Source organism: Nocardioides sp., from assembly GCF_025965415.1.
GTDB lineage: Bacteria > Actinomycetota > Actinomycetes > Propionibacteriales > Nocardioidaceae > Nocardioides.
The window spans coordinates 1-49476 of sequence record NZ_JAOPWY010000113.1; the positions used below are offsets into that span (position 1 = coordinate 1).

The 49476-nt window shown below is 71.8% G+C and carries 51 protein-coding genes, 1 tRNA gene, 1 rRNA gene and 1 riboswitch; of the genes, 35 read left to right on the plus strand and 18 right to left on the minus strand.

Annotated elements, in window-relative coordinates; translation table 11 throughout:
* On the plus strand, window positions 1-332 hold a 332-nt coding region (locus JWN97_RS11765; RefSeq protein WP_297622703.1), incomplete at its 5' end, for an HNH endonuclease signature motif containing protein.
* Window positions 333-336: 4 nt separating this feature from the next.
* Complete coding sequence (locus tag JWN97_RS11770) at window positions 337-744, plus strand: cupin domain-containing protein (protein ID WP_297622705.1); 408 nt, start codon at window positions 337-339, stop codon at window positions 742-744.
* Between the two features lie 7 nt (window positions 745-751).
* Here the strand turns inward: JWN97_RS11770 and JWN97_RS11775 are convergent, their stop codons facing one another.
* The 6 genes from JWN97_RS11775 to JWN97_RS11800 all read right to left on the minus strand — a co-directional run bounded on the left by JWN97_RS11775 (window position 752) and on the right by JWN97_RS11800 (window position 6760).
* Window positions 752-1333 (minus strand): LysR substrate-binding domain-containing protein, encoded by a 582-nt coding sequence (locus JWN97_RS11775; protein ID WP_297622707.1) that lies wholly within the window; start codon window positions 1331-1333, stop codon window positions 752-754.
* A 29-nt stretch (window positions 1334-1362) separates the two neighbouring features.
* Window positions 1363-3075 carry a BCCT family transporter gene (locus JWN97_RS11780; protein ID WP_297622709.1) on the minus strand — a complete coding sequence of 571 codons (1713 nt, stop codon included), beginning with the start codon at window positions 3073-3075 and terminating at the stop codon, window positions 1363-1365.
* A gap of 73 nt (window positions 3076-3148) precedes the next feature.
* Complete coding sequence (locus JWN97_RS11785; RefSeq protein WP_297622711.1) at window positions 3149-3670, minus strand: hypothetical protein; 522 nt, start codon at window positions 3668-3670, stop codon at window positions 3149-3151.
* Window positions 3667-4683 carry a hypothetical protein gene (locus JWN97_RS11790; RefSeq protein ID WP_297622713.1) on the minus strand — a complete coding sequence of 339 codons (1017 nt, stop codon included), beginning with the start codon at window positions 4681-4683 and terminating at the stop codon, window positions 3667-3669. The genes JWN97_RS11785 and JWN97_RS11790 overlap by 4 nt, the downstream gene beginning before the upstream one ends.
* Window positions 4683-5030, minus strand: coding sequence for a hypothetical protein (locus JWN97_RS11795; protein ID WP_297622715.1), 348 nt, complete (start codon window positions 5028-5030; stop codon window positions 4683-4685). Before JWN97_RS11795 ends, JWN97_RS11790 begins: the two co-directional genes overlap by 1 nt.
* Window positions 5031-5110: 80 nt before the next feature.
* The gene (locus JWN97_RS11800) at window positions 5111-6760 is read right to left on the minus strand and encodes a bifunctional 3'-5' exonuclease/DNA polymerase (protein WP_297622717.1); all 1650 of its coding nucleotides are present in this window, start codon (window positions 6758-6760) and stop codon (window positions 5111-5113) included.
* A gap of 88 nt (window positions 6761-6848) precedes the next feature.
* Here JWN97_RS11800 and JWN97_RS11805 point away from each other — a divergent pair, with 88 nt between their 5' ends.
* Together JWN97_RS11805 and JWN97_RS11810 are read left to right on the plus strand one after the other, a co-directional pair.
* Window positions 6849-7418: a hypothetical protein gene (locus JWN97_RS11805; RefSeq protein ID WP_297622719.1), complete on the plus strand. Its 570-nt coding sequence runs from the start codon at window positions 6849-6851 to the stop codon at window positions 7416-7418.
* A gap of 177 nt (window positions 7419-7595) precedes the next feature.
* Window positions 7596-8051: a VanZ family protein gene (locus JWN97_RS11810; RefSeq protein ID WP_297622721.1), complete on the plus strand. Its 456-nt coding sequence runs from the start codon at window positions 7596-7598 to the stop codon at window positions 8049-8051.
* On the opposite strand, the gene JWN97_RS11815 is transcribed toward JWN97_RS11810, so the two are convergent.
* The 5 genes from JWN97_RS11815 to JWN97_RS11835 are packed head-to-tail and all read right to left on the minus strand — an operon-like array spanning window position 8048 to window position 13078.
* The gene (locus JWN97_RS11815; protein WP_297622723.1) at window positions 8048-8761 is read right to left on the minus strand and encodes a gamma-glutamyl-gamma-aminobutyrate hydrolase family protein; all 714 of its coding nucleotides are present in this window, start codon (window positions 8759-8761) and stop codon (window positions 8048-8050) included. The genes JWN97_RS11810 and JWN97_RS11815 overlap by 4 nt on opposite strands.
* Window positions 8762-8771: 10 nt before the next feature.
* Entirely contained in the window at window positions 8772-9551 is a 780-nt protein-coding gene (locus JWN97_RS11820) for a 3-oxoacyl-ACP reductase (protein WP_297622726.1), read from the minus strand.
* Window positions 9552-9589: 38 nt separating this feature from the next.
* Window positions 9590-10942, minus strand: a complete 1353-nt coding sequence (locus tag JWN97_RS11825; RefSeq protein WP_297622728.1) for an aldehyde dehydrogenase family protein — start codon at window positions 10940-10942, stop codon at window positions 9590-9592.
* Window positions 10943-10945: 3 nt separating this feature from the next.
* Window positions 10946-12313 (minus strand): glutamine synthetase family protein, encoded by a 1368-nt coding sequence (locus JWN97_RS11830; protein WP_297622730.1) that lies wholly within the window; start codon window positions 12311-12313, stop codon window positions 10946-10948.
* A 30-nt stretch (window positions 12314-12343) separates the two neighbouring features.
* Window positions 12344-13078, minus strand: a complete 735-nt coding sequence (locus tag JWN97_RS11835) for an FCD domain-containing protein (protein WP_297622732.1) — start codon at window positions 13076-13078, stop codon at window positions 12344-12346.
* Window positions 13079-13214: 136 nt separating this feature from the next.
* Between JWN97_RS11835 and JWN97_RS11840 the strand changes: the two genes are divergently transcribed.
* Window positions 13215-14789 (plus strand): amino acid permease, encoded by a 1575-nt coding sequence (locus JWN97_RS11840; RefSeq protein WP_297622734.1) that lies wholly within the window; start codon window positions 13215-13217, stop codon window positions 14787-14789.
* 112 nt (window positions 14790-14901) lie between these two features.
* On the opposite strand, the gene JWN97_RS11845 is transcribed toward JWN97_RS11840, so the two are convergent.
* Window positions 14902-14987 (minus strand) — tRNA-Leu (locus tag JWN97_RS11845).
* Window positions 14988-15068: 81 nt separating this feature from the next.
* Between JWN97_RS11845 and JWN97_RS11850 the strand changes: the two genes are divergently transcribed.
* The 6 genes from JWN97_RS11850 to ribH all read left to right on the plus strand — a co-directional run bounded on the left by JWN97_RS11850 (window position 15069) and on the right by ribH (window position 20813).
* Window positions 15069-16400: a M20/M25/M40 family metallo-hydrolase gene (locus tag JWN97_RS11850; RefSeq protein ID WP_297622736.1), complete on the plus strand. Its 1332-nt coding sequence runs from the start codon at window positions 15069-15071 to the stop codon at window positions 16398-16400.
* A 119-nt stretch (window positions 16401-16519) separates the two neighbouring features.
* A riboswitch (FMN riboswitch) is annotated at window positions 16520-16649 on the plus strand.
* An 82-nt stretch (window positions 16650-16731) separates the two neighbouring features.
* Window positions 16732-17778 carry a bifunctional diaminohydroxyphosphoribosylaminopyrimidine deaminase/5-amino-6-(5-phosphoribosylamino)uracil reductase RibD gene (gene ribD / locus JWN97_RS11855; protein ID WP_297622738.1) on the plus strand — a complete coding sequence of 349 codons (1047 nt, stop codon included), beginning with the start codon at window positions 16732-16734 and terminating at the stop codon, window positions 17776-17778.
* Complete coding sequence (locus JWN97_RS11860) at window positions 17778-18404, plus strand: riboflavin synthase (RefSeq protein WP_297622740.1); 627 nt, start codon at window positions 17778-17780, stop codon at window positions 18402-18404. Before ribD ends, JWN97_RS11860 begins: the two co-directional genes overlap by 1 nt.
* Window positions 18401-19102 carry a nicotinamide mononucleotide transporter family protein gene (locus tag JWN97_RS11865; RefSeq protein WP_297622742.1) on the plus strand — a complete coding sequence of 234 codons (702 nt, stop codon included), beginning with the start codon at window positions 18401-18403 and terminating at the stop codon, window positions 19100-19102. The genes JWN97_RS11860 and JWN97_RS11865 overlap by 4 nt, the downstream gene beginning before the upstream one ends.
* Complete coding sequence (locus tag JWN97_RS11870; protein ID WP_297622744.1) at window positions 19099-20337, plus strand: bifunctional 3,4-dihydroxy-2-butanone-4-phosphate synthase/GTP cyclohydrolase II; 1239 nt, start codon at window positions 19099-19101, stop codon at window positions 20335-20337. Before JWN97_RS11865 ends, JWN97_RS11870 begins: the two co-directional genes overlap by 4 nt.
* Window positions 20334-20813 carry a 6,7-dimethyl-8-ribityllumazine synthase gene (gene ribH / locus JWN97_RS11875; RefSeq protein WP_297622746.1) on the plus strand — a complete coding sequence of 160 codons (480 nt, stop codon included), beginning with the start codon at window positions 20334-20336 and terminating at the stop codon, window positions 20811-20813. Before JWN97_RS11870 ends, ribH begins: the two co-directional genes overlap by 4 nt.
* 15 nt (window positions 20814-20828) lie before the next feature.
* Here the strand turns inward: ribH and JWN97_RS11880 are convergent, their stop codons facing one another.
* A complete protein-coding gene (locus JWN97_RS11880) occupies window positions 20829-21092 on the minus strand; it encodes a DUF3072 domain-containing protein (protein WP_297622748.1) in 264 nt (87 codons plus the stop codon).
* Between the two features lie 91 nt (window positions 21093-21183).
* Between JWN97_RS11880 and JWN97_RS11885 the strand changes: the two genes are divergently transcribed.
* The 3 genes from JWN97_RS11885 to JWN97_RS11895 are packed head-to-tail and all read left to right on the plus strand — an operon-like array spanning window position 21184 to window position 22800.
* Window positions 21184-21474, plus strand: coding sequence for a phosphoribosyl-ATP diphosphatase (locus JWN97_RS11885; RefSeq protein ID WP_297622750.1), 291 nt, complete (start codon window positions 21184-21186; stop codon window positions 21472-21474).
* An 8-nt stretch (window positions 21475-21482) separates the two neighbouring features.
* Window positions 21483-22328, plus strand: coding sequence for an ATP phosphoribosyltransferase (hisG, locus tag JWN97_RS11890; RefSeq protein WP_297622752.1), 846 nt, complete (start codon window positions 21483-21485; stop codon window positions 22326-22328).
* Window positions 22312-22800 carry a PH domain-containing protein gene (locus JWN97_RS11895; RefSeq protein ID WP_297622754.1) on the plus strand — a complete coding sequence of 163 codons (489 nt, stop codon included), beginning with the start codon at window positions 22312-22314 and terminating at the stop codon, window positions 22798-22800. Before hisG ends, JWN97_RS11895 begins: the two co-directional genes overlap by 17 nt.
* A gap of 33 nt (window positions 22801-22833) precedes the next feature.
* Here the strand turns inward: JWN97_RS11895 and JWN97_RS11900 are convergent, their stop codons facing one another.
* The 4 genes from JWN97_RS11900 to JWN97_RS11915 all read right to left on the minus strand — a co-directional run bounded on the left by JWN97_RS11900 (window position 22834) and on the right by JWN97_RS11915 (window position 26128).
* Window positions 22834-23739 carry an aldose 1-epimerase family protein gene (locus tag JWN97_RS11900; protein ID WP_297622756.1) on the minus strand — a complete coding sequence of 302 codons (906 nt, stop codon included), beginning with the start codon at window positions 23737-23739 and terminating at the stop codon, window positions 22834-22836.
* 127 nt (window positions 23740-23866) lie between these two features.
* Window positions 23867-24454, minus strand: a complete 588-nt coding sequence (locus tag JWN97_RS11905; RefSeq protein WP_297622758.1) for a 4-amino-4-deoxy-L-arabinose transferase — start codon at window positions 24452-24454, stop codon at window positions 23867-23869.
* Window positions 24444-25661, minus strand: a complete 1218-nt coding sequence (locus JWN97_RS11910; RefSeq protein ID WP_297622760.1) for an amino acid deaminase/aldolase — start codon at window positions 25659-25661, stop codon at window positions 24444-24446. Before JWN97_RS11910 ends, JWN97_RS11905 begins: the two co-directional genes overlap by 11 nt.
* Window positions 25658-26128: a hypothetical protein gene (locus tag JWN97_RS11915; protein WP_297622762.1), complete on the minus strand. Its 471-nt coding sequence runs from the start codon at window positions 26126-26128 to the stop codon at window positions 25658-25660. Before JWN97_RS11915 ends, JWN97_RS11910 begins: the two co-directional genes overlap by 4 nt.
* A gap of 46 nt (window positions 26129-26174) precedes the next feature.
* Here JWN97_RS11915 and JWN97_RS11920 point away from each other — a divergent pair, with 46 nt between their 5' ends.
* From JWN97_RS11920 to pheT, 11 genes are all read left to right on the plus strand, one after another.
* Window positions 26175-26699, plus strand: a complete 525-nt coding sequence (locus tag JWN97_RS11920; protein WP_297622764.1) for an SseB family protein — start codon at window positions 26175-26177, stop codon at window positions 26697-26699.
* Between the two features lie 332 nt (window positions 26700-27031).
* The gene (infC, locus tag JWN97_RS11925; protein WP_363321287.1) at window positions 27032-27697 is read left to right on the plus strand and encodes a translation initiation factor IF-3; all 666 of its coding nucleotides are present in this window, start codon (window positions 27032-27034) and stop codon (window positions 27695-27697) included.
* 101 nt (window positions 27698-27798) lie between these two features.
* The gene (locus JWN97_RS11930; protein WP_297622766.1) at window positions 27799-28011 is read left to right on the plus strand and encodes a 50S ribosomal protein L35; all 213 of its coding nucleotides are present in this window, start codon (window positions 27799-27801) and stop codon (window positions 28009-28011) included.
* Between the two features lie 75 nt (window positions 28012-28086).
* Entirely contained in the window at window positions 28087-28473 is a 387-nt protein-coding gene (gene rplT / locus JWN97_RS11935; protein ID WP_297622768.1) for a 50S ribosomal protein L20, read from the plus strand.
* Window positions 28474-28547: 74 nt separating this feature from the next.
* Window positions 28548-29276, plus strand: a complete 729-nt coding sequence (locus JWN97_RS11940; RefSeq protein ID WP_297622770.1) for an RNA methyltransferase — start codon at window positions 28548-28550, stop codon at window positions 29274-29276.
* Between the two features lie 124 nt (window positions 29277-29400).
* Complete coding sequence (locus JWN97_RS11945; RefSeq protein WP_297622772.1) at window positions 29401-29667, plus strand: DUF4031 domain-containing protein; 267 nt, start codon at window positions 29401-29403, stop codon at window positions 29665-29667.
* 21 nt (window positions 29668-29688) lie between these two features.
* Window positions 29689-30762 carry a PAS domain-containing sensor histidine kinase gene (locus JWN97_RS11950; RefSeq protein WP_297622773.1) on the plus strand — a complete coding sequence of 358 codons (1074 nt, stop codon included), beginning with the start codon at window positions 29689-29691 and terminating at the stop codon, window positions 30760-30762.
* A gap of 75 nt (window positions 30763-30837) precedes the next feature.
* Complete coding sequence (locus tag JWN97_RS11955; protein WP_297622775.1) at window positions 30838-31536, plus strand: response regulator transcription factor; 699 nt, start codon at window positions 30838-30840, stop codon at window positions 31534-31536.
* A gap of 52 nt (window positions 31537-31588) precedes the next feature.
* Window positions 31589-34174, plus strand: coding sequence for a DUF4153 domain-containing protein (locus JWN97_RS11960; protein WP_297622777.1), 2586 nt, complete (start codon window positions 31589-31591; stop codon window positions 34172-34174).
* Between the two features lie 155 nt (window positions 34175-34329).
* Window positions 34330-35427 (plus strand): phenylalanine--tRNA ligase subunit alpha, encoded by a 1098-nt coding sequence (gene pheS / locus JWN97_RS11965; RefSeq protein WP_297622779.1) that lies wholly within the window; start codon window positions 34330-34332, stop codon window positions 35425-35427.
* 15 nt (window positions 35428-35442) lie between these two features.
* On the plus strand, window positions 35443-37926 hold the full coding sequence (pheT, locus tag JWN97_RS11970; protein WP_297622781.1) for a phenylalanine--tRNA ligase subunit beta: 2484 nt from the start codon (window positions 35443-35445) through the stop codon (window positions 37924-37926).
* Window positions 37927-37997: 71 nt separating this feature from the next.
* Here pheT and JWN97_RS11975 read toward each other — a convergent pair whose 3' ends face one another.
* Window positions 37998-38867 carry a maleylpyruvate isomerase family mycothiol-dependent enzyme gene (locus tag JWN97_RS11975; RefSeq protein WP_297622783.1) on the minus strand — a complete coding sequence of 290 codons (870 nt, stop codon included), beginning with the start codon at window positions 38865-38867 and terminating at the stop codon, window positions 37998-38000.
* Between the two features lie 24 nt (window positions 38868-38891).
* Between JWN97_RS11975 and argC the strand changes: the two genes are divergently transcribed.
* The 10 genes from argC to JWN97_RS12025 form a co-directional block, all read left to right on the plus strand.
* A complete protein-coding gene (gene argC / locus JWN97_RS11980; RefSeq protein WP_363321286.1) occupies window positions 38892-39920 on the plus strand; it encodes an N-acetyl-gamma-glutamyl-phosphate reductase in 1029 nt (342 codons plus the stop codon).
* A complete protein-coding gene (gene argJ, locus JWN97_RS11985) occupies window positions 39920-41071 on the plus strand; it encodes a bifunctional glutamate N-acetyltransferase/amino-acid acetyltransferase ArgJ (RefSeq protein ID WP_297622787.1) in 1152 nt (383 codons plus the stop codon). Before argC ends, argJ begins: the two co-directional genes overlap by 1 nt.
* Complete coding sequence (argB, locus tag JWN97_RS11990; RefSeq protein ID WP_297622789.1) at window positions 41068-42033, plus strand: acetylglutamate kinase; 966 nt, start codon at window positions 41068-41070, stop codon at window positions 42031-42033. Before argJ ends, argB begins: the two co-directional genes overlap by 4 nt.
* A complete protein-coding gene (locus JWN97_RS11995; protein WP_297622791.1) occupies window positions 42030-43232 on the plus strand; it encodes an acetylornithine transaminase in 1203 nt (400 codons plus the stop codon). Before argB ends, JWN97_RS11995 begins: the two co-directional genes overlap by 4 nt.
* Window positions 43229-44152: an ornithine carbamoyltransferase gene (gene argF, locus JWN97_RS12000; RefSeq protein WP_297622793.1), complete on the plus strand. Its 924-nt coding sequence runs from the start codon at window positions 43229-43231 to the stop codon at window positions 44150-44152. The genes JWN97_RS11995 and argF overlap by 4 nt, the downstream gene beginning before the upstream one ends.
* Window positions 44149-44697 carry an arginine repressor gene (locus tag JWN97_RS12005; RefSeq protein ID WP_297622795.1) on the plus strand — a complete coding sequence of 183 codons (549 nt, stop codon included), beginning with the start codon at window positions 44149-44151 and terminating at the stop codon, window positions 44695-44697. Before argF ends, JWN97_RS12005 begins: the two co-directional genes overlap by 4 nt.
* Window positions 44694-46124 carry an argininosuccinate synthase gene (gene argG / locus JWN97_RS12010; protein ID WP_297622797.1) on the plus strand — a complete coding sequence of 477 codons (1431 nt, stop codon included), beginning with the start codon at window positions 44694-44696 and terminating at the stop codon, window positions 46122-46124. Before JWN97_RS12005 ends, argG begins: the two co-directional genes overlap by 4 nt.
* Entirely contained in the window at window positions 46124-47548 is a 1425-nt protein-coding gene (gene argH / locus JWN97_RS12015; RefSeq protein WP_297622799.1) for an argininosuccinate lyase, read from the plus strand. The genes argG and argH overlap by 1 nt, the downstream gene beginning before the upstream one ends.
* Window positions 47532-48098: a DNA-3-methyladenine glycosylase gene (locus tag JWN97_RS12020; RefSeq protein WP_297622801.1), complete on the plus strand. Its 567-nt coding sequence runs from the start codon at window positions 47532-47534 to the stop codon at window positions 48096-48098. Before argH ends, JWN97_RS12020 begins: the two co-directional genes overlap by 17 nt.
* Before the next feature lie 455 nt (window positions 48099-48553).
* Window positions 48554-49476, plus strand: a 16S ribosomal RNA gene (locus JWN97_RS12025); the annotation flags it as partial.

Sequence of the window (49476 nt, forward strand, 5' to 3'; positions counted from 1 at the left end):
TGATCCGCGAACACGTCATCCTCAGAGACCGCACCTGCGTCTTCCCCTGGTGCGGCAGGCCGGCCAGGGGTTGCGACGTCGACCACGTCATCGCGCACGACCACACCGCCGCAGACGAGGCCCGACCACAGGCCGGCCCCACGAGCACGGACAACCTTGCCGCCCTGTGCCGGTTCCACCACCGCCTCAAGACCCACACCGCCTGGCACTACCGGATGCTCGATGCAGGGGTCTTCGAGTGGACCAGCCCCCACGGCCACCGCTACCGACGAGACACCACCGGCACCACCGCACTGGACCCACCCGACCCGCCACGGATCGTGGCACCCTGAACGTGTGAACGATGAGCTGCCGCGGCCCGTCCGGGTGTTCACGCCGGCCGACCTGGCTCCGTCGGATCCGACGGACGGCATGCAGCGCGCCCGCGCGTTCGAGCTGCCGCTGCTCTGGGCCGGTCAGGTCGAGACCGAGCCCGGGGCGGTGTCCGGCTGGCACCACCACGACCGCAACGAGTCGAGCCTGTACGTCGTTCGCGGCATCCTGCGCCTCGAGTTCGAAGGCTACGAGGGATACGTCGACGCCGGTCCGGGTGACTTCGTGCACGTTCCGTCGTGGACCGTCCACCGTGAGTCGAACCCCGGGCGCGAGCCGTCCTTGGCGGTCATAGCGCGGACCGGCGGCGGCATTCCGACGGTCAACGTCGATGGCCCCTCGGAGCCCGGCATGCGCCCGACCGACGAGTAGCAGCCACCTACCGCGAGGACCGGGCCGTGCGCCCCTTGGTCACCCCGACGAACGTCTGGGTCACCTCGTCGTCGCGCTCGAGCAGCCAGACGAGCGCGATCGTGGTCGGGTCGAGGTCGGAGACGACCCGGGTGACCACGTCCTTGCGCTGGTGGAGGCGCGCGATCGACATCGGCAGGATCACGACGCCGGTGCCGGCGGCGACCGTCTCGATCGCGTCCTGCTCGCTCATCGGCGGCCACTCGAGCTGCTCGGCGTCCGGCCGCCAGCCGCTCGCGTGGGGACGCACGAGCTGCTCGTCGACGAGGTCGGCGGTGCCGACCTCGTCGTCCGCGGCGGCCAGCAGGTGCTCGCGGGAGGCGACGGCGACCTGGACCTCGTCGTAGAGCCGGACGCAGTGCATGCCGTCGGTGTCCACGGGCAGCCGGACGATCGCCATGTCCAGGCTGCCGTCGCGGACGCCGCCGACCTGGTCGGCCTCCGTCACCGGCACGAGCTCGAGCGGCTCGCGGCGGTGCGAGCGCCAGTTGCGCGCCCACTTGTCCGGGGTCGCGCCGGTGACGAAGCCGATGCGCAGAGGATCCCTCATGGGAGCGACCCTACGGCGCGGTGGAGCGGTCAGGCCTCCGGGTCCTTCTCGACCGAGAGCACGAAGTCGTCGCCGTGCTCGGTGACGCCGGCGACCACGGCTGCCTCCACGGCCTCGATGGCGTACTGACGGCGTACGACGAGCGGGTCGGAGGAGAGATCCTTGACCAGTGCCACGGCCAGGGCGACCATCACGAGCACGAACGGCAGCGCCGCGATGATCGTGATCGTCTGGAGACCGCTCAGCGCGTCCTCACCGCCCGCGAGCAGCATGACCATCGCGACCAGGCCGGTCGCCACGCCCCAGAAGATCACCGTCGGCTTCCGCGGCTCCAGGGAGCCGTGCTCGGAGAGCGAGCCCATCACGATCGAGGCGGCGTCGGCCCCGGAGACGAAGAAGATCGCCACGAGCACCATCACCAGGATGCTGGACACGGTGGCGAGCGGGAACTGGTCGAGCACGGTGAACAGCTGCGTCTCGACGCCGCCGGCGCCGGCGATGTCGACACCGTCCTGCTGGAGCTTGATGGCGGCGCCGCCGAAGATGGCGAACCAGACCAGACTCACCAGGCTGGGGACCAGCAGCACGCCGGTGACGAACTGGCGGACGGTGCGCCCGCGGGAGATGCGGGCGATGAACATGCCCACGAAGGGCGTCCACGACAGCCACCACGCCCAGTAGAAGACGGTCCAGCCGGCCAGCCACTCGCTGACCTCGGCGCCCTCGGCGCCGGTGCGGGAGGCCATCTCCGGGAGCTGGTCGACGTAGCTGCCGAGCGCGGTCGGGAGCAGGTTGAGGATGAAGACGGTCGGGCCGACGACGAAGACGAAGGCGGCCAGCGCCAGCGCGAGGACCATGTTGATGTTGGAGAGCCACTGGATGCCCCGGGCGACGCCCGAGACAGCGGACAGCACGAAGGCGACGGTCAGCACGGCGATGATGCCGACGAGCACACGGTTGCCGGACACGCCGATGCCGCCGACGATCTCCAGGCCGCTGCGGATCTGGAGGGCGCCGAGGCCGAGCGAGGCGGCCGAGCCGAAGAGCGTCGCGAAGATCGCGAGCATGTCGATGACCTTGCCGGCCGGGCCGTGGGCGCGATGACCCAGGAGCGGCTCGAAGGCGGCGCTGATGAGCTGCACGCGGCCCTTGCGGTAGGTGCCGTACGCGATGGCGAGGCCGACGACGGCGTAGATCGCCCACGGGTGCAGGGTCCAGTGGAAGAGGGTGGTGGCCATCGCCGTCTGCGCGCTGCCGGTCTCGCCCGTGCCCGGTGGCGGGGTGGCGAAGTGGCTCACGGGCTCGCTCACGCCGTAGAACATCAGGCCGATGCCCATGCCGGCGCTGAACATCATCGCGATCCACGAGATGGTGCGGAACTCGGGCTGCTCGTCGTCGCGGCCGAGGGGGATGTTGCCGAAGCGACCCATCGCCAGCCAGATCACGAACACCACGAAGGCCGACGCGGTCAGCACGAAGACCCACCCGGTGTTGGTCATCGTCCAGGCCAGGCCCTTGCCCGAGGCGCTGCTCAGCGAGGCCGTGCTGACCAGGCCCCACACGAGGAAGCCGACGGCGAGAAGCGCGGTGACTCCGAAGACCACGGTGTCGAGGCCCGAGCCGCGTGGCTGGCCGGCTGGTTCGATCGAGGCGTCGAGGGCGGGGTGCAGGTCTTCGGACGGGGGCTGCGCGTCGGGACCAGCCGACGCGTCAACCTTGGGTGGTGCGTTGCGGATTGCCATCCTCCGACCAGACCAAGGATCGCGACCTCAAGCAAACCGAGGGTGCGGATCCTCGCTCAGATGGAGAGGAGACTCACACGATCCGTGCGTCCGATGCGAGGTGACGGCCCCAGGCGCGAGCGCGGTCGAGCTCGCCCTCCTCCAGCGGTCCGGCAGAGTCCTCGACGTAGAAGGACTCCGTGGCGACGACCTCGCCTATGTGGTGGTGCTCGGCCATCCTGCGGGCCGCCCGAGCCGCCGAACCGGGCAGCCTGCGCACCTGCGTGACCCGCGTGTCGAAGGTGGCCACGGCAGGGGAGGCGGCGGGAGCGGGCAGGCCGTCCAGCCACTCGCGGATGCCGACCAGGTCGTGGCCCGGCTCCGCGCCCTGGCTGTGCGCGTCGCGGCGGGTGGCGGCGCGACTCATCGAGAAGGCGTGGGTGGGGCCGCCGATCACGAGGAGGGCGACGTCACCGGGCAGGGGGGACGGTGCCTCGCCGACGTCGACGACGGTCACCTGAGCGCCGTCACCGACGCTGGCGATCCCCTGCGCAATGGCCTCGCCGATGGCGCGGGTGTTGCCCCAGTGGGACTCGTGGACCAGCAGGGTGTTCATCGCGGTGACCTCTCGGGATCGGAACGGGGATGGGGTGCGGTGGTGGCCAGGGGCGCGAAGGAGCGCAGCCACCGGGCCGCGAGCCCGAGGCTGGCGACCAGCAGGAGCAGGCTCGGACCCGCGTCGGGACCGAGGTGGACGTCCGAGCCCGTGACCAGTGCCACGACGGGCCCGGCCCAGAGTGCGGTGAAGAGCGTGACGATCTTGATCACCGCGACGGTCGCGAGCGGGGCTGCCGACGCGTGGTGGCGCAGCAGCAGCACGCCGACGGCGACGATGAGGGGGAGCACGATCGCGAGGTCGAGCCAGAAGACCGGGTAGGGAGCCCCGCCGACCCCCTCGGGATCGGGTCGGTCACCGCCGAGGGCGAAGGGGAGCAGCGCTGACAGCCAGAGCCCGGCGAAGAGCACTCCCGTGACGACCAGCATCCAGCCGGTGCCTCGCACGAGCCGCTCGGACGCGGCGCTCGCCGGCGGGCTCGACACCGCCACCCGGACCAGGCCGGTCACCAGTCCCGCGCCCGCGAGCGCCACGATGGCGACGTAGACGAGGAACATCCGGTTCATCGGGACACCCGTGACGTAGATCAGGTAGCTGTAGACGAGGTAGCCCAGCAGGCCCAGGCGGACGAGGTCGACCGCCGTGCTGAGCACCGGACGACGCACGAGCGCGAGCATCAGCACGGCGACGAGGATGCTGCACGCGTCCTGGGCGCGTGCGGCGGCCACGGTCGCGTCGGGCAGCGAGTGGTAGGGCGAGGTCGCCAGGAGGCCGTAGGCGGACGCTGCCACGACGAGGACGGACAGCAGCAGCGTGGACCGGAGCACCACTCCGGTGCGGGCCACGCCCTGGACCGTCCGCAACGGCCGTGCCGGACCGGAGGTGTGCGGTGCCGAGGGGGAGTGGGTACGACGACCGGGGCCCGCCAGGGCCGGCCAGTCGGCCACGGCGCTCGGGACGAGCAGGGCGAGCGCGGGCAGGCTCCACAGCCAGAACCCGAAGCCGAAGGACATCAGCAGCACGTGGAAGCGATCACCCCGACCCAGCCGGCACGCGCGGCGGCGGCGCCACGGAGCAGCAGCAGGCCGAGGGTGACCTCGCCACCGGCCAGCAGGAGGAACCACGGGATCGGCTGCGACATCACCACGTCGTGCCAGGCGTCGGTCACGAACGGCCAGAACGCGCCGTCCGCGAAGGTCCGGTAGGTCTCGGGGTCGGCCGCGACGATGCCGGCGTTGATGCCGCCCATCACGAGGTAGAAGCCGCCGACGAAGCGGCGTACGGACGAGGCGCGCGTGCCGACGCGACCCACGGTGCTCGCGGTGACGGTCCTGGTGCGGTGCTCGAGCGTGGAGCTCACGGCTGCCTCCTTGCCTCCACGACCAGCGTCCCCGAGAGCTCCGGTCACGGGCAGGGGCGATGGTCGGGGCAGGCCGGGACCTAGGTCCCGGGCTTGCCGGCGTCTGCGTAGGACTGCACGACGGAGATGGTGAGCGGGAAGTCGACGTCCAGCTCGCGGAAGAGCAGCGCGCCGGCCGTCGCCGCAGCGGAGGTGAGCTCGGCACCCACCGCGTCGGCGAGGGCGGCCGGCGCGTGGACCACGACCTCGTCGTGGAGGAAGAGCACCAGGTGCGGCCGGGCGTCGAGCGGACCGTCGCCGCCGAGCCGCCAGAGCCGGTTGCGCAGGTCGGCGATCCAGCACAGGGCCCACTCCGCTCCGGTGCCCTGGACGATGAAGTTGCGGGTGAAGCGGCCGTAGGCGCGGCGGCGACGGTCCTGGTCGTCGAGGTCGGCCGGAGGTGCGTCGGGCGACTCGTCCCACGTGCCACCCAGCGCCGGGCTGCCGCGACCGAGCAGCGTGCGCACGACCTGGCCGCGCTCGCCGGCCCGCGCCGCCTCCTCGACGAGCCCGAAGGCCGCTGGGTAGCGGCGGGTCAGTCCGGCGACCATCCGGCCGCTCTCACCGCTCGTGGCGCCGTACATCGCGCCGAGCAGGCCGAGCTTGGCGTCCTGCCGGGTCGCGACGGCGCCGTCGTCGACCATCCCCTGATAGAGGTCGGCACCCCGGGCGGCCCGGGCCAACGCGCGGTCGCGGCTCATGCCGGCGAGCACGCGCGGCTCGAGCTGCGCGACGTCGGCGACGACCAGGACCCAGCCCTCGTCGGCGACGGCGGCCGACCTGACCTGCACCGGGAACGACAGGGCGCCGCCGCCGTTGGACGACCAGCGGCCGGTCGTCGAGCCCGCGGGCTGGTAGGACGGCCGGAAGCGGCCGCCGCTCACCCACTCGTCGACCCACGCCCAGCCGTTGGTCTGGAAGAGGTGTGCCAGCTTCTTGTAGCGCAGCAGCGGGGCGATCGCCGGGTGGTCCACCGCCTGCAGGGTCGACGCGCGGATGTCGGCCACCTCGAACCCCGCCCGCCGGAGGGCCGCCAGCAGCTCGGGGCGCGAGTCGGGGTTGAGCGCGGGGGAGTCGAGGGAGCGGCGGACCTCGGCCACCAGCTCGTCCAGCAGCTGCGGGCGCGCGCCACGAGGAGGTCGCGGCCCCAGGAGCTCTGCGAGCAGCCGCTCATGGACGTCGAGGCGCCACGGCACGCCGGCGTACGTCATCTCAGCGGCGACGAGCGCACCTGCGGACTCGGCTGCCACGAGCAGTCCCAGCCGGGCGGCCTCGGGGGAGCCCGCGACCGCGGCGAGCTGCCTCTCGTCCTCGCGGTCGGCGCGCAGGTGCTCGGCGGTGTCGTCCGCGCTGAAGAGGGTGGGATGGCTCGGCGCCGCGGCCGGCCCGAGGCGGTCCCAGTGGGCCGATCCGTCGCCGTCGAGCAGCCGACCGTCGACCGCCGGCGCGCGGCGCAGCAGGTGGTGGCACAGGCGGAGGTCCTGGCAGCGAGCGACGCGGACGCCGGCGGCGAGCAGCGAGGGATACCAGCGCGCGGTGTCGTCCCACACCCAACGTGGCGGCCCGGCAGCGTCGGCCTCGCGCCCGGCGACGTACGCCGGCAGCGCCGCGAGGTCGATCACCTGCTCCGCGTCACCGTCGACGACGAGCACGCGCTCGCCGTGGAGGCGGGAGAGGGAGATCCGGGTCACGGGGACAGCCTCGCGGACGCCTCGGACAACTGCGACGGACTTGGTGATTCGGGCGCGGCGAGCCGCTCGAAAACATAGGGTCACGGCCATGTTGCGCAGCATCGTCGTCCTGTCGGCCCTGGCCGCCACCGTGTCGTTGGCCGGGTGTGCCCCGACCGAGACGGAGAACGAGCCGGTCACGGCGAAGGTGCTGGAGGTCAGCGCCAAGGGGCCCGTGATCAAGGGCACCGGCTACACCGTCCACGCGCCCAAGGGCTGGGGCGTGAAGAAGGTCCGGATCCCCGGGTTCGGGCGGGCCGACAAGCACGTCTTCGACCTGGGCGACCACGACGGCTTCACCGACAACTTCAGCGTGGTCGTCGCACCTGAGGGCGCCTACGACGTCGAGCGGATGGATGCTGCCGCGCTCAACGAGATGGGCACCGTCGGCGCCCGCAACCGTCGCGCGCGGACTCCCGTGGTGGTGGCGGGGGATCCCACCACCCACGTGTCCGGCCGGATGACGAAGAACCGCGTCAAGTACGCCGTGGAGCAGTACCACCCGATCCACGACGACCAGGTGTACGTCGTGACGTTCTCGTTCAGCCCCGGGCTCGGCCGCGCCACCCGCGAGAAGACGGCCGAGGCGGTCCTCAACACCTGGACCTGGACGTCGTAGCCGTCCGGCTCAGGCCTCAGTCCAGCTCGAGCACGGCGGAGACGGGTCGGCGAGGCGTCCGGGCGAGCTCGTCGCGACCGATCGACTGCCACCCGATGCGGACCAGGATGAAGGGGTGCGCCAGCCCGCCGACCCCCGGCGAGGCCCTCCCGCGGACCCGACCCGGATGATGGTCGCGTGCTGCACCGACATCCCTTCCTGAGCCTGCTGACGTTCCTCTACCTGGGCTTCGTCGGTCTGGTCACCCTGACGCCGGGCTCGGACCAGCCCGACTACTCGGGCCTGGCGGCGCGGGTCCTTGCCCGGCTGGAGCGCTACCGCGACCTCGACCCGTTGACGAGCCGCCTGAGCGTCGAGCGCATCGAGTTCCTCGCCAACGTCGGCCTCTTCGTGCCGCTGGGCGTCTTCCTGCTGCTGCTCGTCGGCACCCGCCTGTGGCTGGTCGCCCTCGCCGCGGGCATCGTGCTCACCTCGGTGATCGAGAACGTCCAGCGCTCCATCCCGGGTCGGGTGTCGGACCCCCGCGACGTCGCGGCCAACTCGATCGGGATGTTCATCGGCGTCGCGGTGGCGCTCGTGCTGACGCTGCCGGCAGCCCTGCGCCGGCGCCGGGAGCGGCAGGACCAGCGCTAGGAGCGTCCGGCGTGCTCGCGCGCCGCCGCCACGAGTCCGGCCATCAGCCCGACCTCGACACGCGTCTCGGGGTGCCACTGGACGGCGAGGCAGTAGCGGTCGCCGGGGGCCTCCATCGCCTCCACGGTCCCGTCCGTGGCGCGCGCGACGGCCGTGAAGCCGGGATGCCTGGCCACCGACTGGTGGTGGTGGCAGCTGACCTCGACGCGGGGGCCGACGAGGCCCGCGAGCCGGGAGCCCGGCTCGGTGTCCACCTCGACGGTGCCGTACTCGTCGCCGCCGGGGGAGTGCCTCTCGTGACCGACGAGGTCGGGCGTGTGCTGGTCGAGCGAGCCCCCCGCGTGCACGGCCATCAGCTGCATCCCCCGGCAGATCCCGAGCACCGGCAGTCCTGCTGCGTCGGCCGCGGTGAGCAGCGCGAGCTCCCAGGCGTCGCGCTCGGGCTGCCAGCCCGCGGTCTGCGGGTGCGGCGAGGCGCCGTACCTCCCCGGGTCGACGTCGGCGCCACCCGAGACGACGAGGGCGTCGATGCGGGACACGACCCTCTCGGCCGCGTCCGGCAGGGCCACGGGAGGCAGCAGCAGGGGCACCCCGCCGGCGGTCTCCACCGCCACGGCGTACTCCGTGGGCAGCACGTCGGCGCGGGTGGTCCACACCCCCCACGCCGCGGTCTGGCGGTAGGTCGTCAGCCCGACGACCGGGGCATCCATCGCCGCCCGCTCAGAGGGGAGTGACGTAGGCGCCGGAGATGCCGCCGTCCACGAGGAACGTGTTGGCCGTCATGAAGCTCGACTCGTCGGAGGCGAGGAAGAGCACGGCGTTGGCCATCTCCTCGGGCTCGGCGAACCGACCCATCGGCACGTGCACCAGCCGACGGGCCGCGCGCTCGGCGTCGCTCGCGAAGAGCTCCTTGAGCAGCGGTGTGTTGACGGGACCGGGGCACAGGGCGTTGACCCGCACGCCCTCGCGGGCGAACTGCACGCCGAGCTCGCGGGACATCGACAGGACGCCGCCCTTGGAGGCGGAGTAGGAGATCTGCGAGGTCGCGGCGCCCATCACGGCCACGAAGGACGCGGTGTTGATGATCGAGCCGCGCTTCTGCTCGAGCATGTAGGGGAGGGCCGCCTTGCAGCAGAGGTAGACGCTGGTCAGGTTGACCTCCTGCACCCTCCGCCAGGCGTCGAGGTCGGTGTCGAGGATCGAGTCGTCCTCCGGCGGGGAGATGCCGGCGTTGTTGAAGGCGATGTCGACCGAGCCGTAGGTGTCCTTCGCCGTCCGGAACAGGGCGTCGACCTCGTCCTTCGAGGTCACGTCGACGTGCACGTACGTCGCCACGTCCGCGCCGCCGAGCTCGGTGACCAGCGCCTCGCCCGCAGCGTCGTCGATGTCGCCGATCACGACGCGCGCTCCCTCCTCGACGAAGCGTCGTACGGTCGCCAGGCCGATGCCGCTGCAACCGCCTGTGACGACGGCCGTGCGGCCCTCGATGCGTCCTGCCATGGGTGGGTTCCTTGCCTTTCGGAGCTGGATCCTGGGGATCAGTGGGCGATGAAGACGTTCTTCTCCTCGGTGAACGCGTTCGGCGCGTCCGGCCCGAGCTCGCGGCCGAGGCCGGACTGCTTGTAGCCGCCGAAGGGCGTCCAGTAGCGCACCGAGGAGTGGCTGTTGACCGAGAGGTTCCCGGCCTCGACGCGGCGGGCGACCCGCAGCGCGCGACCGATGTCGGTGGTGAAGATCGAGCCGGAGAGGCCGTAGTCGGAGTCGTTGGCCAGCGCCACGGCCTCGTCTTCGTCGTCGAAGGGCATGACGGCGACGACCGGGCCGAAGACCTCCTCGCGCCACACCGGCTCGCTGGTGTCGGTGGACTCGACCACGGTCGGTGGCAGCCACCAGCCGGGACCGTCGGGTGCGCTGCCGGTGAAGGCGACGGTGGCGTCGTCGAGGTAGCGCTGCACGGTGTCGCGCTGCGCCGCCGAGACCATCGGCCCCATCTCGCTGCGCTCGTCCGCGGGGTCCAGCACCCGGAAGTCGGTGACCGCCGTCTGCAGGCGGCCCACGAACTCGTCGTACGCCGATCGCTGCACGAGGATCCGCGAGCGTGCGCAGCAGTCCTGGCCCGCGTTGTCGAAGACGGCGTACGGCGCGCTGGCGGCCGCCGCCGCGACGTCGGTGTCGGCGAAGACGATGTTGGCGCTCTTGCCGCCGAGCTCGAGGGTCACCCGCTTCACCTGGTCCGCGCAGCCGGCCATGATCTGCTTGCCGACACCGGTGGAGCCGGTGAAGCAGACCTTGCGGACGAGCGGGTGCGTGACGAAGCGCTCGCCGACGACCGAGCCCTTGCCGGGGATGACGTTGAGGACGCCCTCGGGAAGGCCGGCCACGAGCGCGAGCTCGCCGATCCGGATCGCCGTCAACGGGGTCAGCTCCGCCGGCTTGAGCACGACGGTGTTGCCGGCGGCGAGGGCCGGGGCGAAGCCCCACGCGGCGATCGGCATCGGGAAGTTCCAGGGGACGATGATGCCCACGACGCCCAGGGGCTCGTGGAACGTCACGTCGGTGCCGCCGGCAACCGGGATCTGGCGCCCGAAGAGCCGTTCCGGCGCCGCCGAGTAGTAGTTGAGGCAGTCGCGGACGTTGCCGGCCTCCCAGCGGGCGTTGCCGATCGTGTGCCCCGCGTTGAGCACCTCCAGCTGGGCGAGCTCCTCGAGGTGCTCGTCGATGACCGCGGCGAAGGCCCGCAGCAGGCGGGCGCGTTCGCCGGGGGCCACGTCGCGCCATGCCGGGAAGGCGTCGTGCGCCCGCGCGATGGCGGTGTCGGCGTCCTCGAGGGAGGCCGAGGCGGGGGAGGAGTCGAGCTCCACGCCGGTGGTCGGGTTGATCAGGGTGCTCATCCCTCAGAGCCTTTCGAAGCCGCGCACGAGCTCCCAGTCGGTCACGGCGGCGTTGTACGCCGCCAGCTCGATGTCCGCCATGTTGGCGTAGTGGTCCACGACCTCGTCGCCCAGGGCCGCACGGACGACGGCCGAGCCGTGGAACGCCTCACGCGCCGCGCCCATCGTGTTCGGCACCCGCGGCTTGTCGGAGGCGTACGCGTTGCCGGTCAGCTCGGGCTCGAGCTCGAGCTCGTGGTCGATGCCGTGCAGTCCGCCCGCGATCATGGCGGCCAGCGCGAGGTAGGGGTTGGCGTCCGCCCCGGGGATGCGGTTCTCCATCCGCGCGCCGGCTCCACGGCCCACCAACCGCACGGCACAGGTGCGGTTGTCGAGGCCCCAGCCGAGGGTCGTGGGGGCGAAGGAACCGTCGGCGAAGCGCTTGTAGGAGTTGATGTTGGGCGCGAAGAACAGCGTGTAGTCCGCCGCGGTGGCCAGCACGCCCGCGATGAACCTGTCGTAGAGCGGCGTGCGCGCGTCGGAGTCCTTGTCCCAGAACACCAGCTCGCCGTCGTCGCCGCGCAGCGACAGGTGGATGTGGCACGAGTTGCCCTCGCGCTCGTTGGGCTTGGCCATGAACGTCACGGACTTGCCGTGCTGCGCCGCGATCTCCTTCGCCGCGTTCTTGTAGACGACGTGGTTGTCGGCGGTGGTGAGCGCGTCGTTGAAGAGGAAGCCGACCTCGTGCTGGCCGAAGTTGCACTCGCCCTTCGCGCCCTCGACGTCCAGGCCCGCGGCGTACATGTGGTTGCGGATGTCGCGCAGCAGTGGCTCGACGCGGGTGGTGCCGAGGATGGAGTAGTCGACGTTGTACTGGTTGGCCGGGGTGAGGTCGCGGTAGCGCTTGCGCCACGCCTCCTCGTAGGTGTCGTCGTAGACGACGAGCTCCAGCTCGGTCCCGGCCATCGCGACGAGTCCGCGCTCGGCCAGCTTGTCCAGCTGGGCCTTGAGGATCGATCGCGGGGACGCCACCACCGGACCGTGGTCGGCCCACTCCAGGTCGCACTGGACCATCGCCGTGCCGGGCAGCCACGGCAGCAGGCGGATGGTCTGCTCGTCCAGCACGAGCTCCATGTCGCCGTAGCCCTTGTCCCACGAGGTCATCGCATAGCCGTCCACGGTGTTCATGTCGACGTCGACGGCCAGCAGGTAGTTGCAGCCCTCGGTCCCGTGCCCGGCGACGTGGTCGAGGAAGTAGCGCCCGTGCAGCCGCTTGCCCTGCAACCGGCCCTGCATGTCGGTGAAGGCGACGACGACGGTGTCGACCTCCCCGGCGTCGATGCGCTGCCGCAGGGCGTCCATGTCCAGGTGGCGGTCGTTGCGAGTGCTCACGTGCTCTCCTTCTCCAGTCAGGCGTGCGGGTCAGACGAGCAGGCCGCGCAGGAGCGCGGCGGTGTCGTCGCAGTGGTCCTCCATCACCTTGCGGGCGCGGTCGGGGCGCCCGTTGAGGATGGCCGTGCAGATGAGCCGGTGCTGGCGGTGCGAGTGCCCGATGTTGGGCTCGAGCGCCGGGATCGCCGCGAGCATCGAGTCGAGGGTCGACTGCACCGAGGTGACCGCCTCCTGGAGCCGGTCCGAGCCGCTGAGCGACGCGATGGTCAGGTGGAGGCGCGAGTCGGCCTGGCGGTGGGCCCGCTTGCCGGACGCGTCCTGCACGGCCGCCTCGGACGCGGTGAGCCGTTCGCGGTCGGCCGCGGAGAGCTCGAGCGAGGCGGCGAGGTGGGCCGCGCCGGGCTCGACGACGCGACGGAACTCCAGGGCGTCGAGCCAATCGGACTTGGTGGTGTGGGAGAGCCGGGACAGGCCGCCCCGGAAGCGCCCCCGCGCCGGCGACGTCACCGTCGAGCCGCCGCCACGGCCGCGGCGGGTCTCCACGAGCCCCGCCTCCCGCAGCGCGGCGATGGCCTCGCGCAGGGTGGCCCGGCTGACGGCCAGGCGCTCGGCGAGCTCCCGCTCGGGCGGCAGCAGGCTGCCGACGGGATAGACCCCGAGCCGGATCGCGGTCGCGAGCTGCTCCACGCATCCCTCGAAGGCGTGGTGCCCGCGCACCGGCCGGAGCACCGCCGAGGTGAGGTGCTCGTGCGGCTGCGCGGTCATGCGGGCCAGTCTGTGCAGGTTGGCCCCGGACGTCAATGGTCGGAGTTCAGACCAATTTTTCGTCAGGCCTCTTTACGGCCGGTCCCGCGCGGCCCTACGGTGCCGAGCAACCACTGACGCCCCGAGAGGTGTGCCCATGTCCGCAGCAGAGTCCGCGCCCGAGCGAGAACTCACCGATGACGAGAAGCACCTGGCCAGGCTGGGTTACTCGCAAGAGCTCAGTCGGAGCTGGTCGAGCTTCTCCAACTTCGCCATCTCGTTCTCCATCATCTCGATCCTCGCCGGATGCCTGACCACCTACGGAGCAGGTATCGCGAACGGCGGACCGGTCTCGATCTCGTGGTCGTGGCCGATCATCTCGGTCTTCATCCTGATCATCGGCTTCACGATGTCCGAGTTGGTGTCGGCCATGCCGACCTCCGGGGGGATCTACTACTGGGCGTCCAAGCTCGGTGGTCCCGCAGCCGGGTTCTTCACCGGCTGGTTGAACCTGATCGGCCTCGTGGCCGTGACCGCGTCGGTCGCCTACGGGTGTGCCACCTTCTTCGAGCTCACCTTCCTGGCCTGGGGCTGGGCCGACGAGTTCTCGCTCAACGTGGTCTTCGTGATCTTCCTGGTGATCTTGACGTTCATCACAGTGGTGAACATCTTCTCCAGCCACCTGCTCGCGGTGATCAACAACGTCTCGGTGTGGTGGCACGTCGCCGGCGCGGCATTCCTCGTCGGCGTGCTCATCATCGTGCCGGACCAGCACCTCAGCGTCTCGCAGGTCTTCACCGACAAGTTCAACGGCTCCGGATGGGCGGACGGGTCGACGAGCAGCCTCGTGTACTTCCTGGCGATCATCCCGTTCGGCTTCATCCTCACCCAGTACACGATCACCGGGTTCGACGCCTCGGTGCACCTGTCCGAGGAGACCCAGGGCGCGGCGAACTCGGCCGCCAAGGGCATCTGGCAGTCGATCTTCTACTCCGCCGTCGGCGGCTACATCCTGCTGCTCGCCGTCACCTTCGCGATCCCGCAGGTCGACGGGGTTCCTGACTACGCGAGCATCCCCGCCGGCGGTGTCGCCTACGTCTTCGACACCGCTCTGGGGTCGACGTGGGGTGGGTTGCTGCTGTTCATCTCGTCGTGCGCGCAGCTCTTCTGCGCGACGGCCTGCCTGACCTCGACGTCGCGGATGATGTTCGCGTTCAGCCGCGACCGGGCTGTTCCCGGCTCGCGCTTCTGGTCGAAGGTCAACGCGCAGCGGACCCCGGCCAACGCCGTGATCTTCGCGGCCGTCCTGGGCGCGATCATCACGCTCCCGGCACTGAAGTCGGTCAACGGCATCCCGACGGCGTTCTACGCGGTCACGTCCGTCTCGGTCATCGGCCTCTACTTCTCCTTCGCGATCCCGATCTACCTGCGCTGGCGTGCCGGCGACTCGTTCGAGGTCGGGACCTGGAACAACGGCAGCAAGTACAAGTGGATGAACCTCGTCGCCGTGATCGAGATCGTCGTCGTCGGCATCATGCTGATGCTCCCGACGTCGCCGTTCGGCGCGCCGTGGCGAGACGAGTTCGACTGGGCGGCAGTCAACTACGCACCGCTCATGGTGCTCGGCGTGCTGCTGGTGCTGGCCCTCTGGTGGACGCTCTCCGCGAGGAAGTGGTTCACCGGGCCCGTGCGGACGATCGACCAGGCCGTCGTCGACGCCTTCAAGGACTGATCGGCGGCACATCACACACGTGGACGAAGGACCCCGGGTCGGTGACCCGGGGTCCTTCGTCGTACGTGCTCCGAAATGAAGAAAAGGCTCCGTGGAGCCGGAGCCTTCTCAGTGTCCGAGGGGGGACTTGAACCCCCACGCCCTAATACGGGCACTAGCACCTCAAGCTAGCGCGTCTGCCAATTCCGCCACCCGGACGAGTGCTGGAGAACAGTAGCAAAACGGTCGGCTCGACATTCAATCGGGGACGATGCTGCCTTCTGGGGCAGGATGGACGGCATGGACGACCGCTCCGCAACGCCTTCCCGGGACCTCTCCTACGACCCTGCAGCCGAGGTGGTGCAGCTGTGCCAGGAGCTGATCCGCATCGACACCTCCAACTACGGCACCGACGACGGGCCGGGGGAGCGCAAGGCGGCCGAGTACGTCGCCGCGCTGCTCGACGAGGTCGGGATCGAGAGCCAGGTCATCGAGGGCAGGCCCGGTCGGGCCAACGTCGTCGCGCGCTGGGGCGGTGGTGACGGCCGGGCCCCGCTGCTGCTCCACGGCCACCTCGACGTCGTACCCGCCGAGGCGTCCGACTGGCAGGTCGACCCCTTCAGCGGGGAGATCAAGGACGGCCAGGTGTGGGGCCGAGGCGCGGTCGACATGAAGGACTTCGACGCAATGCTGCTCAGCGTCGTGCGCGCCCGCGCTGCTGCAGACGCCGCCCCCGACCGCGAGGTCGTGCTGTGCTTCACCGCCGACGAGGAGGCGGGCGGCCACTCCGGTGCCGGACGCCTGGTCGAGGACCACGCCGACCTGTTCGCCGACTGCACCGAGGCCGTCGGCGAGGTGGGCGGCTTCTCCGCCACCGTGCGCGGACGGCGGGTCTACCTCATCGAGGCCGCCGAGAAGGGCATGGCCTGGATGCGGCTCACCGCGCGTGGCCGGGCCGGGCACGGCTCGATGATCAACGACGACAACGCGGTCACGCGGCTCGCCGGGGCGGTCGCCCGCATCGGCGCGCACCAGTGGCCGGTGCGACTGACCCCGACCATGGAGGTCCTGCTGGCCACGGTCGCCGAGCTCGCCGGCACCGAGGCCACCCCGGACAACGCCGAGGCACTCGTGGAGGAGTTCGGCGACGCGGCCCGCATGCTCGGCGCGGTCATCCGCAACACCGCCAACCCCACGATGATCAAGGCCGGCTACAAGACCAACGTCATCCCCACCGACGCGCAGGCCACGATCGACGGCCGCTTCCTGCCGGGCTACGAGGACGAGTTCTTCGCGACCCTGCACCAGCTGGCCGGCGACGGGATCGAGTTCGACTTCGAGTCCAAGCAGGACCCCTGGGAGACGCCGTACGACGGTGACCTGGTGACCGCGATGAGCCGCAGCCTGCTCGCCGAGGACCCGGACGCCCTTGTCGCGCCCTACCTCATGAGCGGGGGCACCGACGCCAAGCACTTCCGCAGGCTCGACATGCGCTCCTACGGCTTCGCGCCGCTGCGGCTGCCCGCCGACCTCGACTTCACCGCGCTCTTCCACGGCGTCGACGAGCGAGTGCCCGTGGACGCGCTCGAGTTCGGTGCGCGGGTGTTCGACCGGTTCCTCGACCAGGTCTGAGCACCTCGGTGCGGTGATCTGCACGTCCGACCGCGGTCTCGGCAACTGTTGCGCACGTCACGGCCGGCCACCGGTGAGGGAATGCGCGCGACTGTGGCACAGTTGCGACCACGAAGAGCAAGCGTGCTCTGGGGGCGGTGAAATTCCGCACCGGCGGTCACAGTCCGCGACCCGACCACATCCAGTGGCCGGTTGACCAGGTGGAACTCCTGGACCGACGGTCACAGTCCGGATGAGAAGCGCACGCAGACGGCTCCGCGCCCGTCCCGATCAGGGACGCGCGTCCCGTCCCACGCCCCCCTGAGTCCGCACCCACGGACCGGAGGCGGAGATGACGACCAGCGAGGCGGAGCGCAGCGCCATGCGGCGCGCCCTGGCGCTCGCCGTGACGCCGGGGGTGCCCCTCGGGCCCAACCCGCGGGTCGGCTGCGTGCTCCTCGCCCCGGACGGCACCACGATCGCCGAGGGCTTCCACCGCGGCGCAGGCACCCCGCACGCCGAGGCGGCCGCGCTCGCCGAGGCCGGGGAGTCGGCACGGGGGGCCACCGCTGTCGTCACCCTCGAGCCCTGCAACCACACCGGCCGCACCGGGCCGTGCAGCGAGGCGCTCGTCGCCGCGGGCGTACGTCGCGTCGTCTACGCCCAGCCCGACGCCAACCCCGTCGCAGTGGGCGGGGCCGGCCGGCTGCGGGAGGCCGGCGTCGAGGTGGTCGGCGGTGAGATGGTCGACGAGGCGCAGGCGATCAACCGCGCCTGGACCTTCGCCGTCGCCCGTCGTCGCCCGTTCGTCACCTGGAAGTTCGCCACCACCCTCGACGGCCGCAGCGCCGCGGCCGACGGCACCAGCCGCTGGGTCTCCAACCGCGCGGCGCGCCTGGACACCCACCGGCTCCGGTCGCTGTGCGACACCGTGCTCGTGGGGACCCGCACCGTCGAGGTCGACGACCCCGAGCTCACGGTCCGCGACGAGCTCGACCAGCCGGTGGCGATCCAGCCGCTGCGCGCGGTGATGGGCCTGCGCGACCTGCCGGCAGACCGGCGGGTGTTCAACGCCCGGGCCGAGACCGTGCACCTGCGCACGCGTGACCCCGAGGAGGCGCTGGCCCGGCTGCACGACCTGGACCGCCAGCACGTGTTCCTCGAGGGCGGTCCCACCCTGGCCCGGGCCTTCCTGGCCGCCGACCTCGTCGACGAGGTCGTCACCTACGTCGCACCGATGCTCCTCGGCGCCGGCTCCAGCGCGGTCGCCGACCTCGGCATCACCACCATCACCGACGCCCTGCACCTGCACGTCACCGACGTCACCGTGCTGCAGGGCCACGACGGTGAGGACACCAACGTGCGCCTCACCATGAAGCCCCTCAGGAGGAGGACCTGATGTTCACCGGAATCGTCGAGGAGCTCGGCACCATCGCCGAGATCACCGACCAGGGCGACGCCATCCGGCTCACCGTCGAGGCCGACACCGTCCTCGAGGGCACCGGGCTGGGTGACTCCATCTCCGTCAACGGCTGCTGCCTCACCGTCGCGGAGCTCGGCGACGGGAGGTGGACCGCCGACCTGATGCAGGAGACGCTCGACAAGACCTCCCTCGCCGGGGTCGCTCCCGGTGACCGGGTCAACCTCGAGCGCGCGGTCACCGTGGACAAGCGGCTCGGCGGCCACATCGTCCAGGGGCATGTCGACGGCGTCGGCGAGGTCATCTCCCGCTCGCCCAGCGAGCACTGGGACGTCGTGGAGATCTCGCTGCCCGGCCACCTGGCGCGCTACCTCGTCGACAAGGGCTCGATCACCGTCGACGGCGTCAGCCTCACCGTCGTGGAGGCCCGCGAGGCCAGCTTCACCGTCAGCCTCATCCCCGAGACGCTCGCCCGTACGACGCTCGGCTCGCGCCGACCCGGCGACCTCGTCAACCTCGAGGCCGACGTCATCGCCAAGCATGTCGAGAAGCTGCTCGCCAGCGGCCTCGTCGACCGCCTCACCCCCCGAGAGGACCTTCAGTGAACCTGCTCCACTGGCTCTACGACGCCCAGGTCCAGATCGCCGGGCACGCGATCACCTGGCGCGAGATCATCGGCAACGCCTTCGGGTTCGCCTCCGCCATCGGAGGCCTGCGGCGCCGGGTCTGGGCGTGGCCGATCGGCATCGTCGGCAACGTGCTCCTCTTCACGGTCTTCATCGCGGCCACCTTCGACGCCCACGCGCAGCAGCCGCTCTTCGGCCAGGCCGGTCGCCAGGTCTTCTTCATCGTGACCAGCGTCTACGGCTGGTGGCGCTGGCGACAGGTCCGCGCCGGCCGCGACAAGGACGCCCCGGCGATCACCCCCCGCTGGGCGACGCGGAACGAGCGCGTGGCCTACCTCCTCGCCGCGGCCGCCGCGGTCGTGGTGTGCCAGTGGGTCTTCTCCGTCATCGGCGCCGGCTGGCCCGCGCCGCGCTGGTACTACTGGTGCGACGCGTGGATCTTCGTCGGCTCCATGGTCGCGACGTACGCCATGGCGCGCGGCTGGACCGACTTCTGGCTCGCCTGGATCGCGGTCGACCTGGTCGGCGTACCGCTGCTGTGGCACTCGGGCTACTACCCGACCGCCGTCCTGTTCGTCGTCTACGGTGCGCTGGTGGTCTGGGGCTTCCTGGTGTGGCGCCGAGCGGCACGTGACGAGACACCGACCGAGCGCGAGGAGCAGGTGGTCAACGCATGAACGTGCGACTGGACTCCGTCGATCGGGCCATCGCGGACATCGCGGCCGGCCGGGCCGTCGTCGTCGTCGACGACGAGGACCGCGAGAACGAGGGCGACATCATCTTCGCCGCCGCCAAGGCGACGCCGGAGCTGATGGCCTTCACGATCCGTCACTCCAGCGGTGTCATCTGCGTGCCGATGCCGGCCGAGATGCTCGACCGCCTCGAGATCCCCCTGATGACCCCGCACAACAAGGACAAGCTCCGCACGGCCTACACGATCTCCGTGGACGCCCGTGACGGCGTCAGCACCGGCATCAGCGCCTCCGACCGGGCGCACACCGCCCGCACGCTGGCCGACTCCGCGACGGAGCCGTGGGAGCTCACCCGCCCCGGGCACGTGTTCCCGCTGCGCTACCGCGACGGTGGCGTGCTGGTCCGTCGCGGCCACACGGAGGCCGCGGTCGACCTGGCCACGCTGGCCGGACTGACCCCTGCAGGCGTCCTGGTCGAGGTCGTCAACGACGACGGCACCATGAAGCGCGGACCCGAGCTGCGGGAGTTCGCCGACGAGCACGGCCTGGCGATGATCTCGATCGAGGACCTGGTCCGCTACCGCCGCCGCCACGAGCGCCACGTCGAGCGCGTCGCCGAGACCCGGCTGCCCACCCGCCACGGCGACTTCACCGCCTACGGCTACCGCATCACCATCGACAACAGCGAGCACCTGGCGCTCGTCTACGGCGACATCTCCGGCGACGAGCCGGTGCTCACCCGGGTGCACAGCGAGTGCCTCACCGGCGACGTCTTCGGCAGCGAGCGCTGCGACTGCGGCCCCCAGCTCGACGAGGCCCTCGCCACCATCGTGGCCGAGGGCAGGGGAGTGGTGGTCTACCTGCGCGGGCACGAGGGACGCGGCATCGGCCTGGTCGCCAAGCTGCAGGCCTACCAGCTGCAGGACGGCGGTCGCGACACGGTCGACGCCAACCTCGACCTCGGACTGCCCGCCGACGCACGGCACTACGGCACGGCCACCCAGGTCCTCCGCGACCTCGGCATCGCGTCCGTGCGGCTGATGACCAACAACCCCGACAAGACCGCCAGCCTGGAGGACTTCGGGATCCGCGTGGCCGAGCGCGTGCCGCTCACGCCGCACCCCAACGGCCACAACCTCGCCTACCTGCAGACCAAGCGCGACCGGATGGGCCACGACCTGCCCGACCTGTCCGACCTGTCCGACGGAGGAGACCGATGAGCGGCGCCGGAGCACCGACGACCCAGCCCTTCGACGCCAGCGGCCTGCGCGTCGCCGTCGTCGCGGCCACCTGGCACACCCAGGTGATGGACGGCCTCGTCGGCGGCGCCGAGCGCGCCCTGGCGGCGTACGGCATCACCGAGCCCGAGGTGATCCGCGTGCCGGGCACCTTCGAGCTGCCCGTCGTCGCGGCCGCGCTGGCCCGGGCCGGGTACGACGCCGTGGTGGCGCTCGGCGTCGTGATCCGCGGCGGCACCCCGCACTTCGACTACGTCTGCTCCGCGGCGACCGACGGGCTCACGCAGGTGAGCGTCGACCACGCGATGCCGGTGGGGTTCGGGGTGCTGACCTGCGACACCGAGGAGCAGGCGCTCGCCCGCGCGGGCCTCGCGGGCTCGGCGGAGGACAAGGGCTGGGAGGCGACGTCCGCCGCCCTCGACACGGCGCGGGTGCTGCAGAGCGTCCGCGGACGCTGACGGCGCCGGGCGGGGTCAGGCCGTCCGGTCGCTGGCGCCCTGCAACCGGTCGATGTGCTCGGAGGCCTGGGCCTTCGTGAGGGTGCCGGGCAGCTCCTCGCCCGCCTCGCGGGCGAGGGTGTCGAGGTAGCTGCGCTGGGCCCCGGTCATGGGCTCGTCACCGGTGACCCACTCCTCGGGGTCCTTGCGGGTGCTGTCGCCCTGCGGGCCGCCGAGGGTCTCGGAGGTGTCGACGGCCTCGGTCGGGGAGGGGGCCGAATGCATGTTCGAATCAGTCATGTGTCGACCGTAGGCGAGCCTTCGGACGCGGACAACCCTCCTCAGGGGTGACGGGTCACGGCCGGCGGGGTGGGCCTCCCGCCGCATGCCGATGCGCGACCGCCTAGGCTTCCTCCTCGTGAAGACGTTCGAGGACCTGTGGGCGGAGCTGTCCACCAAGGCCGCGGAGCGCCCCGAGGGGTCCGGCACCGTGCAGCAGCTGGATGCCGGCGTGCATGCCATCGGCAAGAAGCTGCTGGAGGAGGCCGCCGAGTCCTGGATGGCCGCCGAGCACGAGGGCAAGGACGCCACGGCACTGGAGATCAGCCAGCTGCTCTACCACGCCCAGGTGCTCATGCTCGCCTCCGGACTGACCCTCGACGACGTCTACGCCCACCTGTGAGTGACTGAATGACCCTCCGCATCGCCGTCCCCAACAAGGGGGCGCTGTCCCAGGCCGCGACCGACATCCTGCGCGAGTCGGGCTACCGCCAGCGCAGCGACTCCAAGGAGCTCGCGCTCGTCGACACCGAGAACGACGTCGAGTTCTTCTACCTCCGTCCGCGCGACATCGCGCTCTACGTCGGCGAGGGCACCCTCGACGTCGGCATCACCGGCCGCGACCTGCTGCTCGACTCGGGCGCCAAGGCCGAGGAGGTCATGAACCTCGGGTTCGGCCGCTCGCGCTTCCACTTCGCCGGACCCGTCGGCCGCTACTCCTCGCTCGAGGACCTGCAGGGCCTGCGGATCGCGACGTCGTACGTCGGTGTGGTGGAGGACTACCTCTTCCGCCACGGCGTCGCCGCGAGCGTGACCCGCCTCGACGGTGCGGTGGAGACCAGCATCCAGCTCGGCGTGGCCGACGTCATCGCCGACGTGGTCGAGACCGGTTCGACGCTGCGCGCCGCCGGCCTGGAGACCTTCGGCGAGGTGATCCTCGACTCGCAGGCCGTGCTCATCACCCGTGGCGGCCAGGTGCCCGACGACTTCGAGATCTTCCGTCGGCGCATCGAGGGCGTGCTGGTGGCCCGCAGCTTCGTGATGATGGACTACGACATCGAGCAGAAGCACCTCGACGCCGCCTCCGAGCTCGCCCCCGGCCGCGAGGGTCCGACGATCTCCCCGTTGGGCAAGGCCGGCTGGGTCGCGGTGCGGGTGATGGTGCCGCGCGCCGGGTCGCAGCGACTCATGGACGAGCTGTACTCGATCGGGGCCCGCGCCATCCTGCTCACGGACATCCATGCCTGCCGACTCTGACCGCGCGCCCGGCGGGCAGCCGCGAGCGCTCCCGTCGCTGCCGCACACGTGGCGCCCGTTGGGCGTGCGCTTCGCGGTCATCGGCCTCGGGCTGACGCTGCTGGTGGTGTGCGCGGCCGCCTGGTTCGGCTTCGACGAGTCGGTCCGCGACCGCTTCAGCTTCCTCCAGCGGCTGACCCTGTTCATCATGGGCGGGGCCGCCGCGGCCTGCGGCTGGGCCCTCGCCCGGGCCCGCGTCACCGCCGAGATGGAGGCGCTGGTCGTGGTCAACGGGTTCCGCACCCGCCGCCTCGCGTGGGAGGAGGTCCTGGCGATCCACCTCAGCGAGGGAGCGCCGTGGGCCACGCTGGACCTCGCCGACGGCACGACGATCTCGGCGATGGCGTTCCAGGGCTCCGACGGTCGACGTGCCCGCGACGGCGTACGCCAGGTGCGCGCTCTCATCGACCGCGAGGACGCCTCCGGTCACTAGCCGCCCGGGGCCGGGTCGGGGCCTCGCGGACGCTCAGACCGCGTGGATGCCCCAGGAGACCGACAGCTCGTCGCCGTCGGTCCCGGCGGGAGCGAGGGTGACCAGGTCGGTGCCGGAGTTGAACGCGTCCGCGGGTGCGGTCATCGGCTCGACCGCGAGCCCGGGGCGCGACCCCTCGGCCGGCGGGGTGAAGACCTGCAGCCAGCGGTGGTGCTCGTCGACCCAGAGCGCCACCCCCCGGCCGGTGGCCGGGTCCACGAGCGTCACGGTGGTCCGCCCCTCCTCGCGGTCGAGGTCGCCGAACCCCTCGTCGAGCACCGCGTCCCCGATGCGTCGCGGGCTCGTGAAGTCGTACGCCGCCGGCACCGGCTCGGTGCCGACCGGCAGCCGCCGGTCGTCGACCAGCACGTGGGTGCGGGCGGGCAGCGTGAGCTCCAGGTCCTCGATCGAGTCGCCGACCCGGAGGTAGGGGTGTGCACCGCTGGCGTACGGCGCGGGCTCGGGCGACAGGTTGGTCGCCGTCTGGGTCACGACGAGGCCGTTGGCCGACAGGTCGTAGAGGACGTGGAGGTCGAGGGTCCACGGATAGCCGGACTGCGCCATCAGCCGGAGCACCAGCGAGACCGACGTCGCGGTCTGCTCCTCGACGGTCCACGCGGCCCAGCGGGCGAGCCCGTGCGACGCGTTGCCACGCGTCGGGTCGGTCAGGCCGAGCTGGAGCTCGCGGCCCCCGAAGGAGTAGCGGCCGTCCCGGATCCGGTTGGGCCACGGCATCAGCAGCTGCCCGCGCCCCCCTGACGACATCTCGCCCTCGCCGAAGCCGTCGACGAGCTCCACCGCGTGCCTGCTCAGGCACCGCAGTGCCGCCCCGCTCTCCGTGACGACTGCGGTGTGTCCCGCGGCTGCGATCTCGTACTGGTCCCCGCTCGGCGCCACCATGACGGCCACCCTAGACAGCGTTGGCCTCCGCGCACGCGATTCACGCCCGCGACCTCACGCCGGATGACGCGCATCGAGGCCGCCCGCCCACCGGCTCCGGCCGCGAGCAGGTCCACCGACCGGACGTCTACACGCTGGAGGAGGCGCCGGCCTGGTCGGGGTCGGTCGTGTCCACCAGCACCTGGGCGTGGCTCCGGGTGTCGAGTCGCTCGAAGAGGGCGTCCTCGTCGTGGCGCCACTGCTCCCACTGGGGGCGCATCCGCTCGCCGTCGCGGGCGAGACCTCGGTCGAGGCGGAGGTCGGGGTCCGCCTCGACCCACACCAGCACCCCGACCAGCTCGGAGATCGCGGGCGACCAGCTGCCGACCCCCTCGAGCACGAGCAGCCCGCCCGGAGCGACGCGGTGCGTCTCGGCCCACGCGTCCGCCAGCCAGTCCCACCGCCGCCACTCGCCGGCACGCCCGGACGCGAGTGGGGTGAGCAGCGCCGCCACGGTGGCCGCCATGCCGGGGAGGCCCCGCCAGCCGTGGAGGAGCTCGTCGCAGTGCACCACCCGCGCACCCGGTACGACGTCCTCCAGCCCTGCGGCCAGCGTGGTCTTGCCCGACCCGGCCGGTCCGTCGATGCACACGAGCCGCCCGGGGCCGAGGGTCGGCGGAGCCGACAGCACCCGGTCGGCGACCTCCCGCGCGACGTCGTACGGGTCAGAAGGCACGGTCGATGCCGCGGTAGGACGGCACCACCTCGGTGACGGACTCGCCGCGGACCAGGTGCACGTGGCGGACGTGCTCGAACAGCTCGCCGGACTTGGCGTGGCGGAACCAGACGAGGTCGCCGATGCCCAGCAGCGCGGCGGGGTGCCCGGTGAGCGGGGTCTGGACCTCGCCGGCGCCCTCGAGCCCGGTGAGGTGCAGGCCGGGCGGCGCCCAGGGGATCGGGAGGCGGTCCGCACCCGTGGCGCCGCTGGCCACCAGCCCGCCGCCGTGGACGGTCGCCATCGCCGGGGTGGGCTTGCGCGTCACGCGCAGCCCGAAGAAGGCGGCCGGGCGCGGCTCGAACGACGCGTAGTGGTCGAAGATCCCGGGGACGAGCAGCCCCGACCCGGCGGCGACCTCGGTGACCGCGGCGTCCGCGGCCGTCGCCTCGACGGACCCCGACCCGCCGCCGTTCCAGAACTCCAGGTCGGTCACCCGCGCGAGGGCCTCGGCGATCTCGCGGCGCCGCACCTCGAGCTGGGCCATCGAGGCCTGCTTGAGACGGCGTACGAGCAGGGACTTGGTGCGCTGGTCCGGTACGTCGTCCGGGACGCCCGCCACCTGCCCCTCGTAGGTCATCACCCCGACGAGCTCGAAGCCGTCGCGCGCCACGACGCACCGGGCCAGGGCCACCACGTCGGCGGTGTCGAACAGCGGGGAGCGCTTGGGGCCGATGTGCTGGCCGCCGAGGCGCAGCCCGGCGTCGAGGTCGAGCGCGACCCGGACCGGCACCTCGAAGGTGTCGCGGGCGGCGTCCACGGCATACAGGTGGGCGGGGTCGTCGACCATGAGCGTGATCGCCGCGGCGGCCGCGGGGGAGGAGGTCAGCCGGCGCAGCGCCGCGGCGTCCACCGTCGGGTAGGCCACGACGATGTCGTCGCTGACGCCGGTCTCGTGCAGCCACAGCGCCTCCGCGAGGGTGTAGCCCAGGACGCCGGCGAAGCCCTCCGTCGCGAGCGCCCGCTCGACCAGGGCCGGGACCCGCAGCGACTTCGAGGCCACCCGGATCGGCTTGCCGCCGGCGCGCCGCACGAGGTCGGCGGCGTTGGCGTCGAACGCGTCCAGGTCGACCACCGCGATCGGCGTGGCGGGCGGCTCGGGGAGCGAAGCGATGGCGGCGTTGAACCTCGACCACAGGCGGTTGCGGTCGACGAACTCATGGCTCACTGGATGCCGCGCTTCCTCAGCAGCGCCTCGATGTCGGCCATCTCGTCATCGATCGGTGAGCCGCCCCGCCCGGAGGACCCGGCCGGGGGCAGGGCGTCGCGGCCCTTGGGTGCGGCAGCCGGCCCGGAGGAGCCGGACGTCGTGCCGCCCGCCGCCTGGCCCCGGGCGAGCTGCCGGTCCCGGATGATGCCGCTGACGACCCACAGCACGACGGACAGTCCTGCGAGGCCGACGCCGGCCCAGGTGAAGATGTCGAAGACCAGGCCGGTGGCCCAGTCGGTGACCGACCCGGCGATCTCGACGACCATCTCGAGCGTCCCGGTCAGCCATGCGGCTGCCGGGAGCAGGGTGAACCCGAGCGCGCGCAGGCCGTTGGCCGCCCCGCGACGCCGGAACGCGATCCACGTCCAGATGGCTCCCGCCACGGTGAGCGCGGCCGTCATTGCTGCCCAGGTAGTCCCTTCCACGGCCCCAGAGTCCCACAGCCCTCCACGTCTCCGGGACAATGACGGGGTGCAGCCCCACGAGACCGACCCCTTGGCCCGGACCATCCCGGACCCGGGCTTCGCCGACGACAGCGGCGGGGTCGACCCGCGGGTCCGTCAGGTGCTCGCCGACCACCACGCGGGGACGACGTCGTCCGGGGCCGTGCTGGCGGTGCTCCAGGACGCCCGCCTGCTGGTGCCCGTCGTGGCCGTCCTCGGGGAGGTCGAGCTCGACGAGCAGGGCCTCGCCCACGACAAGTCCTCCGACATGGCCGCCGTCCTCGTGCAGGCCGCCGACGGCAGCACGGGGCTGCTCGCCTTCACCTGCGTCGAGACCATGGCGCGCTGGGACCCCGAGGCCCGTCCGGTGCCGGTCACCGCGGCCACGGCCGCCACGGCCGCGGTGCAGGACGGCGCCGAGGCGCTCCTCGTCGACCTCGCCGGCCCCGCGTCGTACGTCGTCGACGGCGACGACCTCACCCGGCTGGCGGCCGGCTGGCGGCTGGTGTCCGTGGGGGAGGGGCACGGCTGGATTGGCCCCTCACCGGAATGATCGGCTAACCTTCGGTGTTGACCGATCAGTGACATGAGCAGCCTCACCCGAGACCTGCGAGTGCCACCGATCCCGCCAAGCGGAGGCAGCACCACCCGTCTCCCACCCGCACCGATCGCCCAGCACCACAGATCGTCGGGTCCCGGTCCCCAGTGACACCTTGTATGACACCGCACTTCCCGAGAGGGGAGACGTGTCGTGACTGGCTTCCGCTTGGCTCAAGCGGGAGCCATTGTTCATCTCCGCACCCGACCTCACCAGGGCGGGGCGGAGAGCAGCGAGGGTTCCCACCCACCCGAACCACTGGAGGACCCATCAGCACCGAGCTGCGCATCAACGAGCGGATCCGCGTACCCGAGGTCCGGCTCGTCGGACCCAACGGCGAGACCGTTGGGATCGTGCCGACCGACCAGGCACTCAAGCTGGCCCAGGAGGCCGACCTCGACCTCGTCGAGATCGCCCCGCAGGGACGCCCCCCGGTCTGCAAGCTCATGGACTACGGCAAGTTCAAGTACGAGAACGCCCAGAAGGCTCGCGAGTCCCGCCGCAACCAGACGAACGTGATCATCAAGGAGATGAAGCTTCGTCCCAAGATCGACCAGCACGACTACGAGACCAAGAAGGGTCACGTCGTGCGGTTCCTGGGTGCGGGCGACAAGGTGAAGATCACCATCATGTTCCGCGGCCGTGAGCAGCACCGCCCCGAGCTGGGCTTCCGCCTGCTCCAGCGCCTCGCCGAGGACGTCGAGGAGCTCGGCTTCGTCGAGTCCTCGCCCAAGCAGGACGGCCGCAACATGATCATGGTGCTCGGCCCGCACAAGAAGAAGGCCGACGCCAAGATCGACGCCGACGCCGCCCGTGCCACCAAGGCGCAGGCGCGTGCCGACCGCCAGGCCGAGGAAGACGCGGAGCGCGAGGCCGCCCACCTCGCCGGCCCGGTCGCACAGAAGAAGGAGCGCCGTCGCTCCGAGAACCTGGATCCTGAGATCGAGGCCTGAGAGCGAGTCCCGAGCGAGGCGAAGGCCTCGCTCGAGCAGGTCGCGGCGACGCCCTGACCACACCACCCGAACCAAGCACGCAGAAGGAAGTAGAGGCAGACATGCCGAAGAACAAGACCCACTCGGGCACCAGCAAGCGCTTCAAGGTGACCGGCTCGGGCAAGGTCATGCGTCTGCAGGCCGGCCGCAAGTCCGGCGCTGCGTTCGCGTCCGCGCCCACCACGGGCAGCCGCAAGAAGCACCGCCGCAACGCCGGCATGGTCGAGCTGGAGAAGGCCGACGTCTCGCGCGTCAAGAAGATGCTCGGCATCTGAGCCTCACCCAGCACACATTCCCCCGGGTGGCTCCCTAGCGGTCCAGCCACCTTCCCCAGCACAAGGAGTAGCACCATGGCACGCGTCAAGCGCGCAGTGAACGCCCAGAAGAAGCGTCGTACCACCCTCGAGCGGGCCAGCGGTTACCGCGGCCAGCGCTCGCGCCTCTACCGCAAGGCCAAGGAGCAGGTCACCCACTCCCTGGTCTACAGCTACAACGACCGGCGCAAGAACAAGGGCAACTTCCGCAAGCTGTGGATCCAGCGCATCAACGCGGCTGCCCGCGCCAACGGCATGACCTACAACCGCTTCATCCAGGGCCTCGGCCTGGCGGGCATCGAGGTCGACCGCAAGATCCTGGCCGAGCTCGCCGTCCACGACGCGCCGGCCTTCACGGTGCTCGTCGAGGCCGCCAAGGCCGCGCTGCCCGAGGACGTCAACGCGCCCAAGGTCTCCGCCTGAACCACATGAGCACTCCGCCGACCGCAGGCACTCCGCTCACCGTGGGGAATGGCCGCGTCAAGGAGGCTCGCAAGTTGAGCCGTCGCTCGGTCCGCACCGAGCGACGGCTCTTCCTCGCTGACGGCCCGAAGGCCATCGAGGGCGCGCTCTCGGTGGAGGGCTGCGTGGTCGAGGTCTTCGCCACGCCCGCTGCCCTCGAGCAGTACGCCGTCCTGCTGGGCGGCACCGACGTCACCCCGGTCGACGACCGGGCCATGGCCTCGATGTCCGACTCGGTCAGCCCGGCCGGCGTCGTGGCGGTGTGCCGCCACTTCGACGCCCCGCTGGAGCACGTGGTGACCGCGTCCCCGCGCCTGCTCGTGATCTGCGCCGACGTCCGCGACCCGGGCAACGCCGGCACCGTCATCCGCACGGCCGACGCGGCCGGAGCGGACGCCGTCGTCCTCGCCGGGCAGTCGGTGGACCCCTACAACCCCAAGACCGTGCGGGCGACGGTCGGGAGCCTGTTCCACCTGCCGTTCGCGATCGCGCCGGACCCGGCCACCGCGGTGCGCGCCGCCCAGGCCAGGGGCCTGCGGGTCCTGGCCGCCGATGGTGCGGGCGAGGTGGACCTCTTCGAGGCCGACCTCGGCGTGCCGACGGCGTGGCTCTTCGGCAACGAGGCCTGGGGACTTCCCGAGGAGCTCGCCGCGCTCGCCGACCAGCGTGTCGCCATCCCCATCCACGGCCGGGCCGAGAGCCTCAACCTCTCGACCGCCGCCGCGGTCTGCCTCTACACCAGCGCGCGCGCCCAGCGCGGCTGAGGTCACCCGCCCGGGACGGGGTCGGGCACGCGCCGGCGTACCGCTGTGCCAGCTCACCCGGCCGAGCTTGCCGGTCCGATCCAGGAGTTCCTCGCGAGAACCGACCGGATAGCCTCCCTCGACAATGATCCTCATCGATCCACCGGCCGTGGCCAGGTGGGACCGGCTCTGGTCCCACCTGGCCAGCGACACGTCGTACGACGAGGCGCACGCGTTCGCCGCCGCGCACGGCATCCCGGCCAGGGGCTGGGACCGCGACCACTACGACGTCCCCGAGGACCACTACGACGCGATGGTGGCTGCCGGCGCGGTGCCCGTGTCGTCGCGCGACCTGGTCGCCGCGCTGCGCGCCGCGGGGCTGCGACGGCCGAAGCCCATGCCCCGCGGCTAGCTCTGCCCTAGGGTGGCCTGCGTGTCAGGGGAGAGCAGGCGGGTCGACAGCACCCCCACCCGACTGCGGTCGCTCGCCGACTACTACCCCGACGGCATCCTGGGCGCCACCCGCGACGGTGCGGTCACCATCCTCAACGCCCAGGGCGCAGCACTGCTCGGGCTCGACGCCGAGGCCGCGCTCGGGCTGCCGCTGAGCGAGGTGCTCAAGCTCCTCGACCAGGACGGCCGCACCTGGCTGGGCGTCAACCGGCCCTTCGAGTCGCTCGCGATCGTGCGGGGCGTGCCCGAGCAGTCGTGGCTCAACGCCTCGGGCGAGGAGGTGCTCACCACCGCACGGCTCGTGCGCGAGCATCCCCTCGGCCCGGTCCTCGGCATCGCCGTGGGGCTGCGCAGCGGGCGCGGCCGCGCGCTCCTGGACCGTGAGCGCTCCGACCTCGTCGCCACGGTGGCCCACGAGCTGCGCTCGCCGCTCACCGGCGTGAAGGGGTTCGTGCAGGCCCTGCTCAACCGCTGGGACAAGCTGAGCGACGACCAGCGCAAGCTGATGCTGACCACGGTCAACGCCGACGCCGACCGGCTGGCCCGCCTCATCGCGGAGCTCCTCGACGTCGCCCGGATCGACACCGGCCGCCTGCAGCTCTACCCGCGCGAGTCCTCCGCCGAGGTGCTGGTCGGCCGCCTGGTGGCCAACATCGAGGCAGGCACCGCCCGCAGCATCTCCCTCGAGGTCGAGGACGACCTGCCCGAGGTCTTCGCCGACCCCGACAAGTTCACCCAGGTCGTGACCAACCTCGTCGAGAACGCGATCCGTCACGGCCAGGGCCAGGTGAGCGTGACGCTGGTGTCGCGCCCGGAGCTGCCCGGCGTGCGCATCACGGTCGACGACGAGGGCGACGGCATCCCCCTCGAGCTCAGGCGGCGGGTCTTCACCAAGTTCTGGACCACCGGCGAGTCCGGTGGCAGCGGGCTGGGCATGTACATCGTGGGAGGACTCTCGCGCGCCCACGGCGGTCGTGTCACGATCGAGGACGCCCCCGGGGGCGGCGCCCGCGTGATGGTCGACTGGCCCAGCGAGGACCTCAGACCCGACTGACCTCCACCCCGACCTCCACACAACCTTCACGAGTCGTCCCCACCCCCCGCGCGGTCGGGCTCCTAGGGTCGGGGCATGACAGCGAGGACGGCCCTGGTGGTCGAGGACGAGCGCACCATCAACGACGCGCTCGCGCAGCGGCTCCGGGCCGAGGGCTACACCGTCGAGCAGGCCTTCGACGGCCCGTCCGCCGTCGAGCTCGCGGCCGCCGTCCGGCCCGACGTGGTCCTCCTCGACGTGATGCTCCCCGGCTTCGACGGGCTCGAGGTGTGCCGCCGCATCCAGGCCCAGCGACCGGTGCCGGTGCTCATGCTGACGGCACGCGACGACGAGGCCGACGTGCTGGTCGGGCTGGGTGTCGGCGCGGACGACTACCTCACCAAGCCGTTCTCCATGCGCGAGGTGGTCGCGCGCGTCGCGGCCCTGCTGCGGCGGGTCGAGCGTGCCGCCGCCCTCGCCGCCGAGCGGCCCGCCGCCCTCGGCGTGGGCGCGGTGAGCCTCGACCCCGGCACCCGCCGTACGACGGTCGCGGGGGAGGCGGTGCACCTCACCCCGACCGAGTTCGACCTGCTCCTGTGCCTGGCCCGGGAGGCCGGCCAGGTGCTGAGTCGCGAGCGGCTCCTGCGCGAGGTGTGGGACTGGGGCGACGCATGGGGGAGCACCAGCGCGACCCGGACCGTCGACAGCCACGTCAAGGCGCTGCGCGCCAAGGTCGGCGCGGCCCGGATCCGGACCGTGCACGGCGTCGGCTACGCGCTGGAGGAGCTGCCGTGATCCTCACCCCACGGAGCTGCTCGCTGCGCTCGCACCTCCGCGGGGACCCCGCGTGAGTGCCCCCCTCGACGCGGTGTCCAGCCTCAAGACCAGGCTCGGTCTGCTGGTCGCGGCGTCCGTGGTGACGGCCGTGCTCCTGACGCTGCTCGGTTCCGCCGCGCACGTGTCGCCGCTGCTCGTGCTCCCGGTCAGCGTCGCGCTGGCGCTCGGCGTCACGCAGTTGCTGGCCGCCGGCATGGTGGCGCCGCTGCGGCGGATGACCGAGGTGTCGCGGGCGATGGCGCGCGGCGACTACTCCGGCCGTGTCCGCACCACCTCCACCGACGAGGTCGGCCAGCTCGCCGACGCCTTCAACCGGATGGCCGAGGACCTGGCCACCGTCGACCGCGAGCGCCGCGACCTCATCGCGACCGTGTCCCACGAGCTGCGGACGCCGCTGACGGCGATGACCGCGCTCCTCGAGAACCTCGCCGACGGCGTGGTGGAGCCCGACGACGCCCACCTCGCCGCCGCCCTCGACCAGGCCCAGCGGCTCGGGCGCCTGGTCGGCGACCTGCTCCAGCTCTCCCGGCTGGAGGCGGGCGTGGTCGACCTGGACCGCGAGCGGGTCGCGCTGGGCGCGATCGTCGAGGAGTCGGTCGCCCAGCTGGGGTCGGCCGGGCGGCCCGGGGCCTTCGAGGTCGCGGTCGGCGACGAGGTGGTCGTGCACGCCGACCCGGCCCGCCTGCAGCAGCTGCTGGTCAACGTCCTCGACAACGCCGGACGGCACGCGCCCACCGACACGGTGGTGCGGATCGTCGGAGGCGGCGACGACGACGGTTCCTGGTGGCTCGAGGTCACCGACGAGGGCGGGGGAGTCGCGCCGGCCGACCGGGAGCGGGTCTTCGAGCGCTTCGGCACCGACGGCGCCGGCGGCACCGGGCTCGGGCTCGCCGTCGCCCGGTGGGTCGCCCAGCTCCACGGCGGCACCCTGCGCTTCCTCGATCCGCGGGACAGCACGGGCGCCCGCCTGCGCCTCGAGGTGCCGTCCGCTCTCGCTCCCTCACCACCGCTCGTCCCTTCCCCGACGCAGGAGCCCGCCATGACCGCGACCACGCAGCCCGCCCCAGCGCCCGCCCCGGCGAGCGCACCGACCCGGCCGCAGCCGGGGCTCGACGCCCTCCTCGGCCGGTTCTGGCCGGAGACCGGGCTGCCGTCCGGGCTGGCGACGGTCGGCGCCGCCGCGCTCGCCGGCCTCGTCGCCGCCGTCGCGCTGTCCTTCACCGCGGTCGGCGTCACCTGGTCCCTCGTCGCGGTCACCAGCGGCGCCGCGGCCCTGCTCCGGGCTCGTCGCCGTCGCGAGCCGTGGACGCTGCTTTGCTCCGCGCTCGCCCTCCTGCTCGTCCTTCCGATGACCCTCCTGGACGCCTGGTGGGTCCAGATGCTCGGCCTCGTCGCCGCGACCGCCGTGTTCCTGTGCGGCGTCACCGGCGCGCGCACGATGCCGGGCATCGTGCTCTCCGGCATCGCCTGGCCGCTGGCCTCGCTGCGCGGCCTGCCGTGGTTCGGACGATCGCTGCGCATCGCCGGCACCGGGTCGCGCACGCCCGCCCTCGTCCGCACGGTCGTGTGGTCGCTGCTGGGGCTCGGGGTCTTCGGCGCGATCTTCGCCAGCGCCAACCCCGTCTTCGGGTCGTGGGTCGACCAGCTCGTGCCCAACCTGACCTTCAACGACCTCGTCGGCCGGGCCTTCCTCGGGTGCTTCGTCTTCGCGGCCACGCTGGGCGCCGCCTACCTCGCCCTCAACCCCGCCGACGTGGAGGTCCTGTCCGGCCGTCGCCCCGCTCCGCTGGCCAACCGGTTCGAGTGGCTGGTGCCGGTCCTGGTCGTCGATGCGGTCTTCCTCGCCTTCATCGCTGCGCAGGCCCGCGCGCTGGTCGGCGGCCGTGACTACATCGAGGCGTCCACCGGCCTGACGTACGCCGACTTCGTGCACCAGGGCTTCGGCCAGCTGACACTCGCCACGGCGCTCACCGTGCTGGTCGTGTGGGTCGCGTCCCGGCGCGCCGGCGACACCCGCGAGGACCGTCGCTGGCTCTTCGGCTCGCTGGGCCTGCTGTGCGTGCTCACCCTGCTGGTGGTCGCCTCGGCCCTGCGCGGCATGAGCGTCTACCAGGACGCCTACGGCTTCACCACGCTGCGCCTGTTCGTCGACGTCTTCGAGGGTTGGCTGGGCTTCGTCGTGCTGGCGATCGCCGTGGCCGGAGTCCTGGGTCGCGGCCGGTGGCTGCCGAGGATCGCCCTCGTCTCGGGCGCCGTGGCGCTGATCGGTCTGGCCGCCATCAACCCCGACGCGTGGGTCGCGGAGCGCAACCTCGACCGCTACGACGCGACCGGGCAGCTCGACCTGCGCTACCTCGAGACCCTGTCCGCCGACGCGACCCCCGCCATCGTCGAGCGGCTGCCGGAGGAGGTGTCCGGGTGCGTCCTGAGGACGCTGACCCTCAGCTCGATGAGGCCCGAGGTGCTGGACGACGCGCGGGCCTGGAATCTCGGGCGGTCCCGCGCCGAGGACGCGCTCGCGCGCATCGACCTGCCGGGCCCACCGACCGGCCGCGGAGACGAATGCGCTGGCGTGTGGAGCGCCTACGCCGAGTAGGGTGGACCTCGTGGACACGAGCTTGCGATTTCTGCGCCCCGGACCTGGTCCGTCGGGCAGCTGACGTCACCGGGTCCGGGGAGTCCCCGTCCGACCCGACGCTCATCCACTTCTAGACTCTGCGGCGACCCGCTGCCGCCGCGCGAAAGGGAGCCATGTCCGGCCCCAACACCGACTACGACCCCGTCGAAGTGACCCCGCTCAAGGCCGACCAGGTCGAGGCGATGCGTGACGCGGCCCTCGCCGCCGTCGCCGACGCCCCCGACCTCGAGGCCCTCAAGCAGGTCCGGCTCGACCACGCCGGCGACCGTTCGCCAATCGCCCTCGCCAACCGCGAGATCGGCGCGCTTCCGCCGCAGGCACGCAAGGAGGCCGGCCAGCGCGTCGGCCAGGCCCGCGGTGCCGTCAACCAGGCCGTCGCGGCCCGCCAGGTCGTGCTCGAGGCCGAGCACGAGGAGCGGATGCTCGCCGAGGAGACCGTCGACGTGTCGCTGCCGACGACGCGACGCCGTCGCGGTGGGCGCCATCCGCTGACCATGCAGTCCGAGCTCATCGCCGACCTGTTCGTGGCGATGGGCTACGAGGTCGCCGAGGGGCCGGTCGTCGAGGCCGAGTGGCTCAACTTCGACGCCCTCAACCTCGGACCCGACCACCCCGCGCGCACGATGCAGGACACCTTCTGGACCGACCCGGCCGACGACCACGTCGTGCTGCGCACCCAGACCTCGCCGGTGCAGGCGCGCACCATGCTGACGCGCACGCCCCCGATCTACGTCGTCTGTCCCGGACGCGTCTTCCGCACCGACGAGTACGACGCCACGCACTCGCCGATGTTCCACCAGGTCGAGGGGCTCGTCGTCGACGAGGGCATCACCATGGCCCACCTCAAGGGAACGCTCGACCACTTCGCCTCCCAGCTGTTCGGCGACGGCATCACCACGCGCTTCCGCCCGTCGTACTTCCCCTTCACCGAACCCTCCGCCGAGGTCGACGTGCGCTGCTTCGTCTGCCGCGGCGTCGATGCCGAGTCCTGCCGCACCTGCCGGGGCGAGGGCTGGATCGAGTGGGGCGGCTGCGGGGTGGTCAACCCGCGGGTCCTGATCGCCTGCGGCGTCGACCCCGAGGTCTACAGCGGCTTCGCGTTCGGGATGGGCATCGACCGTTCGTTCATGTTCCGGCACAACCTGGAGGACCTGCGTCCGCTCTTCGAGGGCGACGTCCGGTTCAGCAGTGCGTTCGGCACCGAGATCTGAGAGGGGAGCACTGACATGAAGGCACCTCTGTCCTGGATCCTCGACTACGTCGACGTGCCCGCAGGCACCACGACCCACGAGCTGACCGACCGCCTGACCCTGACCGGTCTCAAGCTCGAGGCGATCGAGAGCCCCGGGCGCGACATCACCGGACCGCTGGTCGTCGGTCGCGTGCTCACGATGGAGCCCGAGCCGCAGAAGAACGGCAAGACCATCAACTGGTGCACCGTCGACGTCGGTGACGCCAACGGCACCGGAGAGCCGCAGGGCATCGTCTGCGGCGCCCACAACTTCAAGCCGGGCGACCTCGTCGTCACGGTCCTGCCCGGCGGCGTGCTTCCGGGCGGGTTCGAGATCAGCGCCCGCAAGACCTACGGACACCTGTCCGCCGGGATGATCTGCTCGGTCCGCGAGCTGGGCCTCGGCGAGGACCACGACGGCATCCTCGTGCTGCCGCCGGACGCCGGCACGCCCGGCCAGGACGCACGCCCCCTGCTGGGCCTCGACGAGGAGATCCTCGAGTTCGAGATCAACCCCGACCGGGCCTACGCCCTGTCCCTGCGCGGCATCGCCCGCGAGGTGCTGGTGTCGGTGGAGGGTGCGAGCAACTTCCGCGACCCGGCGCTGCGCGACACCCCGCCGGCCGACGACCACGGCCACCCGGTCGTGGTCGAGGACGCCGAGGGCTGCCCGGTCTTCGTGGCCCGCACGGTCAGCGGCTTCGACCCCACCGCGCCCACGCCCGACTTCATCGTGCGGCGGATCACCGCCGCGGGGATGCGGCCGATCTCGCTCGCGGTCGACGTGACCAACTACGTCATGCTCGAGACGGGTCGCCCCATCCACGGCTACGACGCCGACAAGGTGCGCGGCGCCCTCGTCGTACGTCGTGCGCGCGCCGGTGAGCGGCTGCGGACCCTCGACGGCACCGACCGCGTGCTCGACCCCGCCGACCTCGTCGTCACCGACGACTCGGGCCTCATCGGGCTCGGCGGCGTGATGGGCGGCGAGACCACCGAGATCTCCGAGACGACGACGTCGGTCCTCGTGGAGGCGGCCCACTGGGACGCCGTGTCGATGTTCCGCACCGGACGCCGCCACAAGATCACCTCCGAGGCCGGCAAGCGCAACGAGCGCGGCGTCGACCCCACGATCTGCGAGGCCGCGGCCGACCGGGTCGTGGAGCTGCTGGTCGAGCACGGCGGCGGGCAGGCCGATCCCGGCGTGACCGTGGTCGGCACGCCGCCGGCCATGCCGCTCGTCGAGGTCCCCGGCGACCTCGCGGCCCGCGTGTCGGGCATGCCCATCACCGAGGAGCGCAGCGTCGAGTGCCTGCGCGCGATCGGGTGCGAGGTCTCGGGCACGGGCACCCTCTCGGTGACGCCCCCGCCGTGGCGCCCCGACCTGACCGACGCGCAGGACTTCTCCGAGGAGGTCATCCGCCTCGTCGGCTACGACCGGGTGCCCTCGGTGCTGCCGACGCCGCCCTCGGGCCGCGGCCTGACCCGGTCGCAGCAGCTGCGCCGCAGGATCGGGCGCACGCTCGCCGGCGAGGGCTACGTCGAGGTGGTGACGTTCCCGTTCGTCGGCGAGGCCGACCTCGACGCCCTCGGCCTGCCTGCCGACGACCCGCGCCGCGACCTGCTCCGGCTCTCCAACCCGCTGAGCGCCGAGGCGCCGTTCATGACCACGACGCTGCTGCCGGGCGTGCTTCGGGCGGCCGGCAAGAACGTCGGTCACGGCATCACCGACCTGGCGATCTTCGAGACTGCCACGGTCACGTTCCCGCGCCACTCCGGGCCGGCGCCGATCCTGCCCGTCGACCGCCGTCCGACCGACGAGGAGATCGCGGCGCTCGACGCCGCCCTGCCGGCCCAGCCCCTGCACCTCGCCGTGGTCGCGACGGGCGACGCCGTGGCGGGTGGCTGGTGGGGCGAGGCCCGTCCCGTCTCGTGGGCCGACGCGGTCGACGCGGTCCGCGCTGTCGCCGCGGCGCTGGGCCTCGAGGTCACCGCGTCACCCGCCGAGCTCGCCCCCTGGCACCCCGGTCGCTGCGCCGAGCTGTCGGTGAACGGCGAGGTCATCGGGCACGCGGGTGAGCTGCACCCGACGGTGTGCCAGGCCTTCGGCCTGCCGAAGCGGTCGGTCGCGGCGGAGGTCGACCTCGACGTGCTCATCGACCGCGCGATCCACCTGCGCCAGGCCCCGAGCTTCTCGTCGTACCCCGTCGCCAAGGAGGACGTCGCCCTCGTCGTGGACGACACCGTGCCGGCGGCCGACGTCGAGGCGGCGCTGCGCGAGGGTGCGGGCGAGCTGCTCGAGTCGATCCGGCTCTTCGACGTCTACACCGGCGACCAGGTCGGCGACGGCAAGAAGTCGCTGGCCTACGCACTGCGCTTCCGCGCCCCCGACCGGACGCTGAAGGAGGGCGAGGCGGCCGCCGCGCGCGACGCTGCGGTGGCGCTGGCCGCCGAGCGGACCGGGGCCGTGCGGCGCTGACCTCCGACCGTGGCGACAGTGGAGCGGGACGCCGGACCTAGCGGCGTCCGGCTCCACTGTCCCAGGAGCGGTCAGTTGATCGGCGATCCCACGATCGCCCGGAACCGGGCGTAGGTCTCCTGGTCGCCGGCCACGGAGACCTCTGCGTCGTCCCCGCGGCTCCAGAGCCAGAGGTCCAGCGCGGCGGCCGGCCCGTCGACGACCACGTCCGGCTCGACGTCGTCGCCAGGCGCGTCCACGACGTGGAAGTCCTCCTCGTCGGCGTACGTCGTCCCGCTGTCGGGGTCGGTGCCCGAGAACACGCCGAACCTGACCCAGAGCTCGTCGCCGGTGTCGGTGGCGTCCACTCGGACGAGGCCCTCGCCCGGCTCCCACGACCCCCACGGCGGGCAGCCGCCGTACATCACGGCCAGCACCTCGTGGACACCGTCGGCGGCGAGCGCAGGGTCGACCTCGGAGGAGATCCCGGCGGTGAGCTCCGCGTCGACGCGGTGCACCAGGACCTCGTGCGCCTGACGACGGAGGATGAAGCCGACGGTGTGGTCGTCGGACCAGTTCCAGGCCGCGTCCGCGGGGTCGGCGACCTCCAGCACGTCGGCGAGACGACGGGACCACGCGTCGTAGGTCGTCAACAGCTCGTCGTACGCCTCGGGCCGTGGCGGATCGATCTCCTCGGGCCGGTCCGGGCGGGCGGACAGCACCTCGGCCCACCAGCGCTGGACGGTCGCCAGGTGCCAGAGCAGGTCGGCGGCGCTCCAGTCGGGGCACGACGGCACCCGTGCGTCGGGATCGCAGCCGGACAGCACCTCGCGGAACCGGGCGGACTCCGAGCGGAGGTGGGACAGGTAGGTCTCAGGGGAGAGTCGGGTCACCCCAGCACCGTAGGGGAGCCCACCGACGACGCGACGCCTCGCCATGTCGACCCCGATGACGCGCGGCATGCAGCCCAATGTATAGTCATGCATATGTCCGTATCAGTCGCCGTCGCCGGAGCCAGTGGGTATGCCGGGGGCGAGGTCCTGCGCCTGCTCCTCGGCCACCCCGACGTCGAGATCGGGGCACTGACCGCCGGCTCCAACGCGGGGGAGCGGCTCGGGGCCCTGCAGCCGCACCTGCTCCCGCTGGCGGACCGGGTCCTCGTCGACACGACGCTGGAGCACCTGTCCGGCCACGACGTGGTGTTCCTCGGCCTGCCCCACGGCCAGTCGGCCGCGATCGCGCAGGCGCTGGGCGACGACACCGTGGTGATCGACTGCGGTGCCGACTTCCGGCTCCTCGACGCGGCGCAGTGGGAGGCGTTCTACGGCGGCGAGCACGCGGGGTCCTGGCCCTACGGCCTGCCCGAGCTGCCCGGTCAGCGCGACGTGCTCCGGGGAGCGCGGCGCATCGCCGTCCCCGGGTGCTACCCGACCGTGTCGACGCTCGCGATCGTCCCCGCCCTCGCGGCCGGGCTCGTCGAGCCGGACGTCACGGTCGTCGCCGCGTCCGGCACCAGCGGCGCCGGCAAGGCCGCCAAGCCGCACCTCCTCGGCAGCGAGGTCATGGGCAACGCCAGCGCCTACGGCGTCGGCGGCACCCACCGGCACACGCCCGAGATCGTCCAGAACCTCAGCGGCGTGCACGGGTCCGCGGTCCGGGTCGGCTTCACGCCGCTCCTGGTGCCGATGTCGCGCGGCATCCTCGCCACAGTCCAGGCGCCCCTGCTCGACGGCGTCAGCGTGGCCGACGTCCGCGACGCCTACGCCGCGTCGTACGGCGACGAGCCCTTCGTCCACCTCCTCCCCGAGGGCCAGTGGCCCCAGACGCAGTCCGTGCTCGGGTCCAACGCCGTGCAGGTGCAGGTCGCCGTGGACGAGTTCGTACGACGACTGGTGGCGGTGGCCGTGGTCGACAACCTCGCCAAGGGCACCGCCGGCGCCGCTGTCCAGTGCATGAACCTCGCCCTGGGCCTCGACGAGGCCACCGGGCTCTCCACGATCGGACTCGCTCCCTGATGTCAGTCACCCACCCCCGCGGCTTCACCGCCTCCGGCGTCGCGGCCGGACTCAAGTCCAGCGGCGGCAAGGACCTCGCCCTGGTCGTCAACCAGGGGCCGACCTACGACTCCGCCACCGTCTTCACCGCCAACCGCTGCAAGGCCAACCCGGTCCTGTGGAGCCAGGAGGTCGTCAAGGACGGCACCGTGCGCGCGGTCGTGCTCAACTCCGGCGGCGCCAACTGCTACACCGGCCCCGAGGGCTTCCAGACCACGCACGCGGTGGCCGAGAAGGTCGCTGAGGGCCTCGGCATCGGCGCGATCGACGTCGTCGTGTGCTCGACCGGCCTCATCGGCCTCGCCAACGACCGCGACGACCTGCTGGCCGGCGTTGTCGCCGCCACGGCCGCGCTCTCGAGCGACGGGGGAGTGGAGGCCTCCGAGGCGATCATGACCACCGACTCCGTCAGCAAGAACACGGTCGTCGAGGGGGCCGGTTGGTCGATCGGCGGCATGGCCAAGGGCGCCGGGATGCTTGCGCCGGCCCTGGCCACGATGCTGGTCGTCATCACGACCGACGCCGTCGTGCCCGCCGCCGAGCTGGACACCGCGCTCCGCGCCGCCACCCGCGTGAGCTTCGACCGGCTCGACTCCGACGGCTGCATGTCCACCAACGACACGGTCACCGTCATGGCCAGTGGGGCGAGCGGCATCACGCCCACGCCCGCGGACTTCACCGCGGCGCTGACCCAGGCGTGCACCGACCTCGCGATGCAGCTGCTCAAGGACGCCGAGGGCGCCGACCACGAGATCGCGATCACCACGCTCCACGCGGCCACCGAGGACGAGGCCGTCGAGGTCGGTCGCAGCGTGGCGCGCAGCAACCTCTTCAAGGCCGCCGTCTTCGGCAACGACCCCAACTGGGGCCGCGTGCTCGCGAGCATCGGCACCACGTCCGCGCAGTTCGACCCCGCCGACCTCGACGTCGCGATGAACGGCGTGTGGGTCTGCAAGGAGTCGACCCCCGCGGCGGACCCGGCCGGCGTCGACCTCACCGGGCGCGAGGTCAGCGTGACCATCGACCTCAAGTCCGGCGACGCCCGCGCGACCGTCTGGACCAACGACCTCACCCACGCCTACGTCCACGAGAACAGCGCCTACAGCTCATGACAGAGTCCCTCAGCACCGACGCAGCCAGCACCGACGTCCCGACCCCTGGCCGTCCCGACCCGGCCAAGGCGCGCACCCTCGCGGCGGCCCTGCCGTGGCTCAAGCGCTACCACGGCCAGACGATCGTGGTGAAGTACGGCGGCAACGCGATGACCGACGAGTCCCTCAAGATCGCCTTCGCCGAGGACATCGCGTTCCTCCGCTTCGCGGGGTTCAAGCCGGTCGTGGTGCACGGCGGCGGCCCGCAGATCTCCCGGATGCTCGACAAGCTGGGCATCCAGTCCGAGTTCCGCGGCGGGCTCCGGGTGACCACACCCGAGGCCATGGACGTGGTCCGGATGGTGCTCGTCGGCCAGGTGCAGCGCGAGCTCGTCGGGCTCATCAACCAGCACGGAGCGCTCGCCGTCGGCCTCTCCGGCGAGGATGCCGGCCTCTTCACCGCCGAGCCCACCAACACCGTCGTCGACGGCGAGGAGGTCGACCTCGGCCTGGTCGGCGAGGTCGCCAAGGTGCGCCCGGAGGCGGTCCTCGACCTCATCGAGGCCGGCCGCATCCCCGTCGTCAGCTCGGTCGCGCCCGACGTCAACGGCGTGGTCCACAACGTCAACGCCGACACCGCCGCGGCCGCGCTCGCCATCGCCCTGGGCGCCGAGAAGCTCATGGTCCTGACCGATGTCGAGGGGCTCTACCGCGACTACGGCAACTCCGACGACCTCATCCAGGAGATCAGCCCCGAGGCGCTCGGCGCCATGCTGCCCTCCCTCGACGCAGGGATGATCCCCAAGATGCAGGCCTGCTACGAGGCCGTCACCGGCGGCGTGCCGCGCGCCACCGTGGTCGACGGGCGCGAGCCGCACGCCGTGCTGCTGGAGATCTTCACCGACGAGGGTGTCGGCACCCAGGTGCTGCCCGGTGTCCCGACCAAGCTCCGCAAGCCCTACCCGACGGAGGACGACGCATGAGCGCCCCGATCCAGGAGCGCTACGCCGGCGCGGTCATGAACACCTTCGGCCCGCCCGCGCTCGCCCTCGTCCGCGGCAGCGGCGCGCACGTCTGGGACGCCGACGGCAAGGAGTACGTCGACCTGCTGGCCGGCATCGCCGTCAACGCACTCGGCCACGCGCACCCCGCCCTGGTGGAGGCGGTCACCACCCAGCTCTCCACGCTGGGCCATGTCTCCAACTTCTTCGCCACCGAGCCGCAGGTCGCCCTCGCGGAGCGGCTCCTGGAGCTCCTGGGCTGGTCGGGCGAGGAGACCGGCCGCGTGTTCTTCAGCAACTCGGGCGCCGAGGCCAACGAGGCCGCGCTCAAGCTCACCCGGCGCACCGGCCGCACCCGGATCGTGGCCGCGGAGGGCTCGTTCCACGGCCGCACCATGGGTGCGCTCGCGCTGACGTCCAAGGCCGCCTACCGCGAGCCCTTCGAGCCGCTTCCCGGCGACGTGACCTTCGTGCCGTACGACGACCCGGCCGCGCTCGCCGCTGCCGTGGACGACACGGTCGCGGCTGTCGTGCTCGAGCCGATCCAGGGCGAGGCCGGGGTGGTGGTCCCGGCCCCGGGCTACCTGGCCGCCGCGCAGGCGATCGCCCGCGACCACGGCGCGCTCTTCTGGCTCGACGAGGTGCAGACCGGCATCGGCCGCACCGGCGCCTGGTTCGCCCACCGGCCCTCCGAGGGGGTCGACCCCGACGTCGTGACCCTCGCCAAGGGACTCGGCGGCGGCATCCCGATCGGTGCCACGGTCGCGCGCGGCGCGGCCGCCACGCTGCTGCAGCCCGGCAACCACGGCACCACCTTCGGTGGCAACCCCGTCGCCGCCGCGGCCGCGCTCGCCGTCCTCGCCACCATCGAGGCGGACGGCCTCCTCGCCGCGACGACCGAGCGCGGTGACCAGCTCGCCGCCCTGCTCGCGCGGCAGGTCGGTGCCGTCGAGGTCACCGGCGCCGGGCTCATGCGCGGCCTCGAGCTCGACGGCACCTACGCCGTGCAGGCGGTGGCGGCGGCCCGCGACGCGGGCTTCATCCTCAACGCCACCGGGCCCACGCGCCTGCGCTTCGTGCCCCCGCTGGTCATCACCAGCGACGACCTCGACGCCCTGGAGGCGTCCCTGCCCACGATCCTCGACGTCGCCCGACGCACTGCCCAGGAGGCCAGCGCATGACCCGCCACTTCCTCCGTGACGACGACCTGTCGCCGGCCGAGCTCATCGAGGTCCTCGACCTCGCCGACACCATGAAGGCTGAGCCCTACGACCACAAGCCGCTGGCGGGTCCCCGGACCGTGGCGCTGGTGTTCGACCGCCCGACGCTGCGCACCCAGGTCTCCTTCGCGGCCGGCATCGCCGAGCTCGGGGGCAACCCGATGACCGTCGACGGCGGCCTGGCCGCCATGGGCTCCCGCGAGGGTGTCGAGGACGTCGCCCGCGTCCTCGGCCGGCAGGCCGCCGCGATCGTGTGGCGCACGGCCCACCAGAGCGACGTGGTGACCATGGCCGACCACGCCGGCGTGCCCGTGCTCAACGCCCTCACCGACGAGTTCCACCCCTGCCAGCTCCTGGCCGACCTCCAGACCGTGCGCGAGCACAAGGGCCGGCTCGCCGGCGTCCGCGCCGCCTTCGTCGGCGACGGCGCCTGCAACATGGGCAACTCCTGGGTGCTCGCCGGCGCCTCGGCCGGCCTGCACGTCATCATCGGCGCCCCCGACGGGTTCACCCCCGACGCCGACGTGGTCGCCACCGCCCGGGAGATCGCCCAGGACACGGGCGGCTCCATCGAGCTCACCACCGACGCGGTGGAAGCAGTTGCCGGCGCCGACGTCGTGGTCACCGACTCCTGGGTGAGCATGGGCCGCGAGGAGGAGTCCCAGGACCGCCTGCGGGTCTTCCCGCCGTACGGCGTGACCGAGGAGCTGCTCGCCCACGCCGCCACCGACGCCATCGTCATGCTCTGCCTGCCCGCCTACCGCGGCAAGGAGATCTCCGAGGGCGTGATCGAGGGTCCGCAGTCGGTGGTCAGGGACGAGGCCGAGAACCGGCGGCACGCCCAGAAGGCGGTCCTCACCTGGTTGCTGGACCGGTCATGACCGCCGTCACCCCGCTCACCAAGAGCGCCCGCCACCAGCGGATCATCGACATCGTCACCGCCCACCCGGTGCGCTCGCAGACCGAGCTCGCCGACCTGCTCGGTGACCACGGCGTCAAGGTCACGCAGGCCACCCTCAGCCGCGACCTCGTCGAGCTCGACGCGGTCAAGGTCCGCAGCGCCGACGGCGCGCTCGTCTACGCCGTGCCCGGGGAGGGCGGCGACCGCTCGGTCGTGGCGCCCCGCGAGAGCTCGGCCGGTCGCGACCGACTGGCTCGGCTCTGCGCCGAGCTGCTCGTCAGCGCCGAGGCCAGTGCCAACCTCGTCGTGCTCCGCACCCCTCCCGGTGCGGCGCAGTTCCTGGCCAGCGCCTTCGACAAGGCCGACCTGGGTGACATCCTCGGCACCATCGCCGGCGACGACACCCTCCTCGTCATCGGGCGCGACCCCCAGGGCGGCGACGCCCTCGCGCAGCGCTTCCTCGACCTGGCCAACGACCCCCACCACACCGCCACCACCACCACCACCGCAAAGGACGTCCTGTGAGCAAGGTCCTGACCTCCCTTCCCGTCGGCGAGCGCGTCGGCATCGCCTTCTCCGGGGGCCTCGACACCTCGGTGGCGGTCGCCTGGATGCGCGCCAAGGGGGCGGTCCCGTGCACCTACACCGCCGACATCGGGCAGTACGACGAGCCCGACATCTCCGGCGTGCCGTCCCGCGCCAAGCAGTACGGCGCCGAGCTGGCGCGCGCGGTCGACTGCCGCGCGTCGCTGGTCGAGGAGGGCCTGGCCGCGATGGCCTGCGGTGCCTTCCACATCCGCTCCGGCGGCCGGACGTACTTCAACACCACGCCCCTGGGTCGCGCCGTGACGGGGACGATGCTGGTCCGGGCCATGCACGAGGACGGCGTCGACATCTGGGGAGACGGCTCGACCTTCAAGGGCAACGACATCGAGCGGTTCTACCGCTACGGCCTGCTCGCCAACCCCGAGCTCCGCATCTACAAGCCGTGGCTCGACGCCGACTTCGTCCACGAGCTCGGCGGCCGCGACGAGATGAGCCAGTGGCTGACCGAACGCGACCTGCCCTACCGCGACAGCAAGGAGAAGGCCTATTCGACCGACGCCAACATCTGGGGCGCCACCCACGAGGCCAAGACCCTCGAGCAGCTCGACGTGTCGCTCGAGACCGTCGAGCCGATCATGGGCGTGAAGTTCTGGGACCCCTCCGTCGAGATCGCGACCGAGGACGTCACCATCCGCTTCGACCAGGGCCGACCGGTGGCGATCAACGCGCAGTCCTTCCCCGATGCCGTCCAGCTGGTCCTGAAGGCCAACGAGATCGGTGGCCGCCACGGGCTCGGCATGTCCGACCAGATCGAGAACCGGATCATCGAGGCCAAGTCGCGCGGCATCTACGAGGCGCCCGGAATGGCGCTGCTGTGGATCGCCTACGAGCGACTCCTCAACGCGGTGCACAACGAGGACACCATCGAGAGCTACCACAGCCAGGGCCGTCGCCTCGGCCGGTTGCTCTACGAGGGCCGTTGGCTCGACCCGCAGGCGCTGATGATGCGCGAGGCGATCCAGCGCTGGGTGGCCTCGCTCGTCACCGGCGAGGTGACGCTCCGACTGCGCCGCGGCGAGGACTACACGGTGCTGGCCACCCACGGCCCGGCGTTCTCCTACCACCCCGACAAGCTCTCCATGGAGCGCACCGACAACGCGGTCTTCGGCCCGACCGACCGCATCGGCCAGCTGACGATGCGCAACCTCGACATCGCCGACTCGCGCAGCAAGCTCGAGCTCTACGCCTCGCAGCCGCAGGACCAGGGCCACGTCCTGGTCGAGAACGGCAACCTCTTCGGCGAGATCGAGCCCGGGGGAGCGGACCGCATCGCCCGAAGCAACGGCGCCGACGAGCTGGACGACGAGGCGCTCGACCACGCCGCACTGGACGTCGGGACCGACTGATGGGCGAGCACGGCACGACCAACGAGGGCTCGCTCTGGGGTGGGCGGTTCGCGAGCGGGCCGTCGCCCGAGCTCCAGGCCCTCTCGAGGTCGACGCACTTCGACTGGCAGCTGACGCCGTACGACCTCGCGGGCTCGCGCGCCCACGCCAACGCGCTGCACCGCGCCGGTCTCCTGAGCGACGACGACCACGTCGAGCTGGTGCGCGGCCTGACGACGCTGGGGGAGCGGTACTCCGCCGGCGACCTGCTTCCGGCGGAGTCGGACGAGGACGTGCACGGTGCCCTGGAGCGGCTGCTGCTCGACGAGGTCGGACCGGAGGTCGGCGGCCGGCTGCGCGCCGGGCGCTCGCGCAACGACCAGGTCGCGACCCTGTTCCGCGTCTACCTGCGCGACCACGCGCGCACCGTCGCGGGCCTGGTGCTCGACCTCGTCGACGTCCTGGCACGGCAGGCGGACGACCACCTCGAGGTGATCATGCCGGGCCGGACGCACCTCCAACACGCGCAACCGGTCCTGCTCTCGCACCACCTGCTCGCCCACGCCTGGCCCCTGCTGCGCGACGTCGAGCGGCTGCGGGACTGGGATGCTCGCGTCGCGACCGACTCGCCCTACGGCTCCGGTGCGCTCGCCGGCCAGACCCTCGGCCTGGACCCGGAGGCCGTGGCCGCCGAGCTCGGCTTCGCGGGGTCCTCCGCCAACTCCATCGACGGCACCGCCTCGCGCGACTTCGCCGCGGAGTTCGCCTTCGTCACCGCACAGATCGGCGTGGACCTCTCGCGGCTGGCCGAGGAGGTCATCCTCTGGACGACGCGGGAGTTCGACTTCGCGAGGCTGCACGACTCCTGGTCGACCGGGTCGAGCATCATGCCGCAGAAGAAGAACCCCGACATCGCCGAGCTCGCACGCGGCAAGTCCGGCCGGCTGATCGGCAACCTGGCGGGCCTGATGGCCACGCTCAAGGGCCTCCCGCTGGCCTACAACCGTGATCTCCAGGAGGACAAGGAGCCGGTCTTCGACTCGGTCGAGACCCTCGAGGTGCTCCTGCCCGCGGTGAGCGGGATGGTCGCCACCTTGACCTTCAACGCCGACCGGATGGCCGAGCTCGCCCCCCAGGGCTTCTCGCTCGCGACCGACGTCGCCGAGTGGCTGGTGCGCGAGGGCGTGCCGTTCCGCGACGCCCACGAGCTGGCGGGTGCCTGCGTACGCCGCTGCGAGGAGCTGGGGTGCGACCTGCCGGACCTGAGCGACGACGACCTGGCCGCGATCTCACCGTCCCTGACGCCCGAGGTGCGCTCCGTGCTGACCGTCGAGGGCTCGGTCGCCTCGCGCTCCGGTCGGGGCGGTACGGCGCCGGTGCGGGTGCGCGAGCAGCTCGACGAGCTGCGCGCCCGGAGTGCCGACCACCGTGGCCGACTGGGCTGAGGGCGACCCGCTCGAGGTCGCGCCGCGGTTGCTCAACGCCGTGTTCACCCATGGCGGCGTCTCCGTGCGCCTGACGGAGGTCGAGGCGTACGCCGGTCCCGAGGACCCGGGTTCCCACGCCCACCGCGGGCGGACGGAGCGCAACACGGTGATGTTCGGCGCGCCCGGGCACCTCTACGTCTACTTCGTCTACGGCATGCACCACTGCGCCAACCTGGTGACGGGACCCGCCGGCGACCCCGGCGCCGTGCTCCTGCGCGCCGGCGAGGTGGTGGACGGGATCGAGCTCGCGCGCCGACGACGTCCGGGGAGCTCGGACCGTGACCTGGCGCGTGGTCCGGCCCGGCTGTGCCGTGCCCTCGGCATCGACCTGGCCGACAACGGAGTGCGGGCGGAGGTCGTGCCAGGCGAGGCACCGCTGCGGACCAGCAGCGGTCCGCGCGTCGGCCTCCGGCAGGCAGCGGAGCGGCCCTGGCGGTTCTGGGTGAGCGGTGATCCCACCGTCAGCACCTACCGACCGGCCGCTCCGCGGCGCTCCGCAGGCCGCTGACCTGCGGGTATGCGTTCAGACCGCCCCCGGTTTGTCACCACCTCGGGGGAGGGTCTACAGTTCTTCTTGTCGCTGCAAGTGGCGCCGCCTCCTGGCCAGAAGGTCAGATGAAGCGGAAACCTGGCACCGACCACCGAAGCACGAAGCCCGCGAGTTTGACGGTGGGCCCAGCGCCCGGTAAGTTTCTGCAGGTTGCCCCGCGGCCGATCCAGTCCAACTGGTGAGGAACGGGTGCGTCTGATTCTTGAGAACTCAACAGTGTGTTTGATTAGTCGACGAATTAGTTTGTTATGCCCCGTTGACATCAGGCTTTGGTTTGGTGTCGCGGTTTCTTTGACAATGATTCTGAACAGCTGCTTTTGCAGTTGATGTCAGTTTTGTTTTTTGTCAGGGGATGTGGCTCTCTTTTCCTTGCATGTGCTGGCCTTTGGGTTGGTGGGTGTGGGGGTTTGTTTTCGATGGAGAGTTTGATCCTGGCTCAGGACGAACGCTGGCGGCGTGCTTAACACATGCAAGTGGAGCGACGAACCCGAGCTTGCTCGGGGGCAGAGCCGCGAACGGGTGAGTAACACGTGGGTCACCTGCCTCAATGACCGGGACAACCCGAAGAAATTCGGGCTAATACCGGATGTGCACTTTGGTGGAAAGGTAGCTTCGGCTTCCGCATTGAGATGGGCCCGCGGAGCATTAGCTTGTTGGTGGGGTAACGGCTTACCAAGGCGACGATGCTTAGCTGGTCTGAGAGGACGATCAGCCACACTGGGACTGAGACACGGCCCAGACTCCTACGGGAGGCAGCAGTGGGGAATCTTGCACAATGCGCGAAAGCGTGATGCAGCAACGCCGCGTGCGGGAAGAAGGCCTTAGGGTTGTAAACCGCTTTCAGTTGGGACGAAGCTTCGGTCGTGAATAGCGGTTTGGAGTGACGGTACCTTCAGAAGAAGCGCCGGCTAACTACGTGCCAGCAGCCGCGGTAATACGTAGGGCGCGAGCGTTGTCCGGAATCATTGGGCGTAAAGCGCGTGTAGGCGGCTGAGTAAGTCTGCTGTGAAAGTCCAGGGCTCAACCCTGGAATGTCGGCGGATACTGCTCAGCTGGAGTACGGGAGGGGCGAGTGGAATTCCTGGTGTAGCGGTGGAATGCGCAGATATCAGGAGGAACACCGATGGCGAAGGCAGGTCTCTGGGCATTAACTGACGCTGAGGAGCGAAAGCATGGGAGCGAACAGGATTAGATACCCTGGTAGTCCATGCCGTAAACGTTGGGAACTAGATGTGGGGACCATTCCACGGTCTCCGTGTCGCAGCTAACGCATTAAGTTCCCCGCCTGGGGAGTACGGCCGCAAGGCTAAAACTCAAAGGAATTGACGGGGGCCCG

Coding starts and splice junctions, on each gene's coding strand:
- JWN97_RS11775 (WP_297622707.1), bottom strand. CDS start 1,333: ATGAGGGATCCTCTGCGCATCGGCTTCGTCACCGGCGCGACCCCGGAC.
- JWN97_RS11780 (WP_297622709.1), bottom strand. CDS start 3,075: ATGGCAATCCGCAACGCACCACCCAAGGTTGACGCGTCGGCTGGTCCC.
- JWN97_RS11785 (WP_297622711.1), bottom strand. CDS start 3,670: ATGAACACCCTGCTGGTCCACGAGTCCCACTGGGGCAACACCCGCGCC.
- JWN97_RS11790 (WP_297622713.1), bottom strand. CDS start 4,683: ATGTCCTTCGGCTTCGGGTTCTGGCTGTGGAGCCTGCCCGCGCTCGCC.
- JWN97_RS11805 (WP_297622719.1), top strand. CDS start 6,849: ATGTTGCGCAGCATCGTCGTCCTGTCGGCCCTGGCCGCCACCGTGTCG.
- JWN97_RS11815 (WP_297622723.1), bottom strand. CDS start 8,761: ATGGATGCCCCGGTCGTCGGGCTGACGACCTACCGCCAGACCGCGGCG.
- JWN97_RS11820 (WP_297622726.1), bottom strand. CDS start 9,551: ATGGCAGGACGCATCGAGGGCCGCACGGCCGTCGTCACAGGCGGTTGC.
- JWN97_RS11825 (WP_297622728.1), bottom strand. CDS start 10,942: ATGAGCACCCTGATCAACCCGACCACCGGCGTGGAGCTCGACTCCTCC.
- JWN97_RS11835 (WP_297622732.1), bottom strand. CDS start 13,078: ATGACCGCGCAGCCGCACGAGCACCTCACCTCGGCGGTGCTCCGGCCG.
- JWN97_RS11840 (WP_297622734.1), top strand. CDS start 13,215: ATGTCCGCAGCAGAGTCCGCGCCCGAGCGAGAACTCACCGATGACGAG.
- JWN97_RS11850 (WP_297622736.1), top strand. CDS start 15,069: ATGGACGACCGCTCCGCAACGCCTTCCCGGGACCTCTCCTACGACCCT.
- ribD (WP_297622738.1), top strand. CDS start 16,732: ATGACGACCAGCGAGGCGGAGCGCAGCGCCATGCGGCGCGCCCTGGCG.
- JWN97_RS11860 (WP_297622740.1), top strand. CDS start 17,778: ATGTTCACCGGAATCGTCGAGGAGCTCGGCACCATCGCCGAGATCACC.
- JWN97_RS11870 (WP_297622744.1), top strand. CDS start 19,099: ATGAACGTGCGACTGGACTCCGTCGATCGGGCCATCGCGGACATCGCG.
- ribH (WP_297622746.1), top strand. CDS start 20,334: ATGAGCGGCGCCGGAGCACCGACGACCCAGCCCTTCGACGCCAGCGGC.
- JWN97_RS11880 (WP_297622748.1), bottom strand. CDS start 21,092: ATGACTGATTCGAACATGCATTCGGCCCCCTCCCCGACCGAGGCCGTC.
- JWN97_RS11885 (WP_297622750.1), top strand. CDS start 21,184: ATGCGCGACCGCCTAGGCTTCCTCCTCGTGAAGACGTTCGAGGACCTG.
- hisG (WP_297622752.1), top strand. CDS start 21,483: ATGACCCTCCGCATCGCCGTCCCCAACAAGGGGGCGCTGTCCCAGGCC.
- JWN97_RS11895 (WP_297622754.1), top strand. CDS start 22,312: ATGCCTGCCGACTCTGACCGCGCGCCCGGCGGGCAGCCGCGAGCGCTC.
- JWN97_RS11900 (WP_297622756.1), bottom strand. CDS start 23,739: ATGGTGGCGCCGAGCGGGGACCAGTACGAGATCGCAGCCGCGGGACAC.
- JWN97_RS11930 (WP_297622766.1), top strand. CDS start 27,799: ATGCCGAAGAACAAGACCCACTCGGGCACCAGCAAGCGCTTCAAGGTG.
- rplT (WP_297622768.1), top strand. CDS start 28,087: ATGGCACGCGTCAAGCGCGCAGTGAACGCCCAGAAGAAGCGTCGTACC.
- JWN97_RS11945 (WP_297622772.1), top strand. CDS start 29,401: ATGATCCTCATCGATCCACCGGCCGTGGCCAGGTGGGACCGGCTCTGG.
- JWN97_RS11955 (WP_297622775.1), top strand. CDS start 30,838: ATGACAGCGAGGACGGCCCTGGTGGTCGAGGACGAGCGCACCATCAAC.
- pheS (WP_297622779.1), top strand. CDS start 34,330: ATGTCCGGCCCCAACACCGACTACGACCCCGTCGAAGTGACCCCGCTC.
- pheT (WP_297622781.1), top strand. CDS start 35,443: ATGAAGGCACCTCTGTCCTGGATCCTCGACTACGTCGACGTGCCCGCA.
- JWN97_RS11975 (WP_297622783.1), bottom strand. CDS start 38,867: ATGCCGCGCGTCATCGGGGTCGACATGGCGAGGCGTCGCGTCGTCGGT.
- argC (WP_363321286.1), top strand. CDS start 38,892: ATGTCCGTATCAGTCGCCGTCGCCGGAGCCAGTGGGTATGCCGGGGGC.
- argJ (WP_297622787.1), top strand. CDS start 39,920: ATGTCAGTCACCCACCCCCGCGGCTTCACCGCCTCCGGCGTCGCGGCC.
- argB (WP_297622789.1), top strand. CDS start 41,068: ATGACAGAGTCCCTCAGCACCGACGCAGCCAGCACCGACGTCCCGACC.
- JWN97_RS11995 (WP_297622791.1), top strand. CDS start 42,030: ATGAGCGCCCCGATCCAGGAGCGCTACGCCGGCGCGGTCATGAACACC.
- argF (WP_297622793.1), top strand. CDS start 43,229: ATGACCCGCCACTTCCTCCGTGACGACGACCTGTCGCCGGCCGAGCTC.
- JWN97_RS12005 (WP_297622795.1), top strand. CDS start 44,149: ATGACCGCCGTCACCCCGCTCACCAAGAGCGCCCGCCACCAGCGGATC.
- argH (WP_297622799.1), top strand. CDS start 46,124: ATGGGCGAGCACGGCACGACCAACGAGGGCTCGCTCTGGGGTGGGCGG.